General features: G+C 72.8%; 51 protein-coding genes (2 of these 51 only partly in view). 32 read left to right on the top strand and 19 right to left on the bottom strand.

The genetic code is table 11. The features are described 5' to 3' along the window. The 4 genes from ACIPSJ_RS45130 to ACIPSJ_RS45115 form a co-directional block, all read left to right on the top strand. Positions 1-161, top strand: partial view of an aldo/keto reductase gene (locus ACIPSJ_RS45130; RefSeq protein ID WP_401355021.1) — the 3' end only. The gene continues 772 nt to the left of window position 1, outside the view; the window shows 161 of its 933 coding nt (coding positions 773-933); its start codon lies off the left edge, out of view; its stop codon occupies positions 159-161. 80 nt (positions 162-241) lie between these two features. Then, positions 242-1,621, top strand: coding sequence for a DHA2 family efflux MFS transporter permease subunit (locus ACIPSJ_RS45125; RefSeq protein ID WP_401355019.1), 1,380 nt, complete (start codon positions 242-244; stop codon positions 1,619-1,621). Positions 1,622-2,248: 627 nt separating this feature from the next. Continuing rightward, entirely contained in the window at positions 2,249-3,172 is a 924-nt protein-coding gene (locus ACIPSJ_RS45120) for a zinc-binding alcohol dehydrogenase family protein (protein WP_401355017.1), read from the top strand. After that, positions 3,169-3,951, top strand: a complete 783-nt coding sequence (locus ACIPSJ_RS45115; protein ID WP_359224088.1) for a GNAT family N-acetyltransferase — start codon at positions 3,169-3,171, stop codon at positions 3,949-3,951. The genes ACIPSJ_RS45120 and ACIPSJ_RS45115 overlap by 4 nt, the downstream gene beginning before the upstream one ends. On the opposite strand, the gene ACIPSJ_RS45110 is transcribed toward ACIPSJ_RS45115, so the two are convergent. Next, the gene (locus ACIPSJ_RS45110; RefSeq protein WP_359224138.1) at positions 3,912-4,313 is read right to left on the bottom strand and encodes a MarR family winged helix-turn-helix transcriptional regulator; all 402 of its coding nucleotides are present in this window, start codon (positions 4,311-4,313) and stop codon (positions 3,912-3,914) included. The two genes, ACIPSJ_RS45115 and ACIPSJ_RS45110, sit on opposite strands and share 40 nt — an antisense overlap. A gap of 192 nt (positions 4,314-4,505) precedes the next feature. Between ACIPSJ_RS45110 and ACIPSJ_RS45105 the strand changes: the two genes are divergently transcribed. Next, positions 4,506-5,573 carry a hypothetical protein gene (locus ACIPSJ_RS45105; RefSeq protein ID WP_401355014.1) on the top strand — a complete coding sequence of 356 codons (1,068 nt, stop codon included), beginning with the start codon at positions 4,506-4,508 and terminating at the stop codon, positions 5,571-5,573. A gap of 70 nt (positions 5,574-5,643) precedes the next feature. Then, complete coding sequence (locus ACIPSJ_RS45100; RefSeq protein WP_401355011.1) at positions 5,644-6,450, top strand: putative protein N(5)-glutamine methyltransferase; 807 nt, start codon at positions 5,644-5,646, stop codon at positions 6,448-6,450. Here ACIPSJ_RS45100 and ACIPSJ_RS45095 read toward each other — a convergent pair. Both ACIPSJ_RS45095 and ACIPSJ_RS45090 read right to left on the bottom strand, forming a co-directional pair. After that, positions 6,447-7,184: a hypothetical protein gene (locus ACIPSJ_RS45095; RefSeq protein WP_401355009.1), complete on the bottom strand. Its 738-nt coding sequence runs from the start codon at positions 7,182-7,184 to the stop codon at positions 6,447-6,449. The genes ACIPSJ_RS45100 and ACIPSJ_RS45095 overlap by 4 nt on opposite strands. 163 nt (positions 7,185-7,347) lie before the next feature. Continuing rightward, positions 7,348-9,426 (bottom strand): SpoIIE family protein phosphatase, encoded by a 2,079-nt coding sequence (locus ACIPSJ_RS45090; protein ID WP_359224097.1) that lies wholly within the window; start codon positions 9,424-9,426, stop codon positions 7,348-7,350. 275 nt (positions 9,427-9,701) lie between these two features. Here ACIPSJ_RS45090 and ACIPSJ_RS45085 point away from each other — a divergent pair, with 275 nt between their 5' ends. The 4 genes from ACIPSJ_RS45085 to ACIPSJ_RS45070 all read left to right on the top strand — a co-directional run bounded on the left by ACIPSJ_RS45085 (position 9,702) and on the right by ACIPSJ_RS45070 (position 13,769). Further along, positions 9,702-10,571 (top strand): hypothetical protein, encoded by an 870-nt coding sequence (locus ACIPSJ_RS45085; protein WP_401355006.1) that lies wholly within the window; start codon positions 9,702-9,704, stop codon positions 10,569-10,571. A 122-nt stretch (positions 10,572-10,693) separates the two neighbouring features. After that, positions 10,694-11,062, top strand: a complete 369-nt coding sequence (locus ACIPSJ_RS45080; protein ID WP_359224101.1) for a hypothetical protein — start codon at positions 10,694-10,696, stop codon at positions 11,060-11,062. A gap of 123 nt (positions 11,063-11,185) precedes the next feature. Continuing rightward, a complete protein-coding gene (locus tag ACIPSJ_RS45075; protein WP_359224103.1) occupies positions 11,186-13,201 on the top strand; it encodes an NADPH-dependent 2,4-dienoyl-CoA reductase in 2,016 nt (671 codons plus the stop codon). 22 nt (positions 13,202-13,223) lie between these two features. Beyond that, positions 13,224-13,769 (top strand): PadR family transcriptional regulator, encoded by a 546-nt coding sequence (locus ACIPSJ_RS45070; protein ID WP_359224105.1) that lies wholly within the window; start codon positions 13,224-13,226, stop codon positions 13,767-13,769. Positions 13,770-13,788: 19 nt separating this feature from the next. Here ACIPSJ_RS45070 and ACIPSJ_RS45065 read toward each other — a convergent pair whose 3' ends face one another. Both ACIPSJ_RS45065 and ACIPSJ_RS45060 read right to left on the bottom strand, forming a co-directional pair. After that, positions 13,789-14,334, bottom strand: coding sequence for a hypothetical protein (locus ACIPSJ_RS45065; RefSeq protein WP_359224106.1), 546 nt, complete (start codon positions 14,332-14,334; stop codon positions 13,789-13,791). A gap of 168 nt (positions 14,335-14,502) precedes the next feature. Beyond that, positions 14,503-15,465, bottom strand: coding sequence for a fibronectin type III domain-containing protein (locus tag ACIPSJ_RS45060; protein WP_401355002.1), 963 nt, complete (start codon positions 15,463-15,465; stop codon positions 14,503-14,505). Between the two features lie 387 nt (positions 15,466-15,852). Between ACIPSJ_RS45060 and ACIPSJ_RS45055 the strand changes: the two genes are divergently transcribed. Continuing rightward, on the top strand, positions 15,853-16,623 hold the full coding sequence (locus tag ACIPSJ_RS45055; protein WP_401355000.1) for a glycoside hydrolase family 75 protein: 771 nt from the start codon (positions 15,853-15,855) through the stop codon (positions 16,621-16,623). Between the two features lie 422 nt (positions 16,624-17,045). Here the strand turns inward: ACIPSJ_RS45055 and ACIPSJ_RS45050 are convergent, their stop codons facing one another. Then, the gene (locus tag ACIPSJ_RS45050) at positions 17,046-17,807 is read right to left on the bottom strand and encodes a glucose 1-dehydrogenase (protein WP_359224112.1); all 762 of its coding nucleotides are present in this window, start codon (positions 17,805-17,807) and stop codon (positions 17,046-17,048) included. Between the two features lie 168 nt (positions 17,808-17,975). Between ACIPSJ_RS45050 and ACIPSJ_RS45045 the strand changes: the two genes are divergently transcribed. After that, positions 17,976-18,614: a TetR/AcrR family transcriptional regulator gene (locus ACIPSJ_RS45045; protein WP_359224114.1), complete on the top strand. Its 639-nt coding sequence runs from the start codon at positions 17,976-17,978 to the stop codon at positions 18,612-18,614. Positions 18,615-18,761: 147 nt separating this feature from the next. On the opposite strand, the gene ACIPSJ_RS45040 is transcribed toward ACIPSJ_RS45045, so the two are convergent. From ACIPSJ_RS45040 to ACIPSJ_RS45020, 5 genes are all read right to left on the bottom strand, one after another. Next, complete coding sequence (locus ACIPSJ_RS45040; RefSeq protein WP_359224116.1) at positions 18,762-19,172, bottom strand: PTS fructose transporter subunit IIA; 411 nt, start codon at positions 19,170-19,172, stop codon at positions 18,762-18,764. After that, positions 19,165-19,764 (bottom strand): dihydroxyacetone kinase subunit DhaL, encoded by a 600-nt coding sequence (gene dhaL / locus ACIPSJ_RS45035; RefSeq protein ID WP_393543014.1) that lies wholly within the window; start codon positions 19,762-19,764, stop codon positions 19,165-19,167. Before dhaL ends, ACIPSJ_RS45040 begins: the two co-directional genes overlap by 8 nt. Positions 19,765-19,815: 51 nt before the next feature. Next, positions 19,816-20,808 carry a dihydroxyacetone kinase subunit DhaK gene (dhaK, locus tag ACIPSJ_RS45030; protein WP_359224120.1) on the bottom strand — a complete coding sequence of 331 codons (993 nt, stop codon included), beginning with the start codon at positions 20,806-20,808 and terminating at the stop codon, positions 19,816-19,818. A 300-nt stretch (positions 20,809-21,108) separates the two neighbouring features. Beyond that, positions 21,109-22,272, bottom strand: a complete 1,164-nt coding sequence (locus ACIPSJ_RS45025) for a sensor histidine kinase (RefSeq protein ID WP_401354995.1) — start codon at positions 22,270-22,272, stop codon at positions 21,109-21,111. Beyond that, the gene (locus ACIPSJ_RS45020; protein ID WP_401354992.1) at positions 22,269-22,943 is read right to left on the bottom strand and encodes a response regulator; all 675 of its coding nucleotides are present in this window, start codon (positions 22,941-22,943) and stop codon (positions 22,269-22,271) included. Before ACIPSJ_RS45020 ends, ACIPSJ_RS45025 begins: the two co-directional genes overlap by 4 nt. A gap of 399 nt (positions 22,944-23,342) precedes the next feature. Here ACIPSJ_RS45020 and ACIPSJ_RS45015 point away from each other — a divergent pair, with 399 nt between their 5' ends. Further along, on the top strand, positions 23,343-24,584 hold the full coding sequence (locus tag ACIPSJ_RS45015; RefSeq protein WP_401354989.1) for a DUF418 domain-containing protein: 1,242 nt from the start codon (positions 23,343-23,345) through the stop codon (positions 24,582-24,584). 238 nt (positions 24,585-24,822) lie between these two features. Here the strand turns inward: ACIPSJ_RS45015 and ACIPSJ_RS45010 are convergent, their stop codons facing one another. Next, positions 24,823-25,521 (bottom strand): TetR/AcrR family transcriptional regulator, encoded by a 699-nt coding sequence (locus tag ACIPSJ_RS45010; protein ID WP_401354987.1) that lies wholly within the window; start codon positions 25,519-25,521, stop codon positions 24,823-24,825. 226 nt (positions 25,522-25,747) lie between these two features. Here ACIPSJ_RS45010 and ACIPSJ_RS45005 point away from each other — a divergent pair, with 226 nt between their 5' ends. From ACIPSJ_RS45005 to ACIPSJ_RS44975, 7 genes are all read left to right on the top strand, one after another. Then, the gene (locus ACIPSJ_RS45005; protein ID WP_401354984.1) at positions 25,748-27,433 is read left to right on the top strand and encodes a CocE/NonD family hydrolase; all 1,686 of its coding nucleotides are present in this window, start codon (positions 25,748-25,750) and stop codon (positions 27,431-27,433) included. After that, positions 27,430-29,052, top strand: a complete 1,623-nt coding sequence (locus ACIPSJ_RS45000) for an ABC transporter substrate-binding protein (RefSeq protein ID WP_401354982.1) — start codon at positions 27,430-27,432, stop codon at positions 29,050-29,052. The genes ACIPSJ_RS45005 and ACIPSJ_RS45000 overlap by 4 nt, the downstream gene beginning before the upstream one ends. Positions 29,053-29,069: 17 nt before the next feature. After that, the gene (locus tag ACIPSJ_RS44995; protein WP_401354979.1) at positions 29,070-30,032 is read left to right on the top strand and encodes an ABC transporter permease; all 963 of its coding nucleotides are present in this window, start codon (positions 29,070-29,072) and stop codon (positions 30,030-30,032) included. After that, positions 30,029-30,901 carry an ABC transporter permease gene (locus ACIPSJ_RS44990; protein ID WP_401354976.1) on the top strand — a complete coding sequence of 291 codons (873 nt, stop codon included), beginning with the start codon at positions 30,029-30,031 and terminating at the stop codon, positions 30,899-30,901. The genes ACIPSJ_RS44995 and ACIPSJ_RS44990 overlap by 4 nt, the downstream gene beginning before the upstream one ends. Next, the gene (locus ACIPSJ_RS44985; protein ID WP_401354974.1) at positions 30,898-31,905 is read left to right on the top strand and encodes an ABC transporter ATP-binding protein; all 1,008 of its coding nucleotides are present in this window, start codon (positions 30,898-30,900) and stop codon (positions 31,903-31,905) included. Before ACIPSJ_RS44990 ends, ACIPSJ_RS44985 begins: the two co-directional genes overlap by 4 nt. Next, the gene (locus ACIPSJ_RS44980) at positions 31,902-32,735 is read left to right on the top strand and encodes an ABC transporter ATP-binding protein (protein WP_401354971.1); all 834 of its coding nucleotides are present in this window, start codon (positions 31,902-31,904) and stop codon (positions 32,733-32,735) included. The genes ACIPSJ_RS44985 and ACIPSJ_RS44980 overlap by 4 nt, the downstream gene beginning before the upstream one ends. Positions 32,736-33,058: 323 nt before the next feature. Continuing rightward, positions 33,059-34,453, top strand: coding sequence for a DEAD/DEAH box helicase (locus ACIPSJ_RS44975; RefSeq protein WP_401355452.1), 1,395 nt, complete (start codon positions 33,059-33,061; stop codon positions 34,451-34,453). Between the two features lie 62 nt (positions 34,454-34,515). Here the strand turns inward: ACIPSJ_RS44975 and ACIPSJ_RS44970 are convergent, their stop codons facing one another. Beyond that, the gene (locus ACIPSJ_RS44970) at positions 34,516-34,746 is read right to left on the bottom strand and encodes a hypothetical protein (protein WP_401354969.1); all 231 of its coding nucleotides are present in this window, start codon (positions 34,744-34,746) and stop codon (positions 34,516-34,518) included. A 177-nt stretch (positions 34,747-34,923) separates the two neighbouring features. Here ACIPSJ_RS44970 and icmF point away from each other — a divergent pair, with 177 nt between their 5' ends. Next, a complete protein-coding gene (gene icmF, locus ACIPSJ_RS44965) occupies positions 34,924-38,154 on the top strand; it encodes a fused isobutyryl-CoA mutase/GTPase IcmF (protein ID WP_401354967.1) in 3,231 nt (1,076 codons plus the stop codon). Between the two features lie 50 nt (positions 38,155-38,204). Here icmF and ACIPSJ_RS44960 read toward each other — a convergent pair whose 3' ends face one another. After that, positions 38,205-39,074 carry a DUF1963 domain-containing protein gene (locus tag ACIPSJ_RS44960; RefSeq protein ID WP_401354965.1) on the bottom strand — a complete coding sequence of 290 codons (870 nt, stop codon included), beginning with the start codon at positions 39,072-39,074 and terminating at the stop codon, positions 38,205-38,207. 128 nt (positions 39,075-39,202) lie between these two features. On the opposite strand from ACIPSJ_RS44960, the gene ACIPSJ_RS44955 reads away from it, so the two are divergent. Both ACIPSJ_RS44955 and ACIPSJ_RS44950 read left to right on the top strand, forming a co-directional pair. Continuing rightward, positions 39,203-40,075, top strand: a complete 873-nt coding sequence (locus tag ACIPSJ_RS44955; RefSeq protein WP_401354962.1) for an alpha/beta hydrolase — start codon at positions 39,203-39,205, stop codon at positions 40,073-40,075. Further along, the gene (locus tag ACIPSJ_RS44950) at positions 40,072-41,094 is read left to right on the top strand and encodes a VOC family protein (RefSeq protein ID WP_401354959.1); all 1,023 of its coding nucleotides are present in this window, start codon (positions 40,072-40,074) and stop codon (positions 41,092-41,094) included. Before ACIPSJ_RS44955 ends, ACIPSJ_RS44950 begins: the two co-directional genes overlap by 4 nt. Positions 41,095-41,140: 46 nt before the next feature. Here ACIPSJ_RS44950 and ACIPSJ_RS44945 read toward each other — a convergent pair whose 3' ends face one another. Genes ACIPSJ_RS44945 through ACIPSJ_RS44935 form a run of 3 tightly spaced genes read right to left on the bottom strand, consistent with a single transcriptional unit; the run spans position 41,141 to position 46,857 of the window. After that, positions 41,141-44,044 carry a hypothetical protein gene (locus ACIPSJ_RS44945; RefSeq protein WP_401354957.1) on the bottom strand — a complete coding sequence of 968 codons (2,904 nt, stop codon included), beginning with the start codon at positions 44,042-44,044 and terminating at the stop codon, positions 41,141-41,143. Between the two features lie 3 nt (positions 44,045-44,047). Next, positions 44,048-45,412, bottom strand: a complete 1,365-nt coding sequence (locus tag ACIPSJ_RS44940) for a hypothetical protein (protein ID WP_401354956.1) — start codon at positions 45,410-45,412, stop codon at positions 44,048-44,050. After that, complete coding sequence (locus tag ACIPSJ_RS44935; protein WP_401354954.1) at positions 45,412-46,857, bottom strand: hypothetical protein; 1,446 nt, start codon at positions 46,855-46,857, stop codon at positions 45,412-45,414. Before ACIPSJ_RS44935 ends, ACIPSJ_RS44940 begins: the two co-directional genes overlap by 1 nt. 136 nt (positions 46,858-46,993) lie before the next feature. Between ACIPSJ_RS44935 and ACIPSJ_RS44930 the strand changes: the two genes are divergently transcribed. Genes ACIPSJ_RS44930 through ACIPSJ_RS44915 form a run of 4 tightly spaced genes read left to right on the top strand, consistent with a single transcriptional unit; the run spans position 46,994 to position 49,627 of the window. Beyond that, positions 46,994-47,422: a hypothetical protein gene (locus tag ACIPSJ_RS44930; RefSeq protein ID WP_355723024.1), complete on the top strand. Its 429-nt coding sequence runs from the start codon at positions 46,994-46,996 to the stop codon at positions 47,420-47,422. Continuing rightward, positions 47,419-47,700, top strand: a complete 282-nt coding sequence (locus tag ACIPSJ_RS44925) for a hypothetical protein (RefSeq protein WP_359226903.1) — start codon at positions 47,419-47,421, stop codon at positions 47,698-47,700. Before ACIPSJ_RS44930 ends, ACIPSJ_RS44925 begins: the two co-directional genes overlap by 4 nt. Before the next feature lies 1 nt (position 47,701). Beyond that, positions 47,702-48,163 carry a hypothetical protein gene (locus tag ACIPSJ_RS44920; protein WP_359226904.1) on the top strand — a complete coding sequence of 154 codons (462 nt, stop codon included), beginning with the start codon at positions 47,702-47,704 and terminating at the stop codon, positions 48,161-48,163. A gap of 48 nt (positions 48,164-48,211) precedes the next feature. Then, positions 48,212-49,627: a hypothetical protein gene (locus tag ACIPSJ_RS44915; RefSeq protein WP_401354951.1), complete on the top strand. Its 1,416-nt coding sequence runs from the start codon at positions 48,212-48,214 to the stop codon at positions 49,625-49,627. On the opposite strand, the gene ACIPSJ_RS44910 is transcribed toward ACIPSJ_RS44915, so the two are convergent. Both ACIPSJ_RS44910 and ACIPSJ_RS44905 read right to left on the bottom strand, forming a co-directional pair. After that, positions 49,624-50,529 (bottom strand): helix-turn-helix domain-containing protein, encoded by a 906-nt coding sequence (locus ACIPSJ_RS44910; protein WP_401354948.1) that lies wholly within the window; start codon positions 50,527-50,529, stop codon positions 49,624-49,626. The genes ACIPSJ_RS44915 and ACIPSJ_RS44910 overlap by 4 nt on opposite strands. A gap of 4 nt (positions 50,530-50,533) precedes the next feature. Then, a complete protein-coding gene (locus ACIPSJ_RS44905) occupies positions 50,534-51,397 on the bottom strand; it encodes a phytanoyl-CoA dioxygenase family protein (protein ID WP_401354946.1) in 864 nt (287 codons plus the stop codon). Between the two features lie 195 nt (positions 51,398-51,592). Here ACIPSJ_RS44905 and ACIPSJ_RS44900 point away from each other — a divergent pair, with 195 nt between their 5' ends. The 5 genes from ACIPSJ_RS44900 to ACIPSJ_RS44880 all read left to right on the top strand — a co-directional run. Then, positions 51,593-52,693, top strand: coding sequence for a LacI family DNA-binding transcriptional regulator (locus ACIPSJ_RS44900; protein WP_401354944.1), 1,101 nt, complete (start codon positions 51,593-51,595; stop codon positions 52,691-52,693). Beyond that, entirely contained in the window at positions 52,690-53,616 is a 927-nt protein-coding gene (locus ACIPSJ_RS44895; RefSeq protein WP_359226914.1) for an ABC transporter permease, read from the top strand. Before ACIPSJ_RS44900 ends, ACIPSJ_RS44895 begins: the two co-directional genes overlap by 4 nt. Further along, a complete protein-coding gene (locus tag ACIPSJ_RS44890) occupies positions 53,616-54,494 on the top strand; it encodes an ABC transporter permease (RefSeq protein ID WP_401354941.1) in 879 nt (292 codons plus the stop codon). The genes ACIPSJ_RS44895 and ACIPSJ_RS44890 overlap by 1 nt, the downstream gene beginning before the upstream one ends. A 126-nt stretch (positions 54,495-54,620) precedes the next feature. After that, positions 54,621-56,162, top strand: a complete 1,542-nt coding sequence (locus ACIPSJ_RS44885; protein ID WP_401354938.1) for an ABC transporter substrate-binding protein — start codon at positions 54,621-54,623, stop codon at positions 56,160-56,162. Beyond that, positions 56,159-56,332 carry the 5' portion of an ABC transporter ATP-binding protein gene (locus ACIPSJ_RS44880; RefSeq protein ID WP_401354936.1) on the top strand. Its footprint extends 858 nt past the window's final position, so only the first 174 of its 1,032 coding nucleotides appear in the window; it begins with the start codon at positions 56,159-56,161; its stop codon lies off the right edge, out of view. Before ACIPSJ_RS44885 ends, ACIPSJ_RS44880 begins: the two co-directional genes overlap by 4 nt.

The raw sequence follows: 56,332 nt of genomic DNA, 5'->3' as shown, positions 1-56,332 counted from the left end.
GCACCCGGCCCGAGACGGTCGCCCTGGCCTGGACCCTGCATCACCCCGAGGTGTGGCCGTCCATCGGCGCGCGGACCACCGACCAGATCGACCGCTCCCTGGAGGCTCGCCGCCTGCCGCTGACCAGCGCCCAGGTCCGCTGGCTCCGGCACGGCCGGTGAGGGCCGTCGTCCGCCGGAACGGCACCGTCTCATCACCGCCGCACCGCCCCCGAGTACCAGCGAAGGTCGCGGTGTGCGGGGTGTTCGTCGCCGCGAACTTCATGGCGATCATGGACACCACGATCGTCAACGTCGCGCTCCCGGCCCTCGGCCGCGACTTCGCCGTGGACACCTCCGGCCTCGGCTCCGTCAACGTCGGCTACCTCGTGGCCATGGCGGTCTTCATCCCTGTGTCCGGCTGGCTCACCCGCCGTTTCGGCACCCGGCGTATCGCCCTCGTCGCTCTGCTGCTGTTCACGGCGGCCTCGGGCCTGTGCGCCACCGCCGGTTCCCTGACGGCACTCACGGGATACCGCGTCCTGCAGGGCACCGGCGGTGGGCTGCTCGCCCCCGTCGGTATGACGATGCTCCTGCGTGCCTTCCCCGTCGCCGAGCGACTGCGCGCGCAGAAGTACGTCATGCTGCCGACCGCCGTGGCACCCGCGCTGGGACCGGTCCTGGGCGGCTGGCTGGTGGACACCGTCTCCTGGCACTGGGTCTTCCTCGTCAACGTGCCCGTCGGAGCCCTGGCCCTGCTCTTCGGGCTGTGGGTGCTGCCCGACTTCCCCGGCTCGGGCGCACCCCGATTCGACAGCCAGGGATTCGTCCTGGCCGGCGGTGGGCTGGCCGCGGTCCTCTACGCTCTCACCAGGGCCCCGGACGAAGGCTGGGGGAGTGGTGGCGTCCTCGTCCCATTGGCCGGCGGCGCCGTGCTGCTGACGCTGCTGGTGCCGTGGGAGCTGCGCACCGGACATCCCATGGTCGATCTGCGGATCGTCGAGGACCAGCTCTTCCGTACCACTCAGTTGGCCCTGCTCCCGATGGGCGCGGCCTTCATGGGCGTTCTCTACCTGTACCCGCAACTCCTGCAGACAGGCGTGGGCTACGACGCCCTCCACGCGGGCCTGGCCACGTTTCCGGAGGCCCTCGGCATGCTGACGGCCTCCCAACTCGTGCCCCGGCTGCACGACAGGGCAGGTCCGAGCCGCCTCATGGCCGGCGGCGGCGCCGCGGCCGCGCTTGTCGTGGTCTTCCTGGCGACCACGGTCGGCGAGGCGCCGCCCTTCACCCTCTACCCGGCGATGTATCTGCTCGGCTGCTCCGTGGGCCTCCTGTTCGCCAGCGGCCAGAACGCCGCCTTCGTCACCGTCCCGGCCGCCCGCACCGCCGATGCCACCACCGTCCTCAACATGCAACGGCAGATCGCCGCCGCTTTCGGGGTGGCCCTGGCCGCGACCCTGTCCCAGGCGGGTGCCGACACCGGCACGGTGGGCGCCTACCGCGTCGGCTTGCTCACCATGGCGGCCGTGAGCCTCTGCGCCTCCGCTCTCGCCCTCCGCGTCAGCGACCGCCGGGTCAGGGAGGGATACTCCGCCGACGCCGCCAGGGCCCCGGACGACGAGTCGGCGCACCCGGGGTGAGCGGCTGGCCCTGCCCCCAGGACACTCGGCCTCGCCCGCGGTGTGACGTCATCCGGTTCGACGCGCAACGCGCCCGCGAGCGCCGAGGAGGGGGCGCCGGCCAAGACGGGCAGGAACCAGCCCGCCAAGAAGCGTCGACGGCCGTGCTCGTGCCGTCTTCGGTTCGCGGGAGGTCGGCGACGAGGAGTGGTACCGGAGCGCTCAGGACCGGGATCAGAATGAGGTGTCCCCCGTTCAGGAGTGACGGCCCGTCAGTCCCCGTGGCCGTCTGCCGAACAGGAGGTGGGTGCGGCCGATACGTGGTCCAGCGTCCGGTGTTGCGGCGAGTCTGGCGCTGGGCCGTGTGGGGCGGCGCCATGGGGGCGCACCACATCGAAGAACGCGTCCAGCGGGACGCCCCCGAACCGCACCCCGTTGGCTGTGCGGGGGCGGCCGGTGAAGCCCCGGGGGATGTTCATGCTTCAACCGTACGACGTCCGATCGGGTGCTCCGACCCAGGTCAGGGCACCGATCATTGCGGCCTTGTGAACGATCCGAGGGCGCGGGAATAGCGGTCGTGCGCCTGTCCTTGGCGCTGAGTGCGGCTGCCGGGACACCGGTGACAGCATCAGAGAGCGAGGAAGAACGATGCCCAAGGCGTATGTCTACACCAGGCACGGCGGGCCCGAGACCGAGGCCTTCGCCGAGGTGGACCGCCCGAGTCCCGGCCCCGGTGAGCTGCTGATCGCGGTGCGCGCGGCGGGGGTGAACCCCGTGGACTGGAAACTGCGCAACGGCTTCCGCCGCCCCGGCGAGGGTGAGGCGCGCTTCCCCGTCGTCCTCGGCAGCGAGGCCGCCGGTGTCGTCGAGGCGACCGGCGAGGGCGTGAGCGGGTTCACGGCCGGCGACGAGGTCTTCGGCAACACGGCAGGCGGCGCGTTCGCCGAGTACGCCCTGCTGAAGGCGTCCTTGACCGCGCACAAGCCCGCCGCCCTGTCGTTCACCGACGCCGCCACCCTGCCGGTCGCCGCGGCCACCGCCTACGACGGCGTGCGCCAGCTCGACCTGCCCGAGGGCGCGACCCTGCTGGTCACCGGTGCCGGTGGCGGGGTCGGCGCGGCGACCGTGCAGATCGCCCGCGCCTGGGGCCTGCGGGTCCTGGGCGTGGCGAGCGAGGCCAAGAAGGACTTCGTCGAGTCCCTCGGCGCCGTGCACGTGGCCTCCGGCCCCGACCTGGCCGCGCGGGTGCGGGCCGCCGCGCCCCAGGGCGTGGACGGGGTCTACGACCTGGTCGGCGGCGAGGTCCTCGCCGAGGCGGCCGGACTGCTCGCCGACCGCACCAAGCTGATCACCGCGGGCGCCGCACCCGACGAGGTCGCCGCGCTGGGCGGGGCCCGCGTCGAGCGTGCCCGGACCGCCGCCGTCCTGGACGAGGTCGCCGAACTCGTCGTCGGCGGCGAGCTCGACCCGCACATCTCGCAGACCTTCCCGCTGGAGAGGGCCGACCGGGCGCTGCGCGCCGTCGAGGACGGGCACACCCTCGGCAAGATCGTGATCGAGGTCGCCATATGAGCGTGCCCAGCTCCAGTCCGAGTCCCGGCTCCAGCACGAGCCCCGGTGCCGCCGACGCCCCGCACATCCTGGACAACCCCGCCCTCGCCTCGCTGACCGGCCCGCACGCCCACTTCGCCGAACGGCGCGGGCGCATCCTGCGCTACCCGGTCGACGTCTCCCCGTGGCTGGCCCTGCCGGACGAGCCGGACGCCCAGGACTGGGCCGATCTCGCCGCCCTGGCCGGACCCGGCGCGGAGATCGGGCTGCCCGGCTTCCGCGGGGAACTCCCGGACGGCTGGGACCTCACGTTCGACGTAGAGGGCGTGCAGCTGGTGGACGAGGGCATGGAGACCGCCCCGGAGCCGACGGCGGTCCGCCTCGGCCCCGCCGACGTGCCCGAGATCCTCGACCTGGTCGAACGCACCCGGCCCGGCCCGTTCCTGCCCCGCACCGTCGAACTCGGCACCTACCTGGGCATCCGCCGCGACGGCAGGCTGATCGCGCTGGCGGGGGAGCGGCTGCACCCGCCGGGCTGGACCGAGATCAGCGCGGTGTGCACCGACCCGGCGTACCGCGGGGAGGGGCTCGCGACCCGGCTGATCCGCGCGATCGGCCACGGCATCCGGGAACGCGGCGAGACCCCGTTCCTGCACACCGGCGCCGGGAACACCAACGCGATCCGGCTCTACGAGTCCCTGGGCTTCCGCATCCGCCGCCGTACCGCCTTCATCGCGGTCCGGGTGCCCGAGGCGCGCGGTCAGGCCTCGCCGGTGCCCGCCGACGTCCCGGCGTTGTAGCGCTCCAGATAACCGGCGAACCTGACCAGGTCCTCCTCCGGCCAGTCCGCCAGCCGCTCCCGGAAGGCGGCCCGGCGGCTCCGGGTGACCTGGGCCAGGATCTCCTCCCCGGCCTCCGTCAGATGCAGCACCTGGACCCGGTGGTCCTCCGGGTCCAGGCGCCGCTCGATCAGCCCCGACCGCTCCAGTGCCGCCACCTGGCGGCTGACGGTCGACTTGTCCAGCGCGTAGTGCGCGGCCAGGTCGGTCGCCCGGCAGCCGCCGCGCTCCTCCAGATGCCCGAGGAGCGTGTACGACACCAGCGACAGCTCGGGGTGCATTCGTCCGGCCGACGCCCTGGCCCGGCGCGCGAAGACCGTCATCTCGCGCTGGATGGTCTCGACGGCCGTCTCCGCCGCCGTCACGGCAGGACCTTCGACCGCGGCACCGCCACCGGCAACACCCTCACGGGAATACCTCCTCCGACGTTCTAGTTGTATAGTACAACTTGAGTGTGAGTTGTATAAGCCAACCAATTGCTCGGAAGAGCTGAGAAGAACCGGAGGTCGTCCGCGATGAGGTCACCGGCACTGCGTCATGTGCTCACGCACCTGATCACCCCCCTGCTGATGTGCCTGGGCATGGGGCTCGCCTATATGGGCGCGTTCGTCCACCCGGAGCCGAACCACATGCCCGTGGCCGTGGTCGGCGCCGGACCGGAGGCGAAGGTGTTGGCGCAGACCATCAAGGACACCGCGGGGGACCGGCTCGACGTCCGTACCGTCCCCACCCGCGCCGAGGCCGTCGACCTGCTGAAGTCCCGGACCGTGACCGGCGCCTTCGTACCGAGCGCCAAGGCCCCGGAGCTGATCGTCGCCAGTGCCGCCTCCGACATGGGCGCCACCGCCGTGGAGAAGGTCTTCACCCCGGTCGCCGACCAGGAGGGCGTCCCGCTGAAGGTCACCGACGTGGCCAGGCCGGTCGCCGACGACCCCACGGGACAGGGCCTGTTCTTCCTGCTCATCGCCGTCAGCATCGGCTCCTACGCCTCGGTGGCCGCCCTCGGCGCGGCCGGTGCGGGACTCCCGATACGGATCCGCGCGCTGCTCGCGCTCGGCGTCTCCGCCGTCGTCAGCGGCATCGGCGCGCTGCTCGCCGGACCGGTGTTCCACCTCGCCCACCACGACCTCGCCGGCGTCTGGGGTCTTACCTGGCTCTACTCGGCCGGCATCCTCCTCATCGGCGTCGGCCTGCACACCTTCCTCAAGCGGTGGACCACGCTGACCATGATGGTGCTGTTCGTGATGCTCAACTTCACCAGCTCCGGCGGGCTGTTCCGGCCCGAACTGCAGAACGGCTTCTTCGGCGCCCTGCACGCCTTCTGGAACGGCGCCGGCTTCGTCGAGGGCACCCGCAGCCTGCTGTACTTCGGCGGCGACGGCCTGAGCGGGAACGTCGTCACCCTGGCGGTCTGGCTGCTGGCCGGCCTCGCGGTCACCGCGATCGCCGCGCTGTACGAGCGGACCAGGGCGACCCCGGCCGCGACCGTGGTCGTAGCGGCATCGCACGCGGAACCGGCGGCCCGGGCCGCTGCCGCCGAGGAAGAGACCGAGGAGGAGGCCGAGGAGACGGTCGGGGTGTGAACCGCCGATCCGATCCGCGGCCCCGAAAACCCCCTGACCGCGGCCCCGCCGCCCGGATAGGCTCCCCGCGATGCTCTCACTCTCCGACACCACCGCCGTCGTCTCCGCGCTGCGCACCGCCGGGTGCGTCTTCGCCGAGGACGAGGCGGAGCTGATCCTCGCCACCGCCCGCACCCCGGAGGAACTGGCCACGATGGTGGACCGGCGCGCCTCCGGACAGCCCCTCGAACACGTTGTCGGCTGGGCGGAGTTCCACGGGCTGCGCGTGCTCGTGGAACCGGGCGTGTTCGTGCCCCGCCGCCGTACCGAGTTCCTGGTCGACCAGGCCCTCGCCCAGGTTCCCGGCGCGTCCGTCGTCGTGGACCTGTGCTGCGGCTCCGGCGCGGTCGGCGCGGCCCTCGCCGCCGCTCTCGGAGACATCGAGCTGCACGCGGCCGACATCGACCCGGCCGCCGTCGGCTGCGCCCGCCGCAACATCGCCCCCTACGGCGGCCACGCCCACGCCGGTGACCTCTTCGACGCCCTGCCCGCCGCCCTGCGCGGCCGCGTCGGCATCCTCGCGGCCAACGTGCCCTACGTCCCCACCGGCGAGGTGGGACTGCTGCCCGCCGAGGCCCGCGACCACGAGCCGCTGGTCGCCCTCGACGGCGGCGGCGACGGACTCGACGTGCTGCGTCGCGTCGCCGCCGAGGCACCCCGGTGGCTGGCCCCCGGCGGCTGCGTCCTCGTCGAGACCAGCGAACGCCAGGCCGAAATGGCCGTCGAGGCCTTCGCCCGCGCGGGACTCAGGACGCGGCTCGCGGTGTCGGAGGAGCTCTACGCGAACGTCGTGATCGGCGTACGCGACCAAGTCGGCCAGGTCGACCAGGTCGGCTAGGTCGTCGCCCCGCTGCCCGAGGGGCTCGGCGCCGGGGAGCGGTCGCCGGGGCGCGTCCAGGGGCCGCCGCGGTCGTGCATGCCGCCCCGGCCCATGCCCGTGAAGTCGCCGGAGAGCGCGGCGGAGGCGGAGAGCTTGCCGTCGTCCCCGCGCGTGCCGACCAGGAAGACCGTGGCGTCCTTCTTCAGCGAGTCCGCGTCGCCGCGCACCTTGACGCCCGAGCCCACGGTCCAGGTCCACGACGTACCGTCGTCGCTCTTCACGGTGACCTGGTCGCCGTCCGTCTTCTCGACCGTGCCCCGCTGCCAGACCTTGACCACGTACTTCCCGGTGTCCGGGTCCTTGACGGTCGCCTCGCCGTGCACCCCCATGCCGCCCATGCCGAACCAGCCGCCGTGTCCGGGGCCGTGCCCGTCGGGGGAGGGGGCCGCCGAGGGTGCGCCGGAGGCGGCCGGCGGGGTCGGGGAGCCGCTCGTGCCGGAACCGGCGGCGAACGCCACCGTCCCGCCGAGAGCCAGTGCCCCCGCCACGAAGGCCACGGTCACCGCCCGGGTGCGGGTGGACTGCCGGCGCCAGCGGTCACGCAGCGGCGCGCCCGGTTCGCGGTCGGCTCCCGGTCCCGACAGCACCTCCCACTCGGGGGCGGCCTGCGGGGGACGGTCCGGCATCGGCGGAACGGACGGGCCGGTTCCGTCGCCGTCACGGCGGTTTTCCTGCTCCGGTTCGTGCGTCACGGCTCGCTCCCATCGGCGAACGGCACGCGGCATCGCGATGCATGCCTCTCTGTGAAGTGTGGGTGTTCGCCGATAAGAACCCGATAACGAGTGCCTGTGAATTCCATGAACCCCTGGCCGCGGACGCGCAGACCGGTGGACGCCGTGGCCGCCGGGCGTTCGGCTACGGCAGTTCCTGCGCCCGCGCGATGAGCAGGGCCACGTCGTCGTGGTTGTCGGGGTGGTGCAGCTCCCGCAGCAGCAGGTCGCAGACCTCCTCCAGCGGACGGGCGGGGTCGTCGAGGAGGGCCAGCAGCGCGTCCAGCCGTTCGTCCAGGGAGTGGCTGCGGGTCTCGACCAGACCGTCGGTGTAGAAGACCAGCTCGTCGCCGGGCTCGAAGTCCACGGTCGTCGTGGAGAAGGGGATCCCGCCCACGCCCAGCGGCACCCCGGTGGGCAGGTCGAGCAGTTCCGGCGGGCGGCCGGGGCGGAGCCGGGCCGGCGGCAGATGGCCGGCGTTGGCGATCCGGCACTGCCGCAGACGCGGATCGTGCACGGCGTACACGCAGGTCGCGATGGAGTGGTCGAGGCCCGAGGTGGTCTTGTCCAGATGCTCCAGCAGGACCGCCGGGTCCAGCCCCAGCGAGGTCAGGGTGGTGGTCGCGGTCCGCAGCCGGCCCATGGTCGCGGCCGCGTTGATACCGCTGCCCATCACATCGCCCACCACGAGCGCCGTACGGCCGCCCTCCAGCGGGATCACGTCGAACCAGTCCCCGCCCACCTCGACGGTCTCGCCCGCCGGCTGATAGCGGGAGGCCACCTCCAGGCCGGTGGTGACCCGGGGATGGGTGGGCAGCAGGCTGCGTTGCAGGGTCAGCGCGGTGGTGCGGGCGTTCTGGTACCAGCGGGCGTTGTCGATCTGCACGGCCGCCCGCGCCGCCAGCTCCCGGGCCAGCAGCAGATCGTCGTCGTCGAAGGGCGCCGGATTGCGGGTGCGCTTGAGTTCCAGGGCACCCAGCACCTCGCCGCGCGCGATCAGCGGCACCGCCAGATACGAGTGCACCCCGGCCCGGCCCAGCAGCACGGCGGCCTCGGAGGAGGCGGCGATCCTCGGCAGGTCCTCGTCCTCGACCCGCCGGACGACGACGGCCTCCCCGGTCCGTACACACTCGGTGATCAGCCGGTCCGGCGCGTACCGGGCGACCGTGCCCGGCGCCTGGACCGCCTGCTCCGCCTCCGCCTCCTGCTCCGCACGGACCGCGAGGGCGCGGAGCAGGGCGGGCTCGGCCGGGCCGAGCGTACTGCGGCGGCCCTCGACCACCGTGTCCAGCAGGTCCACGGCGGCCACGTCGGCCAGCTCGGGCACGGCGACCTCGGTCAGCTCACGGGCGGTGCGGTCCAGGTCCAGGGTGGTGCCGATCCGGGCGGAGGCGTCGGCGATCAGCGCGAGGCGCCGACGCGCGTTCTCCGCCTCGACACCGGCCCGGTACGGCTCGGTGATGTCGACCACCGAGGTGGCCACGCCCAGCACGTTGTCCGACGCGTCGTCCAGCCGGTAGACCGACACCGACCAGATGTGCTCCTCGTCCGGATCGGCCGGCGTACGGCCCACCGCGGACTGGTCGATCATCGGCTCACCGGTCCGCAGCACCCGCAGATACGCCGACTCCAGTGCGTCGGCGTCCAGGAAGGGCAGCACCTCGCGGATCGTCCGCCCCACGTGCTCCTCGGCCGGGACACCGTTGATCCGCTCCAGCGCCGGATTGACCGAGACGAACCGCAGCTCCGTGTCGAAGACGGCCAGCCCGATCGGCGACTGCTGCACGATCCGCTCGGACAGCGCCACGTCCTGCTCCAGCCGGCGCACCGTCGACTGGTCGGCGGCGAGACCCAGCGCGAACACGTCGCCGTTGTCGTCCATGAGCCGCATGTTGCGGAACTCGACCACCAGGCTGGTGCCGTCCTTGCGCCGGATCGGGAAACCGCCCGCCCAGCTCTGACCGGTGATCATCACGTCCGCGAAGAGCTTGCCGACCAGTTCGATATGGCGCTCTTCCACCATCAGCCGGGCCGCGTACTGCCCCAGCGCCTCCTGCGCCGAGTAGCCGAACAGCTCCTCCGCCTGCGGGCTCCACAGCACGATCCGCCCCTTGGCGTCCAGCACCACCGAGGCCACGCTCAGGACGTCCAGCAGTCCGCCCGGGCGCACGGGGCCGCGCACGGGGTCCTCGCCCGCGGGCACCGAAGCCTCCGCTGGACTCATCGCACGCACCGCCTTCGTACCTCCGTACGGCACGTCGTCCCCCGTGCCGGGTCCCCTTGTTCTATCGCGCACACACCCGACTCTCCGACGTCGCCGCCGACTTTTCCACCATCTCTCAACACGGCCGGATCTGTACGGCGAAGAGGCCAGAGAGACGGAAGAGGCGTGAGTTCACTTTCCCGTTCCGCCAGTGGTCTGTACATGTCTGTCATGGGCACGCCAGACTGACCGGCGCACGCGCGTCCCACCCCCCAGATACCGAGGAGTAGGCTTCCATGCCCGCGTCCCCCCGGCAACGTTGTCGCGCAGGCCTGACCGCCCTGGTCGCCCTCGCCGCGACCTTCGTCCTTTCGGCCGGCCCGGCCTCCGCGGCCGACACCTGGACCGAGACCGGCTCCGACCGCGCCGACCCGCTCACCGAGAGCCAGGGCCTGACCTCGGTCGAGGTCCCGGCCAACAGCGCCAACCGGTACACCGGCATCGGCACCATCCCCGTCAGCGTCTCCAGCCGCGGCTGGAACCACGTCGGCGACCCCGACGAGTCCTACGACGGCTACTACGTCGAGCCCTACCAGGCGGACTCCGGCACCGCCAAGATGTACCGGGTGCAGGCCCCCGACGGCACCTGGTCGGAGTACACCCACACGCTCGCCTCCGGCGAGGCCCTCAACAACTCCTGGGACGCGATCTCGCCCGACAGCCAGTACATGCTCTCCGGCGAGTACGGCACGATGACCCGCTTCCTGGTCTTCCCGACCCCAGGCGCCAACAAGAGCACCTCGCCGTCCGCGAACCTCCCGCTGGCCTCCGTCGTCAACCTCGACCACGCCGTGCGCGACGTCCAGGGCTGCGACTTCTCCGGCGCCACCACGCTGCTGTGCTCCTCGGACGACCCGGACGGCAGCCTCTTCGGCTACACCAAGCCGCTGCTCCAGATCGACCTCTCCGCCCAGCCCGGCACCGGCAACGTCACCGGCCATGTCACCGCGCTGCGCCAGCTCCCGCTGCGCAGCTCCTGCTCCGGCAGCTTCGAGGCCGAGGGCATCGACTACGACCGGCGCACCGGCACCCTGCGCGTCATCGTGATGTCGCCCGGGTTCTGCGTCCTCACCGACAGCAAGACGTACAAGTTCACCCGGAGCTGAGCCCGCCCCGTCCGCCCGGACGGGTGGTGCGCCGCCCGGTAAACGGTGCTTTTCTGTTGGCATGGCGCGGTGCGCGGGGGTACCCGGGCCACCGCGCCATCGCCATGAGAGGAGCGATCACCATGGACCGTGTGCGTATGCACGAGGAACCCGTCTCCCTCGAGATCAGCGGATGCAGCAAGGAAGACGCCCGGATCGTGTTCGACGCGCTGTGCCAGTGCTTCGAGTCCGACCGGGTCGCCGAGGACGTGCCGCAACAGCTCCACGAGACCCGCCCGATGGTGTGGCTCGGCACGTTCGAGGTCACCGACGCCCACGAGTGCACCCCGCCGCCCCGGCTCTCGGCCACGGTCGAGGCCGACGCCCAGGGCGGCTACTGGGCGATCGACCGGCTCCGTACGACCCTCGACTCCCTCTTCACGGTCCGTAACCTGTCCTCCGCCTCGGGGGACCAGGAGCGGGAGCTGCATGTGCTGCTCGAAGGGCGGTGAGCGAGTCGGCGGGAGGGCCGGTGATATGTCACACACCACCACCCCAGGCCTTGTGCAACTAGTTGCATAAACCGTGCGCGGTCCTCTACAACTACGGTGACGACACCGCGCACGGAGGGCCCGATGAGCCGTTACCCGCACCTGCTGAAACCCCTCGACCTGGGCTTCACCACCCTGCCCAACCGCGTGCTCATGGGCTCCATGCACGTGGGCCTGGAGGAGGCCGAGCGCGGCTTCGAGCGGATGGCGGAGTTCTACGCCGCCCGGGCGCGCGGCGGCGTGGGCCTCATCGTCACCGGCGGTATCGCGCCCAACGACGAGGGCCGGCCCTACGAGGGCGGCGCCAAGCTCACCACCGAGGCGGAGGCCGACCGGCACCGCACGGTCACCGACGCCGTCCACCGCGCGGGCGGCCGGATCGCGATGCAGATCCTCCACTTCGGCCGCTACGCCTACCACCGGGACCTGGTCGCCCCCAGCCCGCTCCAGGCGCCCATCAGCCCCTTCCCGCCCCGCGAACTGACCGACGACGACGTCGAGCGCACCATCGACGACTACGTCCGCGCCGCCCGGCTCGCCCGGCAGGCCGGCTACGACGGCGTCGAGATCATGGGCTCCGAGGGCTACCTCATCAACGAGTTCGTCGCCGCCCCGACCAACCAGCGCACCGACCGCTGGGGCGGCTCGTACGAGAACCGGATGCGGTTCCCCGTCGAGATCGTCCGCCGGGTGCGCGAGGCCGTCGGCGCCGACTTCATCATCGTCTACCGCCTCTCCATGCTCGACCTGGTCCCCGGCGGCTCGACCTTCGCCGAGGTCGTCACGCTCGCCAAGGCCGTCGAGGCGGCCGGCGCGACCATCATCAACACCGGCATCGGCTGGCACGAGGCCCGTATCCCCACCATCGCCACCTCCGTGCCGCGCGGCGCCTACACCTGGGTCACCAGGAAACTGATGGGCGAGGTGTCCGTCCCGCTGGTGACCACCAACCGCATCAACACCCCCGAGGTCGCCGAGGAGTTGCTCGCCGACGGCTACGCGGACATGGTCTCCATGGCCCGCCCGATGCTCGCCGACCCCGACTTCGTCGCCAAGGCCGAGGCCGGCACGCCCGAGGCCATCAACACCTGCATCGGCTGCAACCAGGCCTGTCTCGACCACACCTTCAGCGGGAAGATCACCTCCTGCCTGGTCAACCCGCGCGCCTGCCACGAGACCGAGCTGATCCTCGCCCCGACCCGGCTGCGCAAGCGGGTCGCGGTCGTCGGCGCGGGCCCGGCCGGCCTCGCCTGCGCGGTCTCCGCCGCCGAACGCGGCCACGACGTCACCCTGTTCGACGCGGCGGGCGAGATCGGCGGCCAGCTGAACGTGGCCCGCAAGGTCCCCGGCAAGCAGGAGTTCGACGAGACCCTGCGCTACTTCCGCCACCAGCTCGACGCCCACGGCGTCGCCGTACGCCTGAACACGACCGTCGAGCCCGAGGACGTCACCGGCTACGACGAGGTCGTCGTCGCCACCGGCGTCACCCCGCGCGTCCCCGACATCGCGGGCATCGACCACCCCCGCGTCCTCGGCTACCTCGACGTGCTGCGCGACGGTGCCGCCGTCGGCGACCGCGTCGCGATCCTCGGCGCCGGCGGCATCGGCTTCGACGTCGCCGAGTACCTCACGGACGGCGGCGACAAGGCGAGCGAGGACCCGTCGACGTACTTCAGGCAGTGGGGCGTCGACATGGACTACCAGGGCCCCGGCGGCCTCGCCGCCCCCGAGCGCCCGGCGCCCCCGCGCACCGTGCACCTGCTCCAGCGCAAGACGAGCAAGGTCGGCGCGGGCCTCGGCAAGACCACCGGCTGGATCCACCGCACCGAACTCAAGCACCGCGGCGTCACCATGGTCCCGGGCGTGCGCTACGACCTGATCGACGACGCCGGACTGCATGTCACCGTCGACGGCGAGAGCACCGTCCTGGAGGTCGACACCGTCGTGCTGTGCACCGGGCAGGACCCGCGCCGGGACCTGTACGACGAGCTGGTCGCCGCCGGGTGCAGCGCGCACCTGATCGGCGGCGCCGACGTCGCCGCCGAACTGGACGCCAAGCGGGCCATCAAGCAGGGCACCGAGCTGGCCGCCGCCCTGTAGGGGGCGTCCCTAGGATGAGCCCATGTCACTCCCGCACGCGATCCTCACCGCCCTGCTCGAGAAGCCGTCGTCGGGGCTGGAGCTGACCCGCCGGTTCGACAAGTCGATCGCGTACTTCTGGTCGGCCACGCACCAGCAGATCTATCGCGAGCTGGGCCGGCTGGAGGCCGAGGGTCACATCCGCACCCTGCCGGCCGAACAGCCGGCCCGCGGGCAGAAGAAGAGTTACGAGGTCCTGCCCGCGGGCCGCGCCGAACTGGCCCGCTGGACCGCCGCCGCCCAGGACCCCAAGCCGCAGCGGGATGTGCTCCTGCTGCGGCTGCGGGCCGCCGCGGTCGTCGGCACCGCCGGCCTTGAGGCCGACCTGCGCCGCCATCTGGAGCTGCACCAGCGGCAGCTGGCCGAGTACGAGGAGATCCAGCAGCGCGACTTCCCGCCGGGCAGGGACGCCCCCGAGGACCGGCTGCGGCACCTGGTGCTGCGGGCCGGCCTCGACCTGGAGACCTTCTGGACGCAGTGGCTCACCCACGCCCTGGAGGAACTCGGCGAACTCCCCGGCACGCCGTAGCCGCGCCGCGCCCGCCCGTTCAGAGCCGGTACGGCTTCGAGCGCTTGCGCAGGTACCAGCCCGTGGCGATGACGCCCGAGCCGACCAGGGCCGCGCCGACGCCCAGGGTGAGCGGGCCGTAGTCCCGGGCGGCGCCGCCCAGGCCGCCCATCACGCCCCGGGAGGGCGCGGCCGACCTGGTGGTGGAGGAGGTCGTGGGGGCGGCGGGGGCGGACGAGACGATCACCGACTGGGTGCCCGCCGTACCGCCGTTGGAGCAGACGACGACCACCGTGTAGGTGCCCGGCGACACGCCCGACCAGGCGGCGGACTGGCTCACCGTGGTGCCCGCCAGCGCCACCTGCCGCCCCTGGGCGAAGGCCGTCTGGCCGCTGTTCAGCAGCGAGGCGTTGCCCCAGCTGCCGTTCGCCTGGGTGCAGGCGCTGGTGACCACCGAGACCGTGGTGCCGATGGTGCTCACCGAGATGCCCGTGACCGCGGCGGACGGGCCGGCGAGCCAGGTCGGGAGCGTGGCGGCGGCCGCCAGGGTCAGGCCGGAGCGGAGGAGAAGTCGTGTAGTACGCATTGGCTGCCCTCCGGCGGCACGGTTGGCGGAACGTCCCTTGCGCCGCCGAGGGTCGGGAAACGCCCGTGCTGCCTCGGGTTCAGCGAAGACGGCCGCGGCCCGTGCCGCACGCGGAGGGCGACCGGCCAGGTGAACTATTCCTCCGTCCGGCCCAGGCCCGGGTGCGGATCAGGGCCCCGTCGTCACGGTCCGCCGCGCCGACCACCCGCCCCAGGTCCCGTCCGGCAGCCGTGCCCGCAGCCGCACATGGTGCACGACACCATGGTCTCGCCCCACATAGAAGCTAGAGGTCGAACGGCCTTTCGGTGGTGTGCCGCCCCATACCAGCGAGGTGGTCGTACCGCCGTCGAGCTGGATCTGGTATTCGGTGATCACGCCGTCCGCGTGCGGCGGATCCCAGGCCAGATCGAGGTAGTAGGCCCCGTCCTCCTCGTGGCTCCCCGCGGTGAACCCGGTGGGCGCGGTGGCCCGGCCGTCGTCGGTGCCCGGCGTGCCGAGGCGCACCGCCGCGCTCGCGGGCGAGAGGTTGTCGGCCGCGTCCCGGGCCCGGACGGTGAAGACATAGCGGGTCCCCGGCCGCAGTCCCGTCACCACGGTCGCGGTCTGGTTCCCGCCCACACTGTGGATCCGGGCACCGCCCTGGTAGATGTCGTACGACGCCACCGCGCGGTCGTCCGTCGAGGCGTTCCACGACAGCTGCACCGCGCGGGTGCCCACCGCCCGGCCGGCCGCTCGCGCCGGGCGGGTCGGTGCCGAGCGGTCCGCCGCCACCGCCTCCGGCGTCGTCGCCCGCACCTCGCGGCTGCGCGGCCCGAGGCTGCCGTCCCCGCCCCGGGCCCGCACGGTGAAGACGTACACCGTGGACGGCTTCAGCCTGGTGACATCCACCATGTGCTGCGACCCCGGTACCTCACCGACCTTCGTGGTGCCGCGATATACCTCGTAGGCGCGGATGCCGGAACCGTCCGGCAGCGCGTTCCACATGACGTGCACGGTGGACGCGCTCCCGGCGGCCGCGGTGACCCCCGTCGGGGCACCGGGCAGCCGGCCGCTGTCGCCGTCGGCGCCGCCGCCCCAGCCGCAGGACGTCACCAACAGCAGGGCACAGACCACGACGACGACTCGGCGCACGGTTCCGCCTCCCCGGGGCCGACAGTACGGCAATGGTCCGGACCAATATGGCCTGCCCGGGATGCGGACATCAAGAGGGCCGTATTGGTGACGGCGGGCCGGAGTTACGTATGCTGAGGTTCCTGCGGCCGAACTTCCGGAGACAACACGGGAGTTCGCGCCTGTGGCGCGGAACGCTGTCGTCGCTGATCCCGCGCCGACGCGGGCGGCCGGGGTGGCCTGGGCCGGCATCGGCTCAGGGCTCCGGCCCCCCGGCGGATTCTCGCAGGGTGTCGGTTCGTTGCTCCGTACGGCCCTGAACAGCCCTTCGTTGCTTGGTCGGGCCGCCCCGACCCCACCAAATTGAGCCGGGTGACTTCTTGTCCCCCATCGAGAGGGTCCTTCATCGTGCGTGTCCAGTCGCTGACGCTGGCCGCGGCCGGCGCCGCCCTGCTCGCCCCGACCACCCTGCCCGTCCCCACCGCCGCGCTCGCGGCGTCCGGCGCGCGGCACCGGATCACCGCCTCCGCACTGCTGGACCGGGTGGCGGACTGCGCCCAGGTCTCCAAGGGCCGCTACCGCACCGACGCCTACACCGCCGCCACCGTCCCCGTGTGCGGCACCCGGCAGGCCGTCTTCTGGAAGGCCGACCTCGACATCGACTGCGACGGCCGGGCCACCGCCCACTGCAACCGCGCCGCCGACCCCGCGTTCACCGCCACCACCGCCTACCAGCAGTCCAACGGCCGTCACCTCAACGCGGAGACGCTGCCCTACATCGTCGTACCGGCGCCCAGCGGCCGCTGGGACCACCGCGCGTCCGGCGTCCGCGGCGGATCGGTCGCCGCGGTGATCTACAAGGACCGCGTGCAGTACGCCGTCGTCGGCGACACCGGACCCCGCGACATCATCGGCGAGGCCTCCTACGCCACCGCCCGCGGCCTCGGCGTCAACCCCGACCCCCGCGTCGGCGGCGTGCCCTCCGGCGTCACCTACATCGTCTTCAAGGACTCGACGGTCAAACCCATCGAGGACCGCGCGGCGGCGGAGGAGGAGGGGAAGCGCCTGGCGGCAGAGTTCATCGGGGTCGGGGACGACATCGGGGACGGGAACGGGGGCGGGAACGGGGCCGGCGCCGGGGACGGCGGCGCGGACGGGGACGGCGACGGGGACGGCTGACCACTGGTCGGCCTCTGCGCGGGGCCGACCGACGGGGCCGCTGCCCCGGACGTGGGTGCCTTCCGCTGCGCGGTCGACGTGGCGGTGGTGCCAGCCGTCGCGAGGGGGGCGCTGGGTCCCGGGTGGTCGTGCTTGCCGTCGGGGGCTGTCGCGGCGGTGGTGCTTGCCGTCGGTCGGTTGCCTCCTGGGCGGGGCGCCTGCTGTCGAGGGGGCGTCCCGGGCGGTGGTGCTCGTCGCCGGTCGGCTGTCCGACGGGCGGTGGTGATCGCTGTCGGGCGTTGCCCGCCCGGGTCCTGCCGTCGATCGGCTGCCCTGGACCGCAGCGCCGGGCGTCGGGTGCGGGGCGGCATCCCCGGCCGGAGTCGCCTGTGGGCGGGCGGCCTTCGTCGGGGCCGCCCGCCCGGGTCGCGGGCCCGCGACGGTCAGACGGCCGCCCAGCCGTTGTCGACGGGGAGGATCGCGCCGTTGATGTTCGCGGCGGCGTCGGAGGCCAGGAAGAGGATGGCGGCGGCCTGTTCCTCGGGCTGGGCCACGCGGCCGACGTTGCCGAAGTAGGGGCCGAGCGCCTTCGGGCCGTGCGCCTCGCCGTCGATGTCGGGGATCATGCCCGTCGCCGTACCGCCGGGGGCGATGGCGTTGGCCCGGATGCCCTGGTCGCGGTACATCACCGCGAGGTTCTTGGTCAGGCCGACCACGCCGTGCTTCGAGGCCGTGTAGGCCGCGCCCGCCGCGCTGCCGCGCAGGCCGGCCTCGGAGGCGGTGTTGACGATCGCACCCCGGCCGGCCGCCAGCATGTGCGGCAGCACCGCGCGGGTGAGCAGGAACGGCGCGGTGAGGTTGACCCGTATGACGCGCTCCCACTCCGCGTCGCTCACCTCGCCCAGCGCCGACATGCGGTCCATGATCCCGGCGTTGTTCACCAGCACGTCCACCCCGCCGAACCGCTCCACGGCGGTCGCGACCACCTGGTCCACCACGGACTGCTCGCTGAGGTCGCCGGTGACGGCCACCGCCGTACCGCCCGCCGCCTCGATCTCCTTGACCACCGCGCCCGCGCTCTCGGCGTTGAGGTCGGCGATCAGGACCCGGGCGCCCTCCGTGGCGAAGGCCAGGGCGGTGGCCCGCCCGATGCCCGATCCCGCGCCGGTGACGATGACGCCGCGCCCGTCGAGTCCGCTGGCCATGTGGTGCTCCCATCCGGTGGTTCGTGGGCGCGCCGCGCCCGGTTACGGGCACACCATACGACTTAATGTCTGTGAGTGACATAAACTGGCGGGCGGAATTTCCCGGTCCAGCGGCAGCTTGGGCAGAATGCCGATCATCAGGCACCGGCAACGGCACCGGAGGAGCAGATGACCGCAGCAGCGGGACGCACGGGACGGCCGCCCCTGACCGAGGAGCGCAAGGCCGAGATCAGACTGGAGATCGCCCGCGCCGCGGTGGACCTGTTCGTCACCCAGGGGGTGACCGCGACGACGGGCGAGCAGATCGGCCAGGCGGTCGGGGTCTCGGCGCGCACGGTCTGGCGCTATTTCCCGAGCAAGGAGGCCTGCGTACGGCCGCTGTTCACGGCCCGCATCGACGCGGTCGCCGACTGCCTGCGCGACTGGCCGCCCGGGCAGTCCCTTGAGCAGGTCTTCGAGAGTTCCGTACCGGCCGACAGCCGTCTCGTGCAGGGCCCCGACAGCGCCACCATCGGCGCCCTGGTCCGGCTGACCCGCGTCGAGCCGGGACTGCGCGCGGAGTGGCTCCAGACGTACGACGAGGCCGAGCCGGCGTTCGCCCGCGCCCTCGCCGAACGCGCCGGACTGCCCGCCGACGACGTGCTGCCGAAGATCCAGGCGGCCATGTTCAACGCGGCGCTGCGCGCGGCCGTCGAGCACTACGCCTGGCACGTCGCCGACGAGGCGACGGACGCGGTCACGGCGGAGGCCGAGCTCACGGCGATCGTGCGCTCGGCCCTGACCGTGGTGGCGGCCGGTCTCGCCTAGCGAGCCGACCTTTCCGCCGGTCCGGGCTCTGCGGGATGTCCCGCGGAGCCCGCAGAGGTTGTCGCAGCGCCCGCGGGGGTTCTCTCGGGCCTCGCGGGGGTTCTGTCAGCTCTCGCGGATGTGCGCTCGGACCTCGCGGGTATCCGCTCAGACCTTGCGGTAGGTGTACGCCTCGGCGGCGGCCGCCTCCACCGCGTCCAGGTCGGCGCCGGTGGTCGCGGTCACCACCGCGGCCACCGCGCCCTCGACGAACGGGGCGTCCACCAGCCGGGTGCCGTCCGGGAGTTCGTCGCCCTCGGCGAGCAGCGCCTTCACGGTGAGCACCGCACTGCCGAGGTCGGTGAGGACGGCGACCCCGGCGCCCCGGTCCACGGCCGCGGCCGCGGCGGCGATCAGCTCGGCGCTGGTGCCGAGCCCGCCGCCCTCGGTACCGCCCGCGGGCGCGACCGGCACCGCTGTGCCGCCTCCCGCCAGGCTCTTGGCCAGCTCCGCCACGGACGCGGCGACCTCCGCGCTGTGCGACACCAGCACGATCCCGACCAGCCTGTCGTCACTCACCGGCGGCCTCCTCCAGTGCGGCGACGAGCAGCGCCGACGAGGTGGCGCCCGGATCCTGGTGGCCGATGCTGCGCTCGCCCAGATAGCTGGCCCGGCCCTTGCGGGCCTGCAGCGGGGTCGTGGCCTCCGCCCCCTGCTCGGCGGCGGCCCGCGCCGCGCCGAAGCCGTCACCGAGCGCGTCGACGGCGGGCACCAGGGCGTCGATCATCGTCTTGTCCCCGGGCGCCGCCCCGCCGAGCGCCATGACCTTGTCCACGCCCGCCCGCAGCGCCTCGGCGAGCTGTGCCTCGCTGACCTCGGCCGCGTCGCCGAGCGCCTTGCCGGTGCTGCGCAGCAGCGTGCCGTAGAGCGGTCCCGACGCGCCGCCGACCGTGGAGATCAGCCGGCGCCCGGCGAGTGCCAGGACGGCTCCCGGGGTGTCGGGGGCCTCCTTCTCCAGCGCGGCCACCACCGCCTTGAACCCGCGCTGCAGGTTGCTGCCGTGGTCGGCGTCCCCGATGGGGGAGTCGAGGGCGGTGAGCCGCTCCGCCTCACGGTCGACGGAGGCGGCGGTCGCCGCCATCCAGCGGCGGAAGAAGTCGGCGTCGAGCACGGGATCTCCTTGCGTTGCGGTACGGGCGCGGGTCGGTGCTGTCTCGGTCGCTCACATCCCCCAGCGCAGGCCGGGCGTCTTCACCGGCGCGTCCCACAGCCGCAGCAGGTCCTCGTCGACCTGGCAGAGGGTGACCGAGGCGCCGGCCATGTCCAGGGAGGTGACGTAGTTGCCGACCAGGGTGCGGGCCACGGTCACCCCGCGTTCGGCCAGCACCCGCTGGACCTCGGCGTTGAACCCGTACAGCTCCAGGAGCGGGGTCGCGCCCATGCCGTTGACCAGGACGAGTACCGGGTTGCGCGGGGTCATGTCCTCCAGGATGGCGTGCACCGCGAAGTCGGCGATCTCGCCGGAGGTCATCATGGCCCGCCGCTCCCGGCCCGGCTCGCCGTGGATGCCGATGCCCAACTCCAGCTCCCCGGGCGGCAGATCGAAGGTCGGGGTGCCCTTGGCCGGGGTCGTGACGGCGCTGAGGGCGACACCGAAGCTGCGGGAGTTCTCGTTCACCTGGCGCCCGATGGCCTCCACCCGCTCCAGCGGCTGGCCCTCGGCCGCCGCGGCGCCCGCGATCTTCTCCACGAACAGGGTGGCACCGGTGCCGCGCCGGCCCGCGGTGTAGAGGCTGTCGGTGACGGCAACGTCATCGTTGACCAGCACCTTCGCGACCTGGATGCCCTCGTCCTCGGCGAGTTCGGCGGCCATGTCGAAGTTGAGCACGTCACCGGTGTAGTTCTTCACGATGAACAGCACGCCGGCCCCGCTGTCCACGGCCGCGGCGGCCCTGGCCATCTGGTCCGGGACGGGGGAGGTGAACACCTCGCCCGGGCAGGCGGCCGACAGCATTCCGTGGCCCACGAATCCACCGTGCAACGGCTCGTGCCCCGAGCCACCACCGGAGACCAGTGCGACCTGCCCGGCGACGGGGGCGTCCCGTCGTACGATCACCCGGTTCTCCACGTCCACGGTGAGGTCGGGATGAGCCGCCGCCATCCCCCGCAGCGCGTCCGCCACCACGGTCTCCGGAACGTTGATCAACATCCTCATGTGGTCCTCCAAGAGACGTTACCAGACTAGTCTCTGACCTGCCTTTTCGCAGTTCAGAGCAGGTTTCCGCAGTTCTTGACCCTGGCGGTCCGCAGCGGTCCACAGCGGGTTGTGGCGAGGCCGATGCCGACTCAATGTTGACTTTGGTGACTCTTCGTCAGGCGTAGGTGGCGGACGGGACCGCGAGCGGCGCAGTTCTTCTCAGCGCAGTATCGACCTTGTGCGCGCGAAGGTCACCTGGGCGGACTCGGGAAGCGCACTTGAGACGCTGAAAGGTCGGGCCACTCGGCGAGGCCGGTGTCAGACGTCCCCACGGGCCGGGATGCGCAGGCTCACCTCGTAGCCGCCGTTCGGGGTGGGGCCGGATTCGAGGGTGGCGCCGAGGAGTTCGGCGCGTTCGCGCAGGCCGATCAGACCCTGCTGGGAGCCGGGGAGGGGGAGTGAGGGGCGGGTGGAGGGTGTGTTGATGACGGTCACGCCGAAGGAGTCGCCGTCGGCGGTGTGCCACAGGTGGACGGCGGCGCGGGCGCCGGGCGCGTGTTTGCGGACGTTGGTGAGGGCTTCCTGGACGGTGCGGTAGACGGCGCGCTGCGCGGTGGTGCTGACGTCGGAGGGGATCTCGCCGGTGAGCTCGGCATCGATACCGCTGGTCGTGACGAGCCTGTGGAGGTCGGCGAGGGTGGGCTGAGGGGTGAGCTCGGTGGACCGCCCGCCGGAGGCGCGCAACAGGGTGACCATGTGCCGCAGTTCGTCGAGGGTGTCGACGCTGAGGGACCGGATGGTGCGGGCGCCCTCCTTGAAGTCCGGTTCCCTGGCCGCGACCTGGAGTGCGCCGGCCTGTACCGCGATCAGGCTGACCTGGTGGGAGACGACGTCGTGCATCTCCCGGGCGAGCTGGGCGCGTTCTCGGGCCAGGACCGCCTGGGAGTGCAGCAGGCGCTCGTGCTCGCGTGCCTCCTCGATCTCGACGAGCCGGCGGGCCAGGTCCCCGCGCGTCTGGACGAGTTGGCCCAGCAAGACGGGAGCGGCGGCGGTGGCGAGAGTGTAGAAGAAGTAGATCAGGGTCCAGGTGCGTTCGTGCGAGGAGAGGTCGTTCAGTGGCCAGGGGGCCGCGGAGGCTACGGCGAACAGCACGGCGCAGACGACGAGCAGGCGGCGGTCACGAGAGCGTTCGGCCAGGGTGAACAGGGCGGCGAACGGGGCGAAGACGATGTCCAGCATGAGGCTGGCGGGAAGGGTGAGCAGGAACACCGGGAGCGGGAAGCGCCGCCGCAGGACGAGCGCGGCGCAGGCCACCGCGGCCATGCCCTGCGCGACGCGGCTCGCGTCCTCCAGACTCAGCAGGACGTCCACGACGGCGACCGCCACGACCACGGCGTCGACGACCGGATCGGGGATCCGGGCCCACCATGCCCCGGGTGCGGGTGCGGGTGCGGGTGCGGGTGCGGGTGCGGGTGCGGTCATCGCCCGGAATCCGGGTGCCGTCGTCCGGCGTCGAGAAGTCCGGCCCGCTGCGCGAGCAGCGCCGCCTGCACCCTGCTGCCGACCCGCAGCTTGGACAGGGTCGCGCTGACGTGGTCCTTGACCGTGCCCGCGCTGAGGTGGACCCGCGTACCGATCTCGGCGTTGGACAACCCCTCCGCGATCAGCACGAGCACCTCGCGCTCGCGCCTGGTGAGCAGGTCGACGCGGGCGGCCTCCGCGTCGTCGGCGCCCGCCGCGCCGGGGTGACCGCGCCAGACGGCACGGGACGCCTTGGGCGACAGCACCACCCCGCCCGCGGCCAGGGTGCGAACGAGCTGGGCGAGCTGGTCGGGCTCGGTGTCCTTGAGCAGGAAGCCGGCCGCGCCGGAACGCAACGCGGTGACGATGTACTCGTCGGCGTCGAAGGTGGTCAGCATCGCCACCACCGGCGGCTCCGGGAGCGCGCGCAACTGCCGCAGCACGGTCAGCCCGTCCACGTCCGGCATCCGGATGTCAAGCAGCACGACGTCCGGACGCTCCCGTCGTACGGTGTCGACTGCCTCGGCACCGGTCGCGGTCGCGACGACCTCGATGTCGCCGGCCGCGCTCAGGATCAGTTCGAAGCCGGAGCGCACCAGCGCCTCGTCGTCCACCACCGTGACCCGGATCACGTGCGCTCCGCCTCGTCGTCGTCATGCGTACGTCTTGGGCCGCACGTCGATGTTGATTGCCATCGGTGCGATGGTAGAGCGGGAACTGCCTGGTGGAGCGGTTGGTCGGGACACTCCCGCCAACCGGGGGGTGGGTTCCCGCCGCACGGGGGAGTCGTGGCGCGGTCGGCGGACGGGTCGTTCCGGCAGGGCTGTACGACGCCTGATGACTGCGGATCACGGCCGATGCGTCGCCCCTTGCCGCACGGGACCGGGCACATCATCGCCCGGCGCGCTGTGTGCCGACCGGCCGGGCGGCTGACGGCCCCCTGCCCGGCTGGTCCTGCCCCGCCGGGTGGCGGGGCAGGACCGGACAGTCGCCGGATACTGCGGGCCGGGGCTGTTCACCAGCCTGGAACCATGACCCAGCACACAGACGATCCGGCGCCCAAGGCGTCGGTCACCGCCCGCCCCGGAGCCATCGGGAACAGCCCGTCCACGGCTTCCGAGACCGGACGAGTCCCGCTCGGCCGCCTGATCGGTGTGGACCTGGCCCGGGGGCTCGCGGTCTTCGGCATGTACGCGGCCCACGTCGGCCCCGACCCGTCCGAGGGTGGTGTCACCGGGCACCTGATGGAGTTGGCGCACGGCCGTGCCTCCGCCCTCTTCGCCTTCCTGGCCGGATTCTCGATCATGCTGATGACCGGCCGCCGTAGCCCCAGGACGGGCCGGGCGGGCCGTCAGGCGGTCGCCAAGGTGGTGATCCGGGCGCTCGTCCTGCTGGTGCTGGGCACCGCGCTGACCATGACCGGCACCCCGGTCGAGGTGATCCTCGCCTTCTACGGCCTGTACTTCCTGCTGGTCCTGCCGCTGTACCGGCTCGGCGCCCGCTCGCTGACGATCGTCGCCGCGGCGAGTGCGCTGGTTCTGCCACAGGTGCTGTATGTCATCCAGCACGCGCTGCCCGCGGACGGCGCCACCGGCATCTGGGCCTGGCCCGCGGATGCCGACGGCATCGTCTCGCTGTTCTTCACGGGCAGCTACCCGGCCCTGAGCTGGGTCCCGTTCGTCATCGCCGGCATGGCGGTGGCCCGCCTCGACCTCGCCGCCACCGCCGTGCGGACCCGCCTGGCGATCACCGGCGTCGCGCTGGCCGTGCTCGGCTACGGCGGTTCCTGGCTGACCCTGCACCTGGTCCCCGGCACCCTGACGAAGCTGAGTGCCGGCGGCTGGGGCGAGGGCGGATCGGCCGCGTCGGCCTGGTGGTCCGACACCTGGGGCTACCCCGACGGCAGCACCCCGGCCGGGCTCCTCGTGGCCTCGCCGCACAGTGAGACGACCCTGTCCGTCATGGCCAACACCGGGGTGGCGATCGCGGTTCTGGTCGGCTGCCTCGCCGCCGTGGACGCCTTCCCGCGCTTCCACCGCTTTGCCCGCCCGGTGATCGCGGTCGGCTCGATGTCCCTGACCGCCTACGTCTTCCACATCGTCGGCATCCACTTCCTCGGCATCGAGGAACTGCCCGGACCCGGCCTCCACGTGCTGCTCGGCTTCATCGTGTCCGTGACCGTGTTCGCCACCCTGTGGTCGCGGTACTTCCGCCGAGGCCCGCTGGAGTGGCTGCTCGGAAAGGCCACCAAGGCCGCCGAACTGATCCGCTGACCCGTCGCCGGGCGGGCCGCGGCACTCCCGCGGCCCGGCCCGGCTCGGCCGTCAGGCGTCGGATCAGCCCCGAGGAGACCCACCTCCATGTCGTGAGGTCATCCGGCTGCGGGCAGCGACCAGCCGTCGACGCCGTCGAGATCCGCCACGGCCCGGACACCGCCGTGCCCACCAGGCAGGGCCGTGCCCACCAGGCAAGGCCGTGCCGATCAGGCAAGTCCGTGCGGCCCGAGTCGTCTCACGGCCGACGCGTTCCGGCGGATGCACCGGTCGCCGTCGCCCGGATCGCCTGGATGTGCAGGTCGACCTGGGTGGCGAAGAGGAGGTCCGGGTCGCTGTCGATGGCGAGGGCCGGCATCCGGGAGGCGCGGGGCTCGGCGCGGGCCACGTTGGCGTAGAGGGCGGCGAGAGCGGCGTCGTCCTTGCGGCGGGTGTCCTCGTCGAGGGACTCGCGCATGGCGTCGACCGTGTTCAGGCCCATCATGGTGTCCGTGAACAACTCGTAGTGGAAGAGCGCCTGTTCCTGGGTGAGCCCGGCGTCCAGGAGGAGCCGGAGGATGGCCAGGGCGATGCCCTGGTCGCCGGGGCCGCCCGTGTTGCGGTAGCCCAGCCAGGCGAGGGTCACCGCGTGCCGGCGGCCCACCTCCCGGCCGAGCTGGGCGATCTGGTGCAGGTCGGCGGCCCAGTCCCCGCTGGGGGTGAAGCGGTCGGTCATCTCCACGAAGATCTGGTCGGCCAGAGCGAGCATCAGCTCGTCCTTGTCGCGGAAGTGCCGGTAGAGCGCCGTGGCGACGACACCGAGGCGGGCGCCCAGCGAGCGGAAGGACACCTCGGCCGGGCCCTGGGCGGTGCTGATCTCCACGGCCGCCTCGATGATCTGCTCCCTGGTGAGCGTGCTGCCACGGCGTCGTCCCCCGCTGGTTCCTGCCGCTCCCATGGACTTCCCCTCCGCTGCCGGTCGTTCCTGCGGTGATCCTAGGGAACAGCCGCGTGGCCAGTATAGACATCGCCCTAGACAACAGTGTTCACATTGCTGTTCAATCGGGGCCACGTCGACGCCACGTATCCCTTTCGGCGCCACCTTCCGCACGCATCGCGATCCCGGACCACTCTCCGCACGCGCCGCGATCCGCACCCCCGCTTCCCTCCCTCGGAGCTGTGAGATGCCCCTGCCCGTGCACCGTGCCGAACCCGCCCCCGTCCCCGACTCCGCGACCCAGGTGATGGTCGCGATGCGGGACGGGGCGCGGCTGGCCACCGACCTCTACCTGCCGTCCGGCCACGATGATCTGCCGTCCGGCCACGACGGACGACTTCCGACGGCGCTGGTCCGGCTGCCGTACGACAAGAACAGCCGCTACGTCTTCATGGACCGCATCGCCGCCTACCTGACCGCACGCGGCTACGCGGTCGTCGTCCAGGACGTGCGGGGCAAGTTCCGCTCCGAGGGCGAGACCGTACCCTTCGTCCACGAGGCCGACGACGGCTACGACACGATCGACTGGATCGTGGGTCAGGAATGGTCGGACGGGCGGGTCGGGATGTTCGGCGACTCCTACTACGGCGCCACCCAGTGGGCGGCCGTCTCCGCCGGTCACCCGGCGCTGAAGGCGATCGCCCCACGGGTCACCGGCGCGGACGGCATCCGCCCCGACTACTGGGAACGCGACGGCGTCACCCAGCTCTTCGGCGCTCTGTACTACGCCGCCTACTGGACCGACCGCTGGGTGTACGAGTTCGAGCCCGACCTGAGCCGCCGTCCGCTGATCGAGGCGATGGCGGAGATCACCGAGGGCATCGGCGCCCGGCCGGCCATGTGGGACTCCTTCGTCCCCGAGGTGAGGGCGGTGCCCGCGTTCCCGCACGGCCACCCCTTCGACGGACCCCCGCTGCCGGTGCTGCACCAGGCCGGCTGGTTCGACAACTGCCTCCAGCCCAGCATCAACGACTGGGCGGAGCTCTCGGCCCGCCCGGACTGGGCTCCCCTCCAGTACCTGCACGCCGACTCGATCGACCACGAGAACTACCACCTCGACGACGCCCCGGTACCGCCCGAGCTCGACCACGCGCACGTGGACACGGCGGTGGACCGGCTGCTGCCGCGCCACCTGGACCCCCTCGTGGAGTTCTTCGACGTGTTCGTGAAGGGCGAGGGAACACCGGAGCGACTGCCCCGGGTCCGCTGGCACCACGGCCACCTCGGCGACCGTACGGCGGACAGCTGGCCACCCGTCGGGGCCCGCACCCTGCGCCTGTACCCGGGGGGCGAGGGCGGCCTGACGGCGGACGCCCCGGCCCGGGAAGCGGCCGTCTCCTGGGTCCACGACCCGGCGGACCTCGTGCCCAGCCTGGTGCCGGACTCGTTCTCCGCACTCCGGGACCACGTCGACGAGTCCCTCCTGCACGACCGTGCCGACGTGCTGACCTTCACCGCCGACCCGGTGACCGAACCACTGGACCTGGCCGGACCGGTCCGGGCCACGCTCACCGTCGGCACCGACGGACCGAGCGCCCACGTCTACCTCAAGCTCCTCGACGTCTCGCCCGGCGGAGCCGCGCACGTGCTTGTACGAGGCCAGCGCCTGATACCGGGGGGCGCGCCCGCGCCGGTCACCTTCGACCTCACCCACACCGGCTACCGGCTGCGCCCCGGACACGCGCTGCGGCTGCACATCGCCTCCAGCGACTTCCCCACCTACGTGCCGCACCCGGGTACGGAGGAGAACGAGTGGCTCGCCGCCGACGGCAGGACGACCACGCAGACCCTGCGCACCGGCGGGGAGCACGACTCCCATCTCTCCCTGACCGTCGTCGACCTGACCGGTGTCGACGCGGCGAGTCTGTCGTGACCGCGCTGCGACGGCTGCTCCTCGCGGTGCTCGCGCTCGCGCTGGCCGGCTGCACCGGCCTGCCCCGCGCCGAGCTCGGCAGCGCGACCCTGCGCAGCACGTCCGACAAGGCCACGGGCCGGCTCGACTCGCTGGTGTGGGACCTGCCCGCCGGTGAGCCGACCACCCTCGACTACCAGCAGGCGGGCGACTCCTCGCCGTATCTCGTGGTCAGCAACCTCTGCGACAGCCTCCTGCGCCTCAATCCCGACTTCAGCACGTCACCCGCGCTGGCCCGCTCATGGGACCAGCCCGACGCACGCACCCTCGTGCTGCACCTGCGCGACGACGTGCGGTTCTGGGACGGCACGGCCCTCACCTCCGCCGACGTGGTCTACAGCCTGAAGCGGCAGCTCGACCCGAACGCCATCGCCAACTCCTTCTTCGTCAACGTGAAGTCGATCGAGGCGACCGGCACCCACACCGTCACCGTCCGGTTCACCCGCCCCGACGAGCTCTTCCTCAAGGAACTCGCCACCACCGCGGGCACCGTCGTCCAGGCCCGCTACGCCCAGCGGGCCGGCAAGAAGTTCGGCACGGCGGCCGGCGGTGTGATGTGCTCCGGCCCCTTCGAACTGGCCGCCTGGAAGTCGGGCGCCAGTATCGAGCTGAAGGCCAACTCGCACTACTGGGACGCCCGTTACCGGGCTCACGCCCGCAAGGTCACGCTGCTCTTCGTCACCGACACCACCGCGCTCACCCAGGCCCTGGCCAGCGGCGCCATCGACGGCGCCTACGACGTCCCCAACGCCGCGCTGCCCACCCTCAAGGGAAGCGTGGCCGGACAGCTCTACTACGGCCCCAGCCTCAAGTCCGTACAGGTGGCCCCGCTCCAGGAGAAGGGCATCTCCGCGGAACCCGACATCCGCCGCGCGCTGTCCCTGGCCATCGACCGCACCCAGCTGGCCGACACCGTCTACCGGGGCGCCGCCACCCCCAGCACCACCGTGCTCCCGACCACCGGCTGGGACCTGGAGGCCACAGCGGTCTACCAGAAGGCCGCCGCCGACCTGCCCCTCGCCCACACCACACCCACCGCCGCCGACCTGCGCACCGCCCGCGCACTGGTCGCCGAACACCCCGGCCTCCACTCCGGCACCCTCGCCGTCGCGGCGGGAAACCAGGACCAGATCAATGCGGCCTCCGTGATCCAGCAGGCGGCCCGCTCCATCGGCATCACGCTCACGATCCGCCAACTGCCCGCCCTGCAGTTCTCCAGCATGTTCTACGACCCCACCTACCGCCGTGGGCTGGACTTCGTCCTGGCGGAGGCGTTCCTGGACATCCCCGACCCGCTGGACTGGATCCCCAACCTGGTCCTGCCGGACGCGATGTTCAACTGGGCCGGTTTCGACGACCCGGCCGCCACGGCGGCGCTCACCAAGGCGCAGCAGACCCTCGACCCGCACGAGCGCGCCCTGCTGGTCACCGACGCCCAGCGGCGCTGGGAGGCCAGGACCCTCGCCGTACCGCTGCTCTCCCCGTACGAGGTGACGTACATGAACAAGCGCATCACGGGAGCCACCACCTCCTTCGCCCAGACCTTCTCCCCGTCCCTCGCGCTGATCGGCAGCAGGTGAGCGCGATGAGACCTTTCGTGACGAAACCCTTCGCCCGTACGGCGGCCACGGCCCTGCTGCGGCTGCTCGGGGTCGCCGCCAGTGTCCTGGTCGCCGCGTTCGCCCTGTTCGCCGCGCTGGCCGCGGCGCCCGGCGACCCCGCCAGCCGACTCGCCGGCACACACGCCTCCGAACGCACCCTGGAAGCCATCCGCCACCGGCTCGGTCTCGACCAGCCGCTCCCGGTCCGGTTCTGGGACTGGCTGACCGGCCTCTGCCACGGCGACCTCGGCACCTCGCTGACGTATCGCCAGTCCGTCTCCTCGCTCATCGGCCCGCGTATCGGCGACACCCTGCTGCTCGTCGCGTACGCCGCCGTACTGATCCTCGTCTTCGGCCTGGGCCTGGGCATCTGGGCCGCGCTGTCCCGCCGTACCGGCACGGCCGTCACCGCGCTCACCGGCGTCGGTCTCGCGGTGCCCTCGTTCGTCGCCGCGTCCGTGCTGGTCGCGCTGCTGGCGGTGAAGGTCCACTGGTTCCCGGCCCTGGGCGGCGGCGGGCCCTCCCTCGGCGACCGGCTCCAGCACCTGACGCTGCCCGCCCTCACCCTCGCACTGTCCTCGGCCGCCTACCTCGCCCAGATGACCAAGGCGGCCGTACGGGAGGAGGCCGACCGCGAACACGTCGAGACCGCGCGCAGCCGGGCCCTGCCCGGCCGCCGGATCCTGCGCCGGCACATCCTGCGCAACGCCATGATCCCCATCAGCACGGCCGCGGGCCTGACCGTCGGCGGACTCATCGCCGCGGACGTCGTCGTCGAGCAGGCCTTCGGGCTCAACGGACTCGGCGCGACCCTGGTGGCCGCCGTGGCCCAGAAGGACACCCCGGTCGTACAGGCCGTCGGCCTGCTCATGGTCGTGGTCTTCATCGTCGTCAACGCCGCCACCGACGCCCTGCAGGCGGCCCTCGACCCGAGAATCCGGGCGGTGAGCTCCCGATGAGCAATGTGTCCGCCGTACGGCTCGGCACCCGCGGACCGACCCTGCGCCTGCCCCTGCGCGGTGCCTCCCCCTCCGTCAAGGTGCTGACCGCCCTGGCCACGCTCCTTGTGGCGCTGGCCCTGTTCGCCCCCGTGCTCGCCACCCACCAACCCGATGCCGTGAACATGGCCGACGCCAGCCGGGACCCGTCCGCCGGGCACTGGCTCGGCACCGACGCCCTCGGCCGCGACCTGTACTCCCGGCTGCTGTACGGCGCCCGGATCAGCCTGCTCGGCCCGGCCCTCGTCATCGCCGGGGCCACCGCGGGCGGTGTCGCCCTCGCCCTGCTGTGCGCGTGGCGGGGCGGCCGCCTCGACCGGATCGTCAGCCGGATCAACGACATCCTCTTCGCCTTCCCCGGCCTGCTCCTCGCGGTCCTCGCGGTCGCCGTGCTCGGCTCCGGACTGACCGCGCCCGTGGTGGCCCTGGCCATCGCCTATCTGCCGTACATGGCGCGCATCGTGCGCGGGGTGGCGGTGCGCGAGCGCCGACTGCCGTACATCGCCGCACTGGAGGCCGCGGGGATGTCGGCCTGGCGCATCAACCTGCGTCATCTGCTGCCCAACCTCGCGCCGTTCGTCGTCGCCCAGGCCACGGCCGCGTTCGGCTCGGCGCTCATCGACCTCGCCGGGGTGTCCTTCCTCGGGCTCGGCGTCCAACCACCCACCTCCGACTGGGGGTTGATGGTCTCGGAGGGCCAGTCCTCGCTGCTCGCCGGAGCACCCGGGCAGAGCCTGATGGCCGGTGGCCTGATCGTCCTCACCGTCGTCGTCTTCAACCTCCTCGGGGACACGATGATCGCCCGCAGCCACCAGGAGACCCTGCGATGACCGACCCCGTGCCCCTGCTGCGGGTCGACCACCTCGGCATCGACCTGCACCGCCGCCGCCAGGAACCCCGCACCCTCGTCCGCGACGCCTCTTTCGCCCTCGCCCCCGGTGAGGCCCTCGGCCTGGTCGGCGAGTCCGGCTCCGGCAAGTCCCTCACCTCACGGGCGATCATCCGGCTGCTGCCGCGGGACGCCCGCCCGCGCGGCACGGTCGCCTTCGACGGCGAGGACGTGCACGCGATGCACGGGGACCGCCTCACCCGCTACCTCGGCCACGACGCGGCGATGATCTTCCAGAACCCGCGGGCCCACATCAACCCGGTCCGTACCCTCGGCGACTTCCTCACCGAACCCCTTGTCTGCCACCACGGCCTGAGCCGGGCCGAAGCGGAGGAGCGGCTGGTGCCGCTGCTGGCCGAGATGGGCATCCCGGACGGCCCGCGCCGCCTCGGCCAGTACCCCCACCAGCTCTCCGGCGGCCTGCTCCAGCGCATGATGATCGCCTCCGCCCTCGTCACCGCACCGCGCCTGCTGCTCGCGGACGAGCCCACCACCGCCCTCGACGTCACCACCCAGCAGGACGTCATGGCGATCCTCGACGAGCAACGGCACGAACGGCACCTCGCCCTGCTCTTCGTCACCCACGACCTGGAACTGGCCACCGCCGTCTGCGACCGCATCGCCGTCATGTACGCGGGCACCATCGTGGAGCAACGCCCCGCCGCCGCCCTGCACTCGGGCCGCCGGCACCCCTACACGGCGGGGCTGCTGGCCGCCCGCCCCGGCCTGGGCGAGCCCGGCGCCCGGCTGCCCGTCATCCCCGGCCGCCCGGCCGCGGCCTTCGAATCCCCCGAGGGCTGCCCCTTCGCCCCGCGCTGCGCCTTCGCCGAGGACCGGTGCCGTGCCGAACGCCCACCGCTGCTGGCGGATTCGAACGGCGCCGTCGCCTGCCACCGCGCCGACGAACTCGCCGGCGACCTCGACCGCACGAGGGAGGAAGTGTGACCGCTCTGCTGGAGGTCAGCGGCCTGACCAAACGCTATGCCGTACGACGCGACCAGGTGACCGCCTGCGAGGACGTCACCTTCACGGTGCGCCGGGGCGAAGCCCTCGCCCTGGTCGGGGAGTCGGGCGCCGGGAAGTCGACGGTGGTCCGTCTCATCGCGGGCCTGGAGCAGCCGACCACCGGCCGCGTCCTGCTGCGCGGCAACCCGATCGACGCCCGCCCCAGGGGACGGACCGAGCGCCTGGCCCGGGCGGCGACCGTCCAGATCGTGCACCAGGACCCGTACTCCTGCCTCGACCCCCGCCAGACCATCGGCGCCGGACTGGCCGAGCTGCTGCAGCTGCACGCCCGCCGCCTGGGCGGGCACCCGGACCGGGCCGCGCGTGTCGCCGAACTGCTGGACACGGTCGGCCTGCCGGGACTCGCCGACGCCCGGCCCGCCCGGCTCTCCGGCGGCCAGCGCCAGCGCGCCGCCATCGCCCGCGCGCTGGCCGTGGAGCCCGACATCCTGCTCCTGGACGAAGCGGTCGCCGCCCTCGACGTCTCCGTCCAGGCCCAGATCCTCAACCTCCTCGCCGACCTGCGCGAACAGAAGGGCACGACGCTGGTGTTCGTGACCCACGACCTGGCCGTGGTCCGCCAGCTCTGCCAGGGGACCGTGGTCATGCGGGGCGGTCGGGTCGTGGAAGAGGGTCCCGTCGCCCGGATCCTCACGACACCGCAGCATCCGTACACCCGGGCCCTGCTCGACTCCGTCCCCCGGCCGGGCTGGCGACCACGCCGGACACGCCGGCCGACAGCGCCCGACGGAACGGCGCCGGTGGCGTGAAGGGGGTCTGCCGCCGGGCGGGGTGCGTGTCACCCCGCCCGGTCGTGTGTGTGCGGGGCCGGGAAGCCGGAGCAGCATCGACCATGGCGGCGCGAAGGTCACGTGGGGGCGCGCGACGTGAGGGTTGACGGCGCGCCCGCGGCAGGCCGGCGCGATGCGCCCCGTGCTACCGTAGGCCGTTTGCAGCGTCACTGTGTGGGTGCCGGGCTCACGGTCCCCGGCCGGTGGCCGCGTCCCCGCCGCGCCTTCCTCGGTACGGTCCCTTCGGAGGAAGGCTTTCTGTGAGCGAATCAGCACGTTCCGATACCCGCCAGCAGGGTGCGGTGGCCGATGTGCCGGACGGCACCGCGGCGCTGCCCCCGGCGGCGTCCTTCGCGGAGCTGGGGCTGCCGGCCGCCGTGCTGCGGGTGCTCGGCGAGCAGGGGGTGACGGTGCCCTTCCCCATCCAGGCGGCGGCGCTGCCGAACGCGCTCGCGGGACGGGACGTCCTGGGCCGGGGCCGCACCGGATCCGGCAAGACGCTCGCCTTCGGCCTGGGGATGCTCGCCCGGACGGCCGGGCGGCGCGCACAGCCCAAGGAGCCGCTGGCGCTCGTGCTGGTGCCCACCAGGGAGCTGGCGCAGCAGGTCGGTGAGGCGCTCACCCCGTACGCCGAGGCGCTGCGGCTGCGGCTCACGACCGTGGTGGGCGGAGTGTCCCTCGGGCGGCAGGCCGCCGAGCTGCGGGACGGCGCCGAGATCGTCGTCGCCACGCCCGGTCGGCTGCACGACCTCGTCGAGCGCAGGGCCTGCCGGCTGGGCCGGGTGCGCATCACGGTCCTGGACGAGGCCGACCAGATGTGTGACATGGGGTTCCTGCCGCAGGTCACCGAGATCCTGGATCAGGTGCGTCCGGACGGGCAGCGGATGCTGTTCTCCGCCACCCTCGACCGCGACGTCGACCGGCTGGTGCGGGACTACCTGCGCGACCCCGCCGTCCACTCCGTGGACCCCTCGTCCGGCTCGGCCTCCGCGATCGATCACCATGTCTTCGTCGTGCACGGCCCGGACCGGTACGCCGTGACCACGGAGATCGCCGCCCGGGACGGCCGCGTGCTGCTGTTCCTGGACACCAAGCACGGCGTCGACCTGCTCACCCGGCATCTGCGGGCCAGCGGTGTGGCCGCCGCCGCCCTGCACAGCGGCAAGGCCCAGCCGCAGCGCACCCGCACCCTGGCCCAGTTCAAGAACGGGCAGGTCACCGCGCTGGTGGCGACGAACGTCGCCGCACGCGGCCTGCACATCGACGACCTCGACCTCGTGGTCAACGTCGACCCGGCCACCGACCCCAAGGACTATCTCCACCGCGCCGGCCGCACGGCCCGGGCCGGCCGCTCCGGCACCGTCGTCACCCTCGTCCTGTCCGCGCAGCGCCGCGAGACGAGCCAGGTCATGGCCGACGCCGACGTCACCCCCAAGGTCACCAAGGTCCGCTCCGGAGAGGCCGAGCTGAGCCGCGTTACCGGCGCCAAGGCTCCCTCCGGAACGCCCCTCGACGGCGGACCGGCCGTACCGCGCCCCAAGAACCACAACACCCCCTTCCGCGGCCTCGGCAGCACCAAGGACGCCCGGGGTGGCTCCGTCGGCAGGCCCTCCCGCAAGACCAGCGAGGCCCGCAAGCTCGCGGAGGCCCGCGAGGCGGCCCGGGTACGGCGCGGCGGTTCATCCGGCGGGCGGTAGCCGACACGGCCGCCGTCGGGCCGGGTGGGAAACGGTCCGGAGGGCGCCGTGGCGGTCTGTGGTCATGGGCCGGCTGTCGTCGGGGAGGCGGACGGTGGGGCGTAGCTCGGGTGCAGCGAGGGCGAGAGCGGTGCGAGCGACTCGCCGAGGGAGGACGGGAACGCGGGCTGCTTGCGCCGCACGTCCCGGCAGCCTCCGGCCGAGGTCCGGATGATCGGCGCCCAGCCCGACTCCCGGGCCCGGAAGAACCAGCGGTCGCCCAGCCGGGAGGAGCAGGGCTGCCGAGTCGACATCGCCGCGTCGGCTGGGACGGCGGGGCAGCCCGCGCGATTGCGGCGCCGAACGCGGTAAGGCGGGGTAGGTCACAGCGGCCTTGACTTCCGGCATTTACTTGGACGTCCTACTATTTATTACTAGGACGTCCTAGTATCTATCCCGTCAGTGTTCCTTCGTCCCGCCCGGGAAGGCCCATGACCGAGTTGCATCGCCCCACGCACCCCGTCCGTCTGGTCACCGCATCGGCGCTGTTCGACGGACATGACGCGTCGATCAACATCATGCGGCGGATCTTCCAGTCCCAGGGCGCCGAGGTGATCCACCTCGGGCACAACCGGTCGGTCCAGGAGGTCGTGGACGCGGTGCTGGAGGAGGACGTCCATGGGGTGGCGGTCTCGTCGTACCAGGGCGGGCATGTCGAGTACTTCGAGTACCTGGTGGAGTCGCTGCGCGCCGGCGGCGCCGACCACGTGCGGGTGGTGGGCGGGGGCGGTGGGGTCATCGTGCCCGAGGAGATCGCCCGGCTGCGGGCGAGCGGGGTGACCATCTTCTCCCCGGAGGACGGGCAGCGGATGGGGCTCGCCGGGATGGTCAACTCGGTCGTAAGGGACTGCGACTTCGACCTGTGGGGCGCGAAGCGGGCCGACGCGGACGCCGTGCTGGCGGGGGACCGGTTCGCGGTGGCGCGTGCCGTCACCGGGGCCGAACTGGGCAGGCTGTCCGACGAGTTCCGCGAGCGGCTGCGGTCGGCGGCGGAACGGCGACCGGTGCCGGTCCTCGGGATCACCGGCACCGGCGGTTCGGGCAAGTCCTCGCTCACGGACGAGCTGGTGCGCCGGTTCCGGGTGGACCAGCAGGACAAGCTGCGGATCGCGGTGATCGCGGTCGACCCGACCCGCCGCAGGGGCGGTGGCGCGCTGCTCGGCGACCGGATCCGGATGAACTCCCTCGACGGGAACCGGGTGTTCTTCCGGAGCCTGGCCACGCGGGGCGGTCGTGAAGTGCCCGAGCATCTCTCCGATGTGATCGATGTGGTCAAGGCCGCGGGCTTCGACCTGGTGATCGTGGAGACGCCGGGCATCGGGCAGGGCGACGCGGCGATCGTGCCGTTCGTCGACAGTTCGCTGTACGTGATGACGCCGGAGTTCGGCGCCGCCTCGCAGCTGGAGAAGATCGACATGCTCGACTTCGCCGACGTCGTGGCGATCAACAAGTTCGAGCGGCGCGGCGCCAAGGACGCGCTGCGCGACGTGGGCCGTCAACTGGTCCGCAACCGCGAGGCGTTCGGGATGCGGCCCGAGGACATGCCGGTGTTCGGCACCTCGGCGGCCACCTTCAACGACGACGGTGTCACCGCGCTCTACCAGCATCTGAAGGCGACGCTGGCCGAGCGGGGGCTGCCGCTGCCCGAGGGCCTGCTGGCGCCGGTGACCGTACGCCACTCGTCCGGGATCCGTCAGGTGGTGCCGGCGGACCGGGTGCGCTACCTCGCCGAGGTCGGTGACACCGTCCGCGCCTATCACGCGGCCACCGAGCGGCTGTCCGAGGCGGCCCGGCGCGAGCAGCGCCTCGCGGAGGTGGAGCGGGAGCTGCTCGCGGCGGGCTCCGACGCCGCGAACGTACGGTCGCTGCTGGACGACGCCCGCGCCGGCCTCCCGCGCGACATCACCGAACAGCTCGCCGGCTGGCCGGCCGTCGTGGCCGCCTACTCGGGCGACGAGCAGGTCGTGAAGGTCCGCGACAAGGAGATCCGTACCAAGCTGACCCGGGAGTCGCTGTCGGGCAACAAGATTCCCCGGGTCGCCCTGCCCCGGTTCACCGACCACGGCGAACTGGTGCGCTTCTGGCGCCGGGAGAACCTCCCCGGCCGCTTCCCCTTCACCGCTGGGGTGTTCCCCTTCAAGCGCGACGGCGAGGACCCGGCCCGGATGTTCGCCGGCGAGGGCGACCCGTTCCGCACCAACCGCCGCTTCAAGCTGCTCTCCGAGGGCCAGCCCGCCACCCGGCTGTCCACCGCCTTCGACTCGGTCACCCTCTACGGCCGCGACCCGGACGAACGCCCCGACGTCTACGGCAAGGTCGGCACCTCCGGGGTCTCGGTCGCCACGCTGGACGACATGAAGGCGCTCTACGACGGCTTCGACCTCGTCGCGCCCACGACCTCGGTCTCCATGACCATCAACGGACCGGCGCCGACGATCCTCGCGTTCTTCCTCAACACCGCCGTCGACCAGCGGATCGACGGGTTCCGGGCCGCCGAGGGGCGCGAGCCCACCGCCGAGGAGGCGGCCGAACTGCGGGCGCAGGCCCTGGCGAACGTCCGGGGCACCGTGCAGGCGGACATCCTGAAGGAGGACCAGGGCCAGAACACCTGCCTGTTCTCCACCGAGTTCTCGCTGCGGATGATGGCCGACATCCAGGAGTGGTTCATCGCCCACCAGGTCCGCAACTTCTACTCGGTGTCCATCTCCGGCTACCACATCGCCGAAGCCGGGGCGAACCCCATCAGCCAGCTCGCCTTCACCCTCGCCAACGGCTTCACCTACGTCGAGACCTACCTCGCCCGCGGCATGCACATCGACGACTTCGCGCCCAACCTGTCGTTCTTCTTCTCCAACGGCATGGACCCCGAGTACGCGGTCCTCGGCCGGGTCGCCCGCCGGATCTGGGCGGTGGCGATGAAGGAGAAGTACGGCGCGAACGAGCGCAGCCAGAAGCTGAAGTACCACGTCCAGACCTCCGGGCGCTCCCTGCACGCCCAGGAGATGGACTTCAACGACATCCGCACCACCCTGCAGGCGCTCATCGCGATCTACGACAACTGCAACAGCCTGCACACCAACGCCTACGACGAGGCGGTCACCACCCCCACCGAGGACTCCGTCCGCCGGGCCCTGGCCATCCAGCTGATCATCAACCGGGAGTGGGGCCTGGCCATGAACGAGAACCCGCTCCAGGGGTCGTTCATCATCGACGAACTCACCGACCTGGTGGAGGAGGCCGTCCTCCAGGAGTTCGAGCGGATCAGCGAGCGTGGCGGCGTGCTCGGCGCCATGGAGACCGGCTACCAGCGCGGCCGTATCCAGGACGAGTCGATGCTCTACGAGCAGCGCAAGCACGACGGCACCCTGCCGATCATCGGCGTCAACACCTTCCGCAACCCGCACGCCGACACCGCCGAACCCGGCGCCGTCGAACTGGCCCGCGCCACCGAGGAGGAGAAGGCGGCCCAGCTGCGGCGCGTGCGCGGCTACCGGGACGGACACCAGGACGACGCCCATGCCGCCCTCGCCGCACTGAAGGTGGCCGCCACGAGCGACGCCAACGTGTTCGGCGTCCTCATGGACGCCGCCCGCGTCTGCACCCTCCAGCAGATCACCGATGCCTTCTTCGAGGTCGGCGGGCAGTACCGCCGGAACGTCTGACGCCTCCCGGGGTACCGCGACCATGTCGGAGCGCGCCCGCCGGGACGCGGTCAGGGGTTCCAGAAGACCGAGGTGAACGTGCGGTCGAAGCGCCGTGCGGCCAGGTCGTCGCGCTGGATCACCCAGTGGACGGTGGCGCTCTCCCAGCCCTCCACATCCATGCCGGCCTGCCAGTCGCCCAGGAGTACCCAGTCCGAGACGTCGGCCGAGACCGGTCCGTCCCAGCGGCCCGCTGCCGCGGCCTTCACGGCCCAGGACACGGCGGTGGCGACCGGGTCGGTCTCGATGGCCTCCTCGTCGGCGTATCCGCCGATCCGCAGTGGCCCCTCGGGGGCGATGTCCTGACGCGTGCTCTCCCAGACGGCGACGAGTTCCTCGGCGCGCGGATGTTCCGGAAGCGGCCTGTTCCCCGGTCCGCCGAGGAGTTCGACCGTGTGGTGGTAGGGCAGGGAGACCTGGGCCGTCGCTCGTAGCGGACCGTGCGGGAACTCCTCGAACATCGCCTCGTCGTCGTCGATCTCGAAGGGGTTCCAGGCGTGCCTGTCCCGTTCCACCACGGGCGAGCCGACGGGGACGTACACCGCACTGCCCATGGTCTCGTAGTCGTCGGCGGTCTCGGGGTAGGCGAAGAGCAGCAGGTCGCCGTCGGGAGGCAGGGGCAGGTCCGTCGTGCCGGCGGGCAGGGCCGCGAGGTCGATGGAGGCGACGAAGGGGTGGACGGGGTCCGGGACATCGGCGGGGAGCAGGAGCGGACCGCCGAACCGGCCCACGACCGGACCGTCCCCACCCCCGTCGCGCGTCAGGGTCGCGCAGGGGCGGGCGGCGGCCGTCAGCCATCGCTCCACGTCGGTGGCGGGGATGCCGCGCGCGATCGCCTTGTCACGGAAGGGCGTTAACCGGTCCCACAGCTCTGGAGTCATGGGCAAACCGTAGAGGGAGGCACTGACACCGCGGGGAGAGCGCCCTTGACGGCATCCGGTGCCCTGATTACCGTAGTGCTCGTTCCAATTGGAATGAACGCTACGGCAAGGTGGGAGCCGCACACGACATGACCACACCGACCGGCCTGCCGGTGATGCAGGAGACGACGTACGACGTCGGCGGGAAGAAGATCTTCGTCGCGGAGACGGGCGAGGGCCCGCCGGTGCTGCTGCTGCACGGCGGGGGCCCCGGGGCCTCCGGCGTCTCCAACTACACGCGCAACATCGCGGGCCTGGCCGCGCAGTACCGGGTCATCGTTCCCGACCTGCCCGGCTACGGCCGCAGCAGCAAGGGCGTGGACGGCGCCGACCCCTTCGGCCACCTCGCCGACCACATCCGCGGTCTGCTCGACCGGCTCGGCCTGGACAGGGCGCACCTGGTCGGCAACTCCTACGGCGGCGCCTGCGCCCTGCGGCTGGCCCTGGACACGCCCGACCGGGTCGACCGCATGGTCCTGATGGGCCCCGGTGGTGTCGGCACCACCCGCACCGTGCCCACCGCCGGTCTGAGGAGCCTGCTCGCCTACTACAACGGCGACGGACCGTCCCGGCCGAAGCTGGAGAAGTTCATCCGCAACTACCTGGTCTTCAACGCCGCCGGCGTCCCGGACTCCGCGATTGACGAGCGCTACCGGGCCAGCATCGACCCGGAGGTCGTCGCCTCCCCGCCGCTGAGGCGGCCCTCCGGCCGGGGCGCGCTGCGCACCCTGTGGAAGAGCGACTTCACCCGCGACCCGCGCCTGAGCCGGCTGCCCGTGCCCACGCTCGTGCTGTGGGGTGCCAAGGACCAGGTGAACCGCCCGTCCGGGGGGCGCATGCTGGCCGACCAGCTGCCCAACTGCGATCTCTACGTGGTGGCCAACACCGGGCACTGGGTGCAGTTCGAACAGGCCGGCCTGTTCAACCGCGTGTGCTCCGACTTCCTGGTGGGCCACCGATGACCACGGGGGACGGGTACGGTGCCCCGTCCGTGTTCGGTGCCGTCCACCTCGGCTACATCGTCATCGAGACGAACCGCTTCGCCGACTGGCGCCGCTTCGGCACCGACGCCATCGGCATGCACCACGACGCGGTCTCCCGCGACCTGATGCGGTTCCGCCTCGACGACCAGGAGTGCCGGTTCCTGCTGCGGCGCGGCCCCGCCGAGGACGTCGTCGCCACCGGCTGGCACATCGACGACCACACCGCCTTCGAACGGATCGAGGCCCGCATCCGCGCCCACGGCGTCCCCCTCGTCGCCGGCACCGACGAGGAGGCCGCGCTGCGCGGCGTCGAACGCCTGCTGCGCTTCCCCGGGCCCAAGGGCATCACGCAGGAGATCTACACCACCCCGGTGAAGTCCGCCGAGCCCCCGCGCATGCTGGCCTCCGGTTTCGTCACCGGCGACTCCGGCATGGGCCACATCGCCCTGACCTCCACCAGGCCGACGCGTATCCGCGGCTACTTCGACACCGTCTTCGACGCCCGCCTGACCGACCGCATCGACGAGACCATCAGCGGCGTCAAGCTCAAGATCCGCTTCCTGCGGGTCAACGAACGCCACCACTCCATCGCGGTGGCCAACACCGTCGGCCTGCCGATCGACCCGATCCGCACCCGCGTCCAGCACCTCAACATCCAGGCCGCGAGCCTCGACGACGTCGCCCACAGCTACCAGCGCGTCCACGAACTCGGCTTCGACATGGCCCTGTCCGTGGGACAGCACACCAACGACCGTGAACTGTCCTACTACGCCCGAACCCCCTCCGGCTTCGAATGGGAGGTCGGCTGGAACCCCGTCGTCATCGACGAGTCGACCTGGGAACCCAGCACCCACCAGGGCATCAGCGTCTGGGGACACCTTCCGGTCGGGCAGACCATCGTCGACAAGCTCGCCCAGTTCCGGGCCGGCACCCGCTCCCTGGCCCGCCAGGAGAACACCGTGCCCGCCCTCAGCGGTTCCGGCATCGCCGACGACTGACCGGCCTCGCGCCCCGGGTGACGCCCCCCCGGAACGCCTCCCGTGGTCACACGACGATGGACGTCAGGGCCGCCCACAGCAGGGGCGCGTGTTCGATCCGGCCCCCCGCCCGCCACAGGTCGAGCCGTTCGCGCTGCCAGTGGCCGAGCCGGGCCACGGGGTCGGGGTCCTCATGGGCGGCGTCGACGGCGAGCACCGCCTCCGACAGCGGGCGGACGGACTCGGGGACACCGGCCAGCCGGTGGAAGGCGAAGCTGGTCGGCAGTACCCAGCGGGTGGCGGTGACGAGTTCGGCACCGTTGTGCAGCATCGCCGTGGCCAGACCGAACGACTCGGCGAACCGCAGATCGCCCCCGCTCTCGCAGCCGATCAGCGCGACCCGCGGCGGCGCGGGCCAGATCCGCGCGCCCGGCTCACCGTCGCCGCGCAGGGGCAGCGTGCCCAGCAGAAGGTCCTTCGCCGACAACGGCCGGTGCGTACGGACCGGTTCGGTCAGGCCGACCGTCTCCTGGCCGCAGCTCAGGTGGAGGGTGCCGTCCTCGCTCTGCCCGCCCTCGACCGGCGCGCCGCTTACATGACCGACGTACAGCAGTCTGCGCGCCCCCTTGCGCAGCACACCGCTCAGCCAGTCCCGGTCCAGGTCGGTGCGGCGGAACGCCTCCGCCGGGGTGGCCGGGGCCGGTTGTGCCGTGCCCGCGTCGAGGTGGCTCCGTACCAGGGAGAGCAGGTCCGGATCCGAGCCGGGCGGCCCCAGCACCGAACCGAGCGCGGAGTCCGCGCGGAAGCCGGGCACCCGGGGGTCGAGCACGAGGACGACCGGACCGCCGTCCGGTGCCGTCCGGGAGGACGGGTCCGTACGCTCCGGCGGGCTCTGGCGCCGCAGCGAGGTCGGGGCCGTCGTCACTACGTCCGCCAGATCGAGCAGCCGGACGTCCCCGTCGTCCACGGCCAGCAGTTCCCAGGGCACCTGGGCGACCCGCGGCGACGGCTGGACGCGGACCAGCGGACGGCCCGCCCGCGCCGACACCTGGCGGATCTGCGCCGTCAGCCCCGCCGGCCACAGTGCCTCGCCCAGCGTCCGCGCCAGCTGCCGCTCGGTGCCGGGGTCGGCCAGCGCGCCCGACTCGAAGGCGCGGCGCATCCCCGTCGCGCCCTCGCCCGCCCCGGGCAGCGCGGCGGCCAACTCCGCCACCGCGCCGTCGACTTCGGCGGCCGGGCCGCGCCCGGTGCCGAACCCCCGCGCGCCACCGGCCCAGGTCCACGTCATGAACAGGTCGCCCGCGTCGGCGAGGCGGACCTGGACCACCGGACGGGCGGTCAGCTCGTCGGTGTTCCAGAACGGCACCTCCTCCGCGTCCACGATCCGCCGGCCGTAGCGGAACTCGGCCGCCGCGATGTACTCCTGCAGCGCCACCCGCCCGGACTCCGCCGACATCCGCACCTTCGGCGGCGGCGCGACCCGCAGACCGACGGACGCGGCGGCCTCCGCGGCGACACCCCCGAGCGTCATGGCCCCGTCGCCGTCGCCGTACGCCTTCATGGCGGGGTCCGGGAAGACCGGGACCCGGTCCGGGGCGGAGGATGCGACGGGCCCCGGTGCACCGCCCAGGGCCAGTGCGGCGCCCGCGGCGCGGTGTTCCACCAGTTCGAAGAGGAGCCCCTGGTCCTGGCGGCGCACGGCCAGCCGGAAGGCCAACCGCATGGCGTCGTCGGCCAGTTCGAGCCACTGGCTGCGCGCGTGGGCGGTGACGAAGTCGTGGCGGGCCGCGGCCAGCGCCAGCGCGGCGGGCAGGGCGAGGGAGAGCGCGGTGTCGACGGACGCCCGCTCGTGGTCGCCGTGGTCCGTCCGCTCCAGGTTGTCCTCAAGGGTGCGCGCGAGCATGAGGTCGACCTGCGCACACCGCTCGTGGATCTGCCGGGCCTGATAGACGTCACGGGCCTCCTGCGCGAGGCGCTGCATCTCCTCGATGTCGCCCCGCTCGTAGGCGTGTTGGGCGCCCAGCAGCATGGTGTCGGCGGCGGCGACCGAGGCACCGAGCCGCGCGAAGCGCTCCAGGCTCGCCTCCATCAGGCCCTGTGCGCCCGCCGAGTCACCGCGCAGCCCGGCGAGATGGCTGCGGGCCTGCTCGCAGGCCGCCAGGTCCCCGAACTGCCGCTGCCGTTCGAACACGGCGGACGCCTCCGCGAACAGCCGCTCCGCCAGGTCGAGTTCACCCCGCTCCATCGCGAGGAACGCGCGGTGCCCGAGCAGCGTCTGCTGCTCACCGGTGTCGCCCAGAGCCCGGAAGCGATCCTCCGCCCGGGCGAAGTAGTCCTCGGCCGGGTCGTACCGGCCGGTCGCCGTACAGATCGCGCCGAGCGCGGTCAGCAGACGCGGCACGGTCTCCGCCGCGGTCTCCGGAGTGGTGGACAGCAGCAGCGCGGCCTGTTCCTCGGCGCTGCCCCACTCGCCCCGTGTCATCAGCAACAGCACCCGGCTCAGGCCGAGTTCGGCGGCGCGCAGCCCGTCGGGGTCGTCGAACCCGGGCAGGGTGGCAGCCGCCTCGTCGAGACAGGCCAGGGCCTCGTCCAGCCGCCCCGTGTCGCTCAGTACGGCGGACCTCGCGATCAGCGTCCGCAGCCGGATCTCCAGCCACAGCTGACGGCCCCATGGTCCCATCGGCGCCGACGCGACGCTGTCGAGCAGCGCACGGGACCGCTCGTTGGTGTCCTCGGCCCGGGGCAGGTCCGAGCCGGTGAGGAGCACGCTGGTGAGGTCGGCCAGCAGGTGTGCGCGCAGGAACCGTACGTCGGGGGAGTCCTCCAGGGACTCGGCCAGGGCCAGCAGTTCGTCGTAGACGGCGTACGCGGCCTCGAAGTCGGCGGCCAGGTGCAGCTCGTGGGCCGCGGCGAAGCCGCTGTCGAACGGCTCCCCGTACAGCTGCACCGGTGCGTCGGTCGCGTCCGTCATCGGTCAGTAGTCCTCACTGGTGGCGGCGAGCGCGGCGAGCGTTTCGGCGAGAAGCGGTGCCCGGACGTCGTCGTGCGGTCCCGGTGCGTCGTCGTGGGCGTCGTCCGCCCCGGCCTGTGCCGCCCCGGCCTGCGCCGCCCCGGCCTGTGCCGCGTCGGCCAGTCGCCGCCTGGTCAGGGCGCGGACCGCGTCACGGTCGGCGCGGGCCTCGGTACCGGCGCCCGGGTCGAAACCGGGCAGCAGGACGCCGACGTCGACACCGAGCGGCGCCGATGCCGACGGTGTGGCCGCCGGGGTCAGGTCCACCTCCGCCCGGCCGGTCCACAGGTCGTCGCGCCTGGTGAGGGGCACCCGGTGCGGCGGGCCGCCGTCGACCCGGACCTCCGCGACGAGGGGCACGCCGATGCCGGCGGGGGCCGAGACGTGCGCGACGACCTCGACCTCGATCTGCCGTCGCGCACCGAGCGCACGGGCGGTCCAGGACACCGCGTGCTCGCCGGAGTCGACGAGGCCGGGCGGGTAGCGGCGCCAGTCGTTGGTCCCCGTGCCCCGGGCGATCACCCGGCCGCCGGCACCGCGCGCGTCGCCCGCCGCGAGGGCGTAACCCGCCTGCCGGGTGAACAGCGTGGCGGGGTCGGCCGGGGCACCGGAACGGCCGTGCTCCGGCCCCTCGTCGAGGGCCGAGCGGAGTCGGCGCAGCGCCGTCCCGTCCAGCCCGGCGCAGTCCGCCGCGCTGTCCACCAGCCGCAGGACCTGGTCCAAGTGCCGGGTCGTATAAGCCTGTTGCGGTGAAGAGTGCCACCACCGGAGCAGTGGGGCGAGGGCGGCCCGGTGCTCCTCGATCAGGTCGGCCGCGCAGTCGTCGGGCTGGTCGCCGAGGTCGTCGAACAACTGCTGGCAGCGGTGCGTGAGCGCGGCCGTCTCCAGTCCGAGCACGTCCGGTTCGAGTGCCGCGATGCCGTCCGGGTACGACGCCGGCCACCACCGGGCCGCCCAGTGCGCGAAGCCGAGCCGGGCGGCGGCGCCCGCGAGGGCCGGTGTCTCCGCCGCGACGCGCGCATCCGTCGGTTGCCCTGCCCCGGCGTCGTGCACGGCGGCGGCGACCCGCTCGCCGTAGACCGCCCACAGCCACTGCTGAGCCCGCCCCGCGTCATGGATCTCCGCCGTCGGCGGCCCCGGCTCCCCGAGGACCGGCCAGACCAGCACCGCCCCCGCGACGTCGAGCACGGCCCGCGTGAAGTCCGGTCCGACGGGCGGCACATCGTCGTAGGACGACATGGCGTGCCCGAGGCCAGGGGCGGCGGCGATCCGGACGGTGCCGTCCTCGCCCCGCGTCACGCGGACCTCCGTCCCGGTCCCCGCCGCCATCACGCACTCCTCGGCTCGGCCGGTGCCACGTCGGCCGCTGCCGGGGGCGCCGACAGCGCGCGCAGCGCCGAGCGGACCCGGGCGCGGTGGTCCACCATCACCGAGCGGGCGACCCCGTCCAGCATCGCCCAGGCCGACGCGAGGTCCGCCAGTGGCGCGTCGCGCACGTCCCGTCCGTGCAGCCGTACCCACAGCCGCCGCATGTAGGCGGCCCAGGGGGTGCGGAGGTCCTGGGCGAGCGCTTCCAGGGCGCCGCCGTCCTGGTCGGGGCGGTCCGAGACGGTCATCCGGCGGGCGCGCAGCACCGAAGCCTCCCTCCGCCAGCGGCCGTTGACGGCCCGGTGCGCGGCGGTGCGCCCCGGCACGGATTCGCCGGTGCCCAGCGGGTCGAGGCCGACCGCGAGCCGCCCGCCGAGGACGACGGCGACGCGCAGGCTCTCGTCGTGCAGGCCGAGCGGAGCACAACTGCGGCCGACCTCACGGGAGACGAGCTCCGGCACGGTCGGCAGTTCCTCGCGCCGGGCCGACGACTGGAGCACCACGAAGAGGCGTTCGAAGAGCGTGCGGTCCAGCGGTGCCGGAAGGGTGGCGGTGGAGGCGCCCTGGCCGGTCTCCGGGCGTGGCGGCACCTGGCGTGCGGTCAGCCCCAGCGACGCCGGAGGCCCCTCGACACCCCAGAACCCGCTCGCCCGCACCCACAGCGCCCGGCCGAACAGCGTGCCGTGTCCCGCCCCGACCATAGCGGCGTACGCCGGTGAGCCGCCCGGCGCACCGCAGGCGTCCAGAGCCTCGGTCGCCAACCTGACCGCATCAGCCGTATCAGTCGTATCAGCTGCATCGGTCGAATCAGCCGCATCCGCCGTACCAGCGGCATGAGCCGCATGAGCCGTACCGGCGGTCGGGGCGGTCGTCCGGCTCTCCCACGCGGCGGCCAGCTCCGCGTCGAGACGGGCGCGCCGGGCCGCGTCCGCGAGGTGCCCCTTGAGCGCCTCCACCGTGCGCCCGCCGCCCGCGTCCGCCACCTCCTCGACCACCGCCCTCGCCACCGCGTCCGCACCCGTCGAGGGCGCCCCGTGCTCGGTGGCCAGCTCGAAGCAGCGCTGGAAGTACAGGTCCTGGGGGTTGCCCGCGACCACGCCCAGCGCCCGGCGCGCCTTCTTCAGCAGCGTGAACCACTGTGCCGTGGCCACCAGACGCGGACCGGACTCCCGGATCAGCGCGTCCAGGCGCGCGGCCTCGGCAGGACCGAGGAAGTCCGCCCCGAGTTCGGGACGCAGCGAGGGCCTGACGACCAGCGGCAGCACGATCAGTTTGACGGTCCGGGTCAGCGGCGCCCCGCCGGGGCCGCTCAGCGACTCCGGTCCCGGCCCGAGGCTCCGCCAGGCACGGTCGATGACCAGGGCACGGGGCCGGGTCTCGGCGGTCGGCTGGCGCGGGGGCGGCATGCGGCGAGCGTACGTCGTCCCCGAACAGGCGGGCGAACCTGGGATCGGTAGACGGCCCGGGCCGCCTAGCGTCCTGACCACGCACCACGCACCACGCACCACGTACAACACCGGCTCACCCCAAGGAGAAGCAGTCATGGGAATCTTCGGGAAGCGCGGCGGGAACCGCGAGGAGCGGGCCGCCGAGATCGCCGACAAGGTGGCGAGCGGCAAGGGCTTCTACGGCCGTGCCACACGCGCCTTCCTCGGCCAGGAGGACTTCGCCAGGGTCCAGGAGTCGATCGGGGCGTACAAGTCGGTCCAGGAGGTACAGCAGTTGCTGGCCGCGGGGGCGCCGACCGTACCCGCCGTCGTCGTGTCGCTCGCCGACACCGGACAGCTCGTCAACCACGACCCGGTCGTCGACCTGGTCCTGCGGACGTCCGCGGCGACGGCCGACCCGGTCACGCTCCGCACCGTCGTCTCCAAGCTGCGCATCCCGCGCCCCGGCGACCAGGTCCTCCTGATCGCCGACCCCGCCCGGCCGGGCGGCTACCTCTACGCCGGGGACGGCGTGGCCCCGTGACCTCGGCACCGCTCTTCGAGGCACCGGCCAACGACCACGTCCTGCTCGCCTTCGACGGCCGGGTGCTGGAGGTGTTCGGCTACGTCGACGACGCCCGCTACCACGTCTGGGAACGACCGCGGCTGGAGTTCGGCACCGGCCGCAGGCACCTCGCGCAGATCGTCACCCGGCACGGCAGACGCCATTCCGTCCCGTACGAGGCCGCTCTGCTCCCCGGTCTGCGGGCGCTGGCGGAGCAGCTGGCGCGGAGCCTGCCGCCCGAGCCCGCGCGGCACTGACATGGCCGACGACGAGGAGGGGATCCGGTGGACGCGAGTGCGGCGGATCGGCCCGTGGGGCGCCGCCAACCTGTACTGCGACGCCCTGCTGATGTGCCTGTGCGGACCGGTGATGCTGGGCGCGGTCCTCCTCGCCGGAGCGGACCTGACGGTCATGGGCATCGTCTTCACGGTGGTCTTCCTTCCCCTGGGCCTGGGACTCTGGGCGCACACCAGCGTCGAGCGGGAGCACAACCGGCGGCTCGACGCCGTCGGGCTCCCGGCGACCGCGGAGGTCACCGACCTGACCCCCTGGGAGGACGCCGACGACGCCGGCCTCGCGGTCGGGCTGCGGGTCAGCGGGCCCGGGTTCCGGACCTTCGAGGTGACCTGGCGGCGCTCCTCCCATGACGCCCTGCGCGTGGGCCTGCGGCTCACGGCGGTCGTCGACCCGTCCGGCGGCCTGTTCCGCGTGGACCTCTGACGAACCAACCCCCCTCCCTCCCCGACCCGCCACCAGTGAGGAGAGACGATGCGCAGCCGTACCGGTGTGTTCGTCGGCCAGTTCCTGTTCGCCGCGCTGTGCTGTTCAGTGGGACCGATCCTCCTCGCCGTGGGGTGGACCGTCTGGCGCGACGGCGAGCGCTGGGGCCTCGCGGTGGGCGCGGGCGGCGCGGCCGTCACCGCCATGATCCCGGTCGTGGCCTCCGTCGCCACGCGGCAGATGTTCCCCCGGATCACCCGCCGGGACCGGGTGAGGGACGGCGCGTACGACGCGTACGGGGACGACACCTTCGTGATGTGGGCGCCGAGTTCCGCGCCGGGCCCCGCGGGTGCCCACCTGGTGCGGGCGGACGTCCTGGAGGCCTCGCTCGCGCGGTACAGCCCCGATGGGGAGGCGACGTTCACGACGCACTACGGCGACTACGCCCCGGACGAGTTCACGCCGGTGGTCAGGATGAGGCTTCGGGTGCACACGGCGCGGGACGTCCGGTCCGAGGTGACGGGCGAGTGGCGGGTGCCGTCCCTGTGCCTGTCGGCGGTCACGGCGGGCCGCCTGGCCGTCCTCGTCGACCCGGCCGATACCGGGAGCCCCGGGCGGGTCGACGTGCTCTGGCCGCGCAGCGCCCTGCTGGCGGGCACGAGAACCTGCCGGGTGATCGACCTCGAAGGCCGGACGGCCGACGTGACCCGGCGGACCGGCCGCCAGCTGGCACAGATGCGGATCTCGCGGGAGGTCGGAGGCGTCAGGATGGTGGGGGACACGATCGACCTCCGGCGCCTGGACGCGCCGACGGCGGCCCGCTACGCCGAGCTGGCCGACGGCGACCGTGCCCGCCCCGAGGAGCCCGCACCGGTGTCCGAGCCGGGCGAGGAGGCCCGGCTGCTCGTGGACGAACTCCCGGGCCGCGAGGGCGGGTTCGGTCATGTGGGCCGGGGGTGGTCGCGCCGAGGCGGGCATCTGGTGCGGGCCCGGTTCCTGGAGATGCGCGGCCGGACGACCTTCCAGGACCACGGGCCGGTGCTGGACACGGTGCTGCGCATCCGGCCGGCGGACGGCACCCGCCCGTTCGACGCGGCCCGGCGCCTCACCGTGCCGCTGGACTACCTGGCGGTCCTGCACCACACCAGGGACGTGGTGCTCAGCGTCAGCCCGGACGGCCGCGCCTACGACGTCGACTGGAACCGCACCAGCCTCCTCGCGGGCGTCACGACCGCCACGGTCATCGCCCCCGACGGCCGTCGGATTCCCCTGCCGCGGCGCTCCGACGCCCTCTGGCCCCTGATGAACCTGCTGGCCTCCCATGCCGTTTCGAACCCGGCTCCCGTCCTGGACCTCCGCAGGCACCGGACGGCGCGGGTGGCGGGGGCCGTGCTGGATGTGCTGTCGGACCTGGGTCCGGCACCCGCCGACCACCGGGCGGGGCATCGCCCCGAGCAGTACTAGGACGAGGGCGGCGCCAGGGCCTGGAGTGCGGACAGCGCGCCGCAGGTGACCGGGGACGGCGGGGCCGACTCGGGCGGGACCCCGCGGAAGGCGCTCGGGGGTATGCCGTAGACGGCGCGGAAGCGGCGGGAGAAGTGATAGGCGTCGGCGAAGCCGCACTGGAGGGCTATGGCGCGCAGCGAGAGGTTGCTCAGCCAGAGCAGCGGTTCGGCCCGCGCGAGGCGGAGCAGTTCGAGGCCCGCCACGGGGCTGACGCCGAGGTGCCGGCGGCAGAGGCGGGACAGGGTGCTCGGGGAGACGCCGGCCGCCTCCGCCAGCCGCTCCAGGGCGAGCGGGCGGGCGACGCCGTCCGACCAGCGGGAGCGGACCGTGGCCATCATGGCGAGCAGCGGCTCCGGGAGCGCCTGGGCGCCGGATCCCGGGCCGGTGCCGTGCACGAAGGTGAAGAGCAGCAGCCGCAGGGTCTCCTCGGCGTGCCGCTCCCAGGCCGGCGGGCGGGTCGCGCCGAGCGTCAGGAGGTGCCGGCAGAGCGCGGCCATCGGGTCGTCCTGGCCGGTGAGGTCCCGGACGACCGGCCAGGCGGTGTCGGCGGGGGCGGGGCGGAGCCGGAAGTGCGTGTAGGCGTGCCGGGTGGCCCGGCGGGTGTCCCAGTGGAAGGTGTCGCGCATCCCGGGGCGTACCAGGAGCAGTTCGCCGGGCTTCAGCGGAACGGTCAGGTCACCGCAGACCCAGCGGGCACCGCCCCGCAGCAGCCAGACGAACTCGTACGAACCCGCGTCCCGGGGGCCGAAGACCGACCCGGGAGGGTAGTCGGCGACCGCCGGACCGAGCCGGGCCAGGAGCGTGGGCGCGAACGGCGGGACGAGCGGGACGGGCAGGACGGGTGCGGCGACGTCTGTCACGGCCTCACCGGTCGCAGCCCCCGGACCGGTCGCGCCGCACCCGGGGCGTACGGATGTCGGTGGTGCCCTTGTAGGCGTACGGGTCCCGGCCCGCCACCAGCACGATGTCCCGGAAGTCGGTCTGGGCCATGGGTACTTCGGCCTCGGGCGGGGCCCAGGGGAGCAGGGACGCGGCGCTCATGTAGTGGTTGACCAGCGCCCGGCGGAAGCCTCGCCGGCCGGAGTTGGGCAGCGACTTGTGCAGCAGGTAGCCGTTGAAGAGCAGCACCGATCCGGCGGTGATCTCGACGGGCACGGCGTCGGTCTCGTCGTACGGGAAGGCGTAGGACTCGACCGTGCAGTCGTAACGGGCGTCGTCGTGCCGCCGGTTGGGGTAGATGACGCCGGGCCGGTGCGAACCCGGCAGGACCCACAGGCAGCCGTTGTCGACGGTGGCGTCGTCCAGGGCGATCCAGGCGGCGGTCAGCGAGCGGTCCCGGGTGGGGATGAACATCTCGTCCTGGTGCCAGGCCTGGCCCGGCCTGCCCTCGGCCTTGACGAACAGCATCGACTGCATCGACTTGACGTCCGGCCCGATCACCTCCGTCAGCGGCCCGACGACCGCGGGATGGCACATGGTGTCGAGCATGAGCGCCGACAACTTGTGCGGGTAGTGCACGCACAGGAACCGCCGTACGGCCTCGTCGTCGCTCTCGCCCGGGACCGGCGCCGGCGCGCCCTCGACGTGGCCCCGCTCGCCCAGGCAGATCCGCACGGTCTCCGCACGCAACTCCGCCACCTCGTCCGGGGCCAGGGCGTCCGGCAGCACGGCGTAGCCGTCCCGGCCGAAGCGGGAGGCGAGGTCGTCGTCGGCGGTGTTCTCGGCCATGGTCCCGATGTTCCCGGACACCGCGTCCGCGTGCCATGGCTCGGGCGGGCACCGGGATGGCGAATCCGGTCACTCCGCAAGATCCGATCATCTGTCAGAAACAAGGCGGACAAAGGCAGTTCACGCGCCTTGACGCATTTCTCCGGATCCGAGTACCGTCATTCGGTAGTTGCTAATACGTATTAGGGAGTGCTCATGGTCCCTCCCGAACGGCGTAGACGCTCCACCCAGCGGGACATCGCGCGGCGCGCCGGCGTCTCCCAGGCGACGGTGTCGCTGGTGATCAGCGGGGGCGCGGCGAGTGACCAGATCGCGGAACCGACCCGGCGGGCCGTGCTGGCGGCGGCCGAGGAGCTCGGCTATGCGGCCAATGTCGCCGCGCGCAGCCTGAAGGGCGGCCGGAACCGGCTGCTCGGGCTCTACACCTTCGAGTCGGTGTTCCCGACCGACCAGCGGGACTTCTACTACCCGTTCCTGCTCGGCGTGGAGGAGGAGACCGCACGGCAGGGCTACGACCTGCTGCTGTTCTGCTCCGGCGGGGCCGCGTCCGGGGCGCCGGGGGCCGAGCGGTCGATCTACGTCGGCGGGACCAACCGGCTGAAGATCGCGGACGGTTGTGTCCTGCTCGGCCGGAACGTCCGCCGCGAGGAGCTGTCGGCGCTGGTCCGGGAGGACTTTCCCATCGTGTTCGTCGGACGCCGAGAGGTGGACGACGGCGAACTCTCCTATGTGGCGGCCGACTACGTCTCGGCGACCGCGTCGCTCGTCGCGGAGCTGGCGCGCCTCGGCCACCGACGCATCCTGTACCTGCGCGCCCTGGAGGACAGCGAGCCCACCAGGGACCGCGAGGAGGGCTACCGGCGGGGACTGGCCGAGGCCGGCCTGGTCGCGGACGAGGCGCTGATCCGGAGCCTGACCGATCCGGCGGAGCTGACGGCCGAGCGGCTGGCCGGGTGGATCGGCGAACTGGGGATCACCGCGCTGCTGGTCGAGCCGACCGAGGACAACCGGCTCACCGAGGCGCTGGCGACGATGGCCGGCACCCGGCGGGTCCGGTTCCCGGAGGACTGCTCCCTGGCCCTGCTCGGCGATCCGCCGTCCTGGACGGCGGAGTCGCGGAACTGGACGCGGTTCTCGCTGCCCCGCGCCCGGATGGCGGGGGAGGCCGTCCGGGTACTGGTCGAACTGCTCGACCAGGAGAGCCCCGAACCGCGCCGGCTGACGGTGCCCTGCGCCTTCGTCCCGGGTGACTCGATCGGACCGGTGCCCGCCGGGGGCGGGAGGCCGCGGACATGATCCGGATGATCGTGCACCGGCTGCTCATCGGGGTGTTCGTGATGTGGGGCGCCGCCTCCCTGATCTTCCTCATCGTCCGGGCCGCGCCCGGCGACCCCGCGACGGTGCTGCTCGGCCCGGACGCCACCCGGAGCCAGATCGACCAGCTGCGCTCCTCGCTCGGCCTGGACCGGCCGCTCGGCGCCCAGTACCTCAGCTACCTCGGTGACGTCTGCCGGCTCGACTTCGGCCAGTCGCACTGGCTCGGCAGGTCCGCGATGGGCGCGGTCCTCGACCGGCTGCCCGCCACGATCGACCTCACCGTGACGGCCACCGTGATCGCGGTGGTCGTGGGACTGACCCTCGGCATGCTGGCCGGGGCGCGGCCGGGCAGCCTGGTGGACCGGGTGGTCTCGGCCTGCACGATCGCCCTCCAGTCGTTCCCGACGTTCTGGATCGGCATCATGCTGGTGCTGGTCTTCGCCCTGACCCTGCGGCTGCTGCCCAGTTCCGGGGTCGGCACCCCCCAGCACCTGGTGCTGCCCGCCGTCACCCTCTCCTTCCCGTTCGTCGCGATCATCGCCCGGCTGACCCGGACCAGCGTCGCCGAGACGATGGGCGAGAGCTACATCCGGACCGCGCGCTCCAAGGGTCTGACCGAGCGTCAGGTGCTGTTCGGGCACGCCCTGCGCAACTCGCTGATCCCGGTGGTGACCGTGGTGGGCGTCCAGGTCGGGGCGCTGGTCGGCGGCGCCGTGATCGTGGAGAACGTGTTCGCCTGGCCCGGTCTCGGATCGCTGGTGGTGGAGGCGGTGGCCAACCGCGACTACACGGTCGTCCAGGGCGCCACGCTGCTGATCGCCGGCATCGTCGTCGTACTCAACCTGGTGGCTGATCTGCTCATCGCGCAGCTGGATCCGCGGATCCGGACGGGAGCCGTCTGATGGCCGACCTCACCGTCGCCGTCGAGAAGCCGATGACGGCCCCGCGGCGGGCACCGCGCTCGCTCCTGTCCCGGCTCCCCGCCGTGGTCGTGGCCTGCTACCTGCTGGTGGCCGTCGTCGGGCCACTGCTGGTCCACTACGACCCGGTGCACACCTCCCTGGACGACCGGCTGCTCGCCCCCGGCGCCAAGGTGTCCACCGGGGGCACGGCCTGGCTCGGCACCGACGGACTCGGCCGCGACCTGTTCGCCCAGATCGTCTACGGGGCCCGGACGGCGGTCCTCATCGGCGTGTCCACGGTGGCGCTGTCCTGCGCCGTCGGGGTCCTCCTCGGCGCCGTAGCAGGGTACTTCCGGGGCGTCGCCGACGCCGTACTGGCCCGGATCTTCGACGTCCTGCTGGCCTTCCCCGCGATCCTGCTGGCGATCGTGATCGCGGGCGCCTTCGAGCGCAGTGTGCTGCTGGTCGTGATCGCGCTCTCGGCGACGGGCTGGATCGGCTTCGCCCGGGTCACCCGGGGCATCGCGCTGTCGCTCAGGGAGCGGCCGTGGGTCGACGCCGCCCGGGTGCTGGGCGTGCCCGGCCGGACCGTCCTCGTCCGGCACGTGCTCCCGTTCACGGCGGGCCCGATCGTCGCCCTCGCCACGCTCGAATTCGCGCTGGTGGTGCTGGCCGAGGCGGGGCTCAGCTTCCTCGGTATCGGGCTGCCCCCGTCGACCGTGTCCTGGGGGCAGACCATCGCCAACGGCAAGGAGTACCTCGAAACGCAATGGTGGATCTCCACCCTGCCGGGCATCGCCCTGTCCCTCCTGATCGTCAACGTGGGCATCCTCGGCGACCAGCTCACCGCCCGCCACGGGCGTGGCCGCCCCGGCTGAACCACACCAGGTACGGCGCCTCACCCCCCGACCGACTCCGAACCCCCGACTGGCCCTGAACCCCCCCGACCGACTCCGAACCCACCGGCTGACTCCGACCGACCCTCGATCGAGAGGAGCACCATCATGACCAGGACGCGTGAGCACGGGCGGAGCCGGCTGATCCGGTTCGCCGCCACCGCCACGGCGGGCGCGGCGCTCCTCGCCGCCTGCTCGACCACCACCGGCGGCGACGACAACGGGGGCGGTTCCGCCTCGGGAGACGTGACGGTCGCCGGCACCTATCCGATCGAGAGCCTGGACCCGCACGGAGCCCAAGGCGCCTCCACAGGGACCCAGCTGGCCGCCCAGGAGATCTTCGGCAGACTGGTGAAACCCGCCGCGGACGGCACCCTCGAAGGCGACCTCGCCGCGTCCTGGAAGCCCAACAAGGACGTCACCGCCTGGACGTTCACGCTGCGCTCCGGCGTCACCTTCTCCGACGGCTCCGCCCTCGACGCCGACGACGTGGTCGCCTCCTTCCAGCGGATGATCGGCCTGAACGGCCCCAACGCGGGCAACTTCCCGGGCGACACGATGACCAAGGTCTCCGCCACCGAGGTGGTCCTGCACAGCCCGGCGCCCGACGCGTCCGTCCCCGGCAAGCTCGGCACCTTCTACGTCCTCCCGTCGGGCGTCGGCAAGGACGACACCGCCTTCTTCAACCACCCTGTCGGCTCAGGCCCGTTCACCGTGAACGCGTTCACGCCGAGCGGGTCGCTGGTCCTGGTGCCCAACAAGAAGTACCGGGGCACGAAACCCACGCTCGGCAAGGTCACCATCCGGAACATCCCCGAACTCGCGGCCCGCATGACCGCGCTGCGCACCGGCGAGGTGGACGTCGTCTGGGGCATCCCCGACGACCAACTGGCCTCGCTGAAGGGCGAGAAGAGCCTCACCGTGCAGACCGTGCCGAGCAGCGCCGAGTTCACCATGTGGTTCAACTCCTCGATCCCCGCCCTCAAGGACGCGAAGGTCCGCCGGGCCATCTGGCAGGCCGTCGACTTCAAGACCATCATCGACAAGCTGTACCCCGACACCGGCAAGGCCGCCGACGCGCCCGTGACCGGCGTCGTCCTCGGCCACGTGACACAGCCCGCCGTCGCCTACGACCCGGCGGCCGCCAAGGCGGCCCTCACCGCCGCAGGATTCGACTTCTCCAAGAAGCTCCGGCTCCAGTTCGCCAACGACGAGTTCAAGCCCTTCATCGAGGCCGTCGTCTCCGACCTGCGGAAGGTCGGCGTGCAGGTGGACCCGCTGGAGAAGGAGCAGGCCGTCTTCACGGAGGACCTGCTCGCCCTCAAGTGGGACATCAACTTCCAGCAGCTGGCCACCCCCAGCTACGACGCGGCCAGCAACCTCGGCCGTCTCTACACCTGCGCGGCCAAGCGCATGGGCTACTGCAACAAGACCCTGGACGGCCTGCTCGCGGCGGCCGGCGCGACGGCCGACAAGGCGAAGCGCACCGACCTCTACGGCCAGGCCAGCAAGATCATCTGGCAGGACGCGGTCGGCATGTACCCGATGTCCGTGAGCATCGCCTACGCCTGGAACAGCGACCTGAAGGGCTTCGTCCCGGACGCCAGCGGACTGTCGGACTTCGCCGGCGTACGGACCGGCGGCTCGTGACCCCCGCCGGAACCGCACGCGAACACGGCGCCGGGAAGGCGGTGGCCGCAACGGACGGGCCGGTCCTGCGGATCGAGGACCTGGTGGTGGAACTCCCCGGTCCGCGCGGCACCCGCACCCGGGTGCTGGACGGCGTCTCCTTCGACGTGCCGCGCGCCACCACCGTGGGG

The organism is Streptomyces sp. NPDC090088 (assembly GCF_044747345.1).
Classification (GTDB): domain Bacteria; phylum Actinomycetota; class Actinomycetes; order Streptomycetales; family Streptomycetaceae; genus Streptomyces.
Note: the sequence above shows the minus strand (reverse complement) of the source record. Positions and strands in the feature narration are given on the sequence as shown.

Coding starts and splice junctions, on each gene's coding strand:
- ACIPSJ_RS45025 (WP_401354995.1), bottom strand. CDS start 22,272: ATGACCGCACCCGCACCCGCACCCGCACCCGCACCCGCACCCGCACCC.
- ACIPSJ_RS44930 (WP_355723024.1), top strand. CDS start 46,994: ATGGGAATCTTCGGGAAGCGCGGCGGGAACCGCGAGGAGCGGGCCGCC.
- ACIPSJ_RS45080 (WP_359224101.1), top strand. CDS start 10,694: ATGGACCGTGTGCGTATGCACGAGGAACCCGTCTCCCTCGAGATCAGC.
- ACIPSJ_RS44905 (WP_401354946.1), bottom strand. CDS start 51,397: ATGGCCGAGAACACCGCCGACGACGACCTCGCCTCCCGCTTCGGCCGG.
- ACIPSJ_RS44900 (WP_401354944.1), top strand. CDS start 51,593: ATGGTCCCTCCCGAACGGCGTAGACGCTCCACCCAGCGGGACATCGCG.
- ACIPSJ_RS44895 (WP_359226914.1), top strand. CDS start 52,690: ATGATCCGGATGATCGTGCACCGGCTGCTCATCGGGGTGTTCGTGATG.
- ACIPSJ_RS44945 (WP_401354957.1), bottom strand. CDS start 44,044: ATGACGGACGCGACCGACGCACCGGTGCAGCTGTACGGGGAGCCGTTC.
- ACIPSJ_RS44920 (WP_359226904.1), top strand. CDS start 47,702: ATGGCCGACGACGAGGAGGGGATCCGGTGGACGCGAGTGCGGCGGATC.
- ACIPSJ_RS45015 (WP_401354989.1), top strand. CDS start 23,343: ATGACCCAGCACACAGACGATCCGGCGCCCAAGGCGTCGGTCACCGCC.
- ACIPSJ_RS45005 (WP_401354984.1), top strand. CDS start 25,748: ATGCCCCTGCCCGTGCACCGTGCCGAACCCGCCCCCGTCCCCGACTCC.
- ACIPSJ_RS45085 (WP_401355006.1), top strand. CDS start 9,702: ATGCCCGCGTCCCCCCGGCAACGTTGTCGCGCAGGCCTGACCGCCCTG.
- ACIPSJ_RS45050 (WP_359224112.1), bottom strand. CDS start 17,807: ATGGCCAGCGGACTCGACGGGCGCGGCGTCATCGTCACCGGCGCGGGA.
- ACIPSJ_RS44960 (WP_401354965.1), bottom strand. CDS start 39,074: ATGACTCCAGAGCTGTGGGACCGGTTAACGCCCTTCCGTGACAAGGCG.
- ACIPSJ_RS45100 (WP_401355011.1), top strand. CDS start 5,644: ATGCTCTCACTCTCCGACACCACCGCCGTCGTCTCCGCGCTGCGCACC.
- ACIPSJ_RS44885 (WP_401354938.1), top strand. CDS start 54,621: ATGACCAGGACGCGTGAGCACGGGCGGAGCCGGCTGATCCGGTTCGCC.
- ACIPSJ_RS45010 (WP_401354987.1), bottom strand. CDS start 25,521: ATGGGAGCGGCAGGAACCAGCGGGGGACGACGCCGTGGCAGCACGCTC.
- ACIPSJ_RS45110 (WP_359224138.1), bottom strand. CDS start 4,313: ATGACGGTCTTCGCGCGCCGGGCCAGGGCGTCGGCCGGACGAATGCAC.
- ACIPSJ_RS44990 (WP_401354976.1), top strand. CDS start 30,029: ATGAGCAATGTGTCCGCCGTACGGCTCGGCACCCGCGGACCGACCCTG.
- ACIPSJ_RS45115 (WP_359224088.1), top strand. CDS start 3,169: ATGAGCGTGCCCAGCTCCAGTCCGAGTCCCGGCTCCAGCACGAGCCCC.
- dhaK (WP_359224120.1), bottom strand. CDS start 20,808: ATGAGGATGTTGATCAACGTTCCGGAGACCGTGGTGGCGGACGCGCTG.
- ACIPSJ_RS44950 (WP_401354959.1), top strand. CDS start 40,072: ATGACCACGGGGGACGGGTACGGTGCCCCGTCCGTGTTCGGTGCCGTC.
- ACIPSJ_RS45065 (WP_359224106.1), bottom strand. CDS start 14,334: ATGCGTACTACACGACTTCTCCTCCGCTCCGGCCTGACCCTGGCGGCC.
- ACIPSJ_RS45070 (WP_359224105.1), top strand. CDS start 13,224: ATGTCACTCCCGCACGCGATCCTCACCGCCCTGCTCGAGAAGCCGTCG.
- ACIPSJ_RS45075 (WP_359224103.1), top strand. CDS start 11,186: ATGAGCCGTTACCCGCACCTGCTGAAACCCCTCGACCTGGGCTTCACC.
- ACIPSJ_RS44890 (WP_401354941.1), top strand. CDS start 53,616: ATGGCCGACCTCACCGTCGCCGTCGAGAAGCCGATGACGGCCCCGCGG.
- ACIPSJ_RS44940 (WP_401354956.1), bottom strand. CDS start 45,412: ATGGCGGCGGGGACCGGGACGGAGGTCCGCGTGACGCGGGGCGAGGAC.
- ACIPSJ_RS45045 (WP_359224114.1), top strand. CDS start 17,976: ATGACCGCAGCAGCGGGACGCACGGGACGGCCGCCCCTGACCGAGGAG.
- ACIPSJ_RS44955 (WP_401354962.1), top strand. CDS start 39,203: ATGACCACACCGACCGGCCTGCCGGTGATGCAGGAGACGACGTACGAC.
- ACIPSJ_RS44915 (WP_401354951.1), top strand. CDS start 48,212: ATGCGCAGCCGTACCGGTGTGTTCGTCGGCCAGTTCCTGTTCGCCGCG.
- ACIPSJ_RS44935 (WP_401354954.1), bottom strand. CDS start 46,857: ATGCCGCCCCCGCGCCAGCCGACCGCCGAGACCCGGCCCCGTGCCCTG.
- ACIPSJ_RS44985 (WP_401354974.1), top strand. CDS start 30,898: ATGACCGACCCCGTGCCCCTGCTGCGGGTCGACCACCTCGGCATCGAC.
- ACIPSJ_RS45090 (WP_359224097.1), bottom strand. CDS start 9,426: ATGAGTCCAGCGGAGGCTTCGGTGCCCGCGGGCGAGGACCCCGTGCGC.
- ACIPSJ_RS45120 (WP_401355017.1), top strand. CDS start 2,249: ATGCCCAAGGCGTATGTCTACACCAGGCACGGCGGGCCCGAGACCGAG.
- ACIPSJ_RS45105 (WP_401355014.1), top strand. CDS start 4,506: ATGAGGTCACCGGCACTGCGTCATGTGCTCACGCACCTGATCACCCCC.
- ACIPSJ_RS44970 (WP_401354969.1), bottom strand. CDS start 34,746: ATGTCGACTCGGCAGCCCTGCTCCTCCCGGCTGGGCGACCGCTGGTTC.
- icmF (WP_401354967.1), top strand. CDS start 34,924: ATGACCGAGTTGCATCGCCCCACGCACCCCGTCCGTCTGGTCACCGCA.